Genomic DNA, 57,671 nt, shown 5'->3' with positions numbered 1-57,671 from the left:
GCCCGCCTTGAATTCCAGGCATTACGTTAGAATCAACAATCTCCGACATCATTCTTAACCGCCCACTTTTTGGTGCTTTTATACCTTCACGATTCTCAAAATCTTTTCCAATCATGATCATTCCTCCACGAGGTCCACGAAGGGTTTTATGTGTAGTGGTAGTCACAAAATGACAAGATTCCATCGGATCAGATAATAATTTTGATGCAATCAATCCGGCTGTATGTGCAATATCTGCAATAAGATATGCACCAATTGAATCTGCAATTTGTCTGAAAGATTTATAGTCCCAATCCCGTGAGTAGGCACTTGCACCGATCACAATCGCTTTCGGACGATTCATTTTTGCCAATGCCGAGACTTCATCCAAATCTACTAAGTGACTATCTTTTCTAACACTATAGGCAATCACCTCAAACATTTTACCTGAAAAATTTACTGGTGAGCCATGAGTCAAATGTCCGCCATGTGCAAGGTTTAATCCCATCATTTTATCCCCTGGCGAAAGGATAGAAAAATAGACCGCCATATTCGCTTGCGATCCAGAATGAGGTTGAACATTAACATAATCACAATTAAAAAGTGTCTTCACTCTTTCACGAGCAAGATTTTCTGCCATGTCAACGTACTCACAGCCGCCATAATATCTTTTTGCAGGATATCCTTCAGCGTATTTATTTGTAAGCACAGAACCAAGTGCCCGCAGAACATTTTCACTGACATAATTTTCAGAAGCTATTAGTTCCAGTCCTTCTGCTTGTCTGAGTATTTCAAGTTTCAGAATCTCTTTTGCTTGCGGATCACGAGATAAATCTAACATCTATATTTCTCTTCTATTACTTTGATTTTATTAATTCGACCTGAATGCCTCTCTCCTTCAAAATCTGTGATCAAAAATGTATTAACAATTTTATTCGCAGTGTTTTCATCAATGATACGAGCGCCGAGTGCAAGAATGTTTGCATCATTATGCTTACGTGCGAGTTCTGCCATTTGTATTGAAGTGCATAGTGCAGCTCGAATTCCTGGAATTTTATTGGCAGTTATCGAAATTCCTATTCCCGTTCCACAGATAATAATTCCAAATTTAGCCTGCTCTTCTTTAATTGCAAGTGCGACGCTTTCTCCATAATCCGGATAATCACATGAATCTTCTGAAAAGCTTCCACAATCGATTACCTCATGCGATAAACTAAAAAGGAAAGATTTTACTCTTTCCTTTAGTTTAAAACCAGCGTGGTCTGAGCCGATTGCAATCTTCAAATTCATACTCTATGGGACAGTGACACTTCTGCCAATCCAATTATAACAATTGCCCTCGATTTTAATTGTTTGACCTGAGCGATATTTCCTGAAAAAATATTCTTCTTTTGTAGGCACCGATGAATTAAGATTTGAAATTGCTTCATTTGCCATTGCAGTTACGTTTGGATCGACTGACCTAGCTTTCATATAAATTTCTTGAGCAAGTTTTAAGACAATCTTATCCATGAATTCAAAACTACCGCATTTCTGTACAGCGGTTTGATATAAAGTCGCTTCATAGATGTAGGGCAAGCCCCAGCCATTGCCAACTTCCGCAGCTTTGTAGAAGAAAGTCCTAGCTGTTGAAAGTTGTCCAAGTTCTTTGTAACAAATACCTATGTTCAATGGATACTCTTTTGTTTTTGAATTGAGCTCAAAAGCTTTTTTATACGTCTCAATTGCCAAATTATATTTTTCTAGCTTTTGGTAAGCAGTGCCAAGTCTGTTCCAATAAGTTTCGGAATCGGGAGTTTTCTTCGAAAGAAATTCAAGAGGCTCGATCGCTTTTTCATATTCTCCTGATTGGAATGTGATTGAAGCATACTGCCAAGCTTTTGCAAGATTTTCTTTATCAAGCTGCCAGGCTTGATAAGTAATCTCTATCAATTGCGTTACATCTTCGGCAAGGTTTTTTAATCTCTCAATCGGGATGGGATTATTCGGATCTTTAACTGACGCATTCTGATATAATTCAAGCGCCTTCAGCTTGAAATCATTTCCATCAGATGCATATTTCATGTACAATAAACCAATTCTATCAACATAATAAAAATCCAGATTTGGATCAGATTGTAGTGCCTTTTCATATTCTGCTAATGCAGAAAGTTCCTGATCTGAGTACCAAGTTTCAAGATAATATCCTTTATTTTTATAAAAATAGGGTACGTTCTCTGGTTGAATCCTAATCGCAAGATCATATAAATACATCAGTGTGTCAGCATATTCTTTCTTCTGGACATCAGACGTGGCGGATGAATCATGCATCTTTATGATGCAATCTTCCATTCGTAAAAATATTGTTTTAAACCTATTCGGATCCATCTGAATGATTTCCCAACCGTAAGGCATAGCCGTGAGATAGTCGAGATTTTTATGATACTCTGCAAACAAACTCCATTTGCGGTAAATTTTCAAAGTATCGTCTTGAGCGGCTGCTTCATTCAGAAATAAACCACTAAGAATGATTAAAACTAATATTAATAATTTATTTTTCAATTTACTTTCCTCAATATTTTAAATCTAATCTTCATCTCTTATAAACCACAGTTCCGCAAAATTAATGCCAATCCAAAATTTAAACATGTTATCTTTTTGAAGATAATTAACGGATTTACCTCGAATTGAATATTCAAAAGCAAAATCTAATAGATTTATCTGATCAAATGGGAATGAAAACCCAAAAATTACTCCAAATTCCGATATTTTTTCATTTTTAACAATAAATTCAGAGTTTCTTAAGAATAGTCCGAATCGCCAAACAAATGTTCCAAAAAACGACTCAGGCTTTTGAATTGGTAAATATTCGAATCCCAGAGCAATTTTAGAAAGCGCTTTAAGATTCAATTCGAGTTGGTTATTTGTCTTAAATTGTGACCAGTCTTGATAAAAATAATCTACATACCCGCGCAACCGGTTTGATAGAGAAGCTTCTAATCCAATTCCAAGTCTGCTCGGAATTTCGGTTTTATAATCGTTGACTAAAACTGTATCTTCGGTAGTACCGAATTTTAATTCTCTAGACTCGGTATTTAATTTTGCTTTGGTTGAATAAGTAATCCCGAACCTAAGATCTTCAAATAAACCAAGATTGATAATTTGATCAAGGTTAGGAGTAATTGCACCAAAACTGAAAGCAAAACCACCAAATTTTTTTTCATTTACAAATCCGGTGTTTACGAAATCATATTTTTTAAAATCAACTGAAGCACGGTGATTTGTTGTCCCAACTATATAGTCTGCACTGAATCCAATAGCCAGACCGAATGGAAATCTGAACGATGATCCAAAATATATTTTGTTTAATCCGCCATCGCCGGAATAATGATCTTGGTAAGCGATTGTATCAATAGATGAATTACTGATGACATCATAATTTACTTTTGAATATGGCGTTGTTCCAAGAACTGCATTAATTCCATTCTCAACTGAAATTGGGATAGATAAATTTATCGATTCAAATGAAGAAGATGCCAAGAAATTTGAATTCGTTCCATCTGAGTACTTGTTTGACGTATATCTCATCGAAGCTAAAAACTTAATAGTACGAATCCCATTCCACGCTGCAGGATTTAGTGAGTTAATATCGAATTGATCTGTACTCGCGATCCCAAGACCACCGATTGCATTTCTTCTGACAGAAGGATTGATTAATATATCACCCACTCCGTTTCTCGAAAAACCTGATCCGATTTGAGCTTGAGCATCTATCAAAAAAATCGCAGTTATAATAATCAATGAGGAAAAAATATTTTTTAATAACTTCTTAATCATCACTTAGTTTTTCTTATTGTATAATAAACTCTGAGTTTTGGCTTTTTGTTCGGGTCTAACGAATTACTACTTTCAAATACAAATCTTTCAACTCCCCCATCTGGATCGCGTGGACTTAATAACAGACCGTAATTCATTCCAGTATTCAGCCAATCCTGCACGATTCTGGATATATTTCCCTCGTAGATGTTGGAATCTATTTGAACTAAAACTGGTGCAAAATTTGAATCAATTGCAATTTTCGACGTGTCTGTCAGTCGTAATACATATAAGCTGTCCTGAAAGCTTGTTCCAAATTCTGACTTACTAAAATTCCTTGTTAATTCTAAAACTGCAGAATTGATGATAGCGTTTTTGGGAATTGCACTTACATCAAATTTCAATTTTGCTTTTGACAGGATCCCCGATTGAAGTGTAAGAACCAGTGGATCATTATAATTCTCAGTTGTAGTTACGACATGTACATCAGCCACCGTTACTGCATAAATCGTATCTGTTGTGGTGCCATCTTTTGAGAATGCAACCTCCAAAGTGCTAGTATTTGTACTAGAACCAATTGCTCTTAATCCTCTAATGAAGTTTGAGCTTGCTGTCGGTTTTAGGTAAATTCCAGACGGATTCTTTATTCCAGTATCAGAGATAGCTTTCATCCACTCTAGAACTTTAGAGTTCGGAAGTTCGCAACTTATAACTGAATCGCCATCGATTAAGTTTGATTCGATTGATGAATTATCATAATCAAAATGCGAGGGATTGAGACTATCTGCAGTGAACTGATCCGAATCCCACCAAGATTTGATCTCGTGTACATTAAAGCTGAAATTCGTTCTTGGTGAATCTCCAAATTTATAAATTGGAAAAACTTTCAATTTTGCCGAAGAGACATTCACTTTATTTTCTTTTAGCAATGTCTTCAACTCTTCAGTAAATACAAATTCAAATCGTATAAGAGCCGAAGCAGTGAGATCGTTATACTTTCCGACCAAAATTCTACGTGATGCACCAAGATTTTCCACCTGGATCAATTGTTTAAATTCCTGACTAATTGAATCTCGGACAGAATCAAAAGTCTTTATCTCAATTAAGTCTTCCGGATTTAGTAATCCATAACCCGTCGAATTCGGTTCGTCGGAACAAGAAGTAAAAATTAATACTGGTACAACCAGTAAAACGAAGCTGAATTTTTTCAACCAAAAATAAAAATTATTGCTCATTTAGTTTTGTGTTAGATTGGTAAGCAGTCTGTTAACTAATTATCCTTTAGCATTTTTTTATAAAGCTCGATGTATTTTTTTGCCGAAGCATGCCAGGAATAATCTTTAGACATTCCATTCTTCATAATTTTTGTCCAAACATCTTTTTTCTTGTATAATTTCACGGCACGCTGAATTTCTTTTAACATCTCTTTCGAATCATACTTTCTGAAAACAAATCCAGTTCCCTTTCTATTTGTACTGCTGATTTTTTCGACTGTATCAGCCAATCCACCTGTTAATCTGACAATAGGTACGGTACCATATTTTAGACTGTATAACTGCGTAAGGCCGCAAGGTTCGAACCGAGATGGCATTAAGTACAAATCCGCGCCAGCTTCGATTAAATGTGCCAATGCATCATCGAAATCAAAAGAAACAGCAAATCGATCTGGATATTTATTTTGAACTTTTTCAAAAAATTCTTGATACTTTTTATCACCTTGGCCAAGTAAGACGTATCGAACATTTAATTTCAAAATTTCATCGATTGCTTCTTCAATTAAATCAATCCCCTTTTGTTCCGTCAATCTTGAAATAGTCCCAATAACGGGGATGTCAATTTTTTCATCGAAGCCAAATCTTTTCAGTAATACTTTTTTGTTTTCAACTTTGTTTGATAAATCTTTAGTACTATATTTTTCTTCAATTAAGTCGTCCGTTTCAGGATCCCAAATTGAATAATCAATACCATTTACGATTCCAACAAGTTCATTTTTTCTTTTTTGCAAAATCGGTTTCATTGAACCGGCTAACTCTTCTATTGATCTAATCTCCTCAGCGTATTTCTCGCTGACTGTTGTCAGAATGTCTGAGTAAACTAATCCAGCTTTGAGAAATGAAATCTTTCCAGTTGAGTTGACCGAAATTTCATTCAGTGCATATTCTGGAAGCCCGGTTTTTTCAAACGATTCTTTTCCAAAAGCTCCATGGAACTCTAAATTATGAATAGTAAAAACAGTTTTTGTATCCTTAATTAATTCAAGATCAGCATAAAGGGTTTTCTGATAAGCTGGTATCAAACCGCTCTGCCAATCATTACAATGGATTATATCAGGAGTCCAACCAAGTTTTTTTATCATCTCCATAATACCGTGACAGAAAAGTATATACCTTTCATCATTGTCAGCATAGTCTTTTTTCGACTTAATATCTTGATACAGACCTTTTCGAGATCCAAAGTATTTATGATTATCAAAAAAGTAAATTTGAACTTTTGTTTTTAATCCAGACAGAAATGAAGACCTTATACTGAATAATTCAATCTCATCACCAAGATGAATTGGTATATCTTTCAATCGGACAATTTCGTGAATTTTAAATCTTCGTTCATCAACAGAACCATATTTCGGTACAACTAAGCGTACTTCATGTCCAAGTTCAGCCAATGTTTGAGGAAGTGCACCGCAAACATCGCCAAGTCCACCAGTTTTTACAAATGGTGTAACCTCGGAGGTGACGAATAGTATTTTAAGGTTTTTTAGTTTGGCCATAGATTTTAAAAACTTTTTCAAAAATAGGAAAATTTGCTTCTATTTTCAATTTCTATTTTGTAAGTTAATAATATAATTTTGAGGGATTAATGCTGCCGCATTATCTTCATTCGCTCTCAGCATCTCTCAAACTACTTTAAGAAATGTTATGTAAGCATTTATTTTACTTGACATTATCAAAATAAAGAATTAATATTTCGTAAGAAATAGAGGTGAAAATGAAATATTCGTTGTACATAGTTCTCTTTGCAGCGTTTTTAATCTATGGTTGCTCAGCTTCAGAAGTAACTGAAGAGTATGGAGAAACTCAAGTTGAGTATAAAACTACTGAAGTGCCGCAACCAACCGTAACGATAGTGCAAACAGAAACCAAACCAATCGTTACTCCACAAGAGACTTTTAAAACACAAACCCAACCTGAATATATTCCTCAGGGACCGCCAAATCCTCCGCCACCTCCAATCAAAACTACTTTTACTGAAACTAAAATTGAAGAGGTCCAACCCCCACCTCCAGCGATTCAGGAGTATCAATATAAGGTTCAGGTTTTTGCATTTAAAAGTCGTTTGAATGCTGAAACAGAAGCACAAAGAATCCGCAATCGTCTTCCAGAACAAAAAGTGTACGTAGAATGGCATGAGAATTTATTCAAAGTCCGTTTGGGAGTATACTCAGCATGGGAACATGCGCGCTCGATGAAAGACGCATTGTATAATTTAGGTTATACCGATAGCTTCATTATTACTGAAAACAAACAATAGAAAAAAAGTTTTTTTTGCACTTGTTATTATTGCAGCTTGTGCAATATTTAGCTGCAGTTCAAGTGACAAAATAAAAAATGAGGATTCTTCGAATTATCAGGTGGACTTAGAAGGTTATAGTCCACTTGATAATTTCATCACCCAATCTGAAAAAGACACAATAGAATCAAACCAAAATTCTTGGCAGTATTTTTCTTTAGAATTAGAGCAAAAAAAAATATCTCAACAAAAAAAATCTCCAGCAAACTCGTTTTATACGATTCAAGTTTTAATCAGCGATAATCTTTTGATGATTGATTCATTAAAATCTACGTTAAAAACATTAATTCCTGAACTAAAACAGAATATTCTCTACGATCCTCCATTCTACAAGTTCCGAGTTGGCGAATTCCAAACAAAAAACCAAGCCAATAAATTTTTGAATATTTTAGAAAAGAATGGTTATATTACATCCAGAATAGTTTCTGATAAACGCAGATAATTCTTCACAAGCAAATTCGATACAATGTCTCTTCTTCTTTTTAATGCCAATCAAATACTGACTTGTAAACCAGACAATGGGCACTTTAACCGATTAGAAAGCTTACAAGAAATATCCTTACTTAATAAATATTCAGTGATTGTTGAAGATGGCATAATCACCGAAATCACTAAAAAAATTTCGGAAAAAGATTTCGGAAAATTTGACCAAGTATTAGACATCAGCAGCTCAGCTCTATTACCAGGATTAATTGATGCACATACGCATCTCGTTTTTGCCGGTTCAAGAGAAGAAGAATTTGAGAAACGAACTAAAGGTTTAAGCTACGAAGATATAGCTCGTGCCGGGGGCGGCATAAATACAACAGTGAACGCGACAAGAGCTATAGGATTCGATCAATTGTTTAGTTCATCCACAAAAAGACTTCGTGAATCAATTTCGTATGGAATTACAACTATAGAAATCAAGAGCGGGTATGGATTAGATACCGAATCAGAAATAAAAATGCTCGAGTGTATAAAAAAATTGAATTCGTTAAACTTATGTGATTGCAGATCAACTTTTTTGGGAGCTCATACTATTCCCAACGAATTTAAAAATAATCGGACTCAATTTATTACACTTATCATTGATGAAATGCTTCCCAAAATTTCAAATTTAGGATTAGCTGAATTCTGCGATATCTTCACAGAAAAAACAGCATTTTCAATTGAGGAGACAGAATTAATTCTCACAGCAGCAAAATCTTTGGGTTATAAGCTAAAGCTTCATTGCGATCAATTTAATTCAATTGGGGGAATTGATTTGGGGATTAAGATGGGTGTTAAAAGTATCGACCATTTAGAAATGACAACCGAAGAAGATATACAACGAATATCCAAAACTGATATTACCGCGGTTCTTCTCCCAGGTGTATCATACTTTTTAAATATTCCCTATGCTCCAGCTAGAAAATTTATTGATTCAGGGGCGATACTAGTTTTAGCAACTGATTTTAATCCTGGCTCATGCATGACACAAAATCTCCCCTTGATAATGAACTTAGCCGCAATACAAATGAAAATGTCAATAAACGAAACGATAAACGCTGTGACGATCAATGCAGCATTTTCGCTCGGTCTGGAGAGACAAGTCGGTAGTATTGAAGTTGGAAAGCAGGCAGATTTTTTAATTCTAAATTCTCCAAATTATCAAAACCTTGTCTATCATTTTGGAACTAATCAGACGAAATACACAATAAAAAAAGGGAAAGTAGTTTATGAAAGAAATAATTGAATGCGTCCCGAATTTCAGTGAAGGAAAAAACGAAGAAACCATTAAGTTAATTGCAGATGCAATCTCCTCGACTGATGAATGTAAACTCTTAAATTGTGAACCTGATAAGAACTATAATAGAGTTGTAGTTACTTTTGTAGGAACTAAAAAAGGAGTATTAAACGGTGCAATAAACGCATCATTAATTGCTTCTCAGAAAATCGATATGACAACTCATAAAGGTGAACACCCTCGGCTTGGAGCGATTGATGTGGTACCATTTATTCCCATAAAAAATGTAGCAGTTGATGATTGTGTCGAAATATCAAAAGAGTATGGAAAAATTATTTCACAAAAACTGAACATTCCGATTTATCTCTACGAATCGGCAGCTGCAAAACCCGCTAGAGTAAATCTTTCAAATATTCGCAAAGGAGAATATGAGGGACTAAAAGAAAAACTTAAAGATCCGGAATGGCTGCCAGATTTTGGAAAACCGGAATTTAATCCAAAACTTGGCGGCACAGTTACGGGCTCGAGATTCTTTCTCATCGCATATAATGTAAATTTAAGAACTGAAGACGTTAAAATTGCAGATGAAATTGCACAAACAATTCGCGAATCGGGAAAAATACTTCGCGATGAAAATGGTAATGCAGTTAAAAAGGATGGGAAAACAGTTCGAATTCCAGGTAAACTTCAAGCTGTAAAAGCGATGGGTGTCTCTTTAGAGAATTTTAAGATGACACAAGTTTCAATCAACTTAGTTAATTATTTAACAACAAATGTGCACCAAGCTTTCGAAGCTGTTAAAGAAGAAGCAAAAAAATATAATGTTGAAATTTGGGGAAGTGAAATTGTCGGTCTGGTTCCGCTTGATGCTCTTATTGAATCGGGAAAATATTATTCGCCAAATGAAGTCAGCGAAACTAAACTTGTCAATTCAGCGGTCCAGAATCTTGGTTTGAATAACCTTGCTAATTTTAATCCATCAGAGAAAGTAATTGAATATCTAATTAGGGAGTAAAAATGATTTTAGAAAAAACTGTAAATGATTTAATTGGTGAAATTTCATCTTCATCTCCAACGCCTGGCGGTGGAAGTGTATCGGCTTTAGCCGGTTCGTTGGGAACAGCTTTAGCTATAATGGTCACAAATCTTACACTGGGCAAGAAAAAGTATGAAGCAGTTCAAGAAGAAATTAGTAAACTAAAGAATGAACTTGAAAACGATATCAAGCTATTTTATGAACTGTATGACATGGATTCATCAGCGTTCGATGGAGTAATGGCTGCATTCAAATTAGCTAAATTAACTGAGGACGAAATAGCCAAACGCAGTGAAGCGATTGAACAAGCAACTGTAAAGGCAACCGAAGTTCCGATGCGAGTTATTGAACATGCACTAACCGTTTCAAAAAAATCTGCCAGAGTCGGTGAAATCGGAAATCAAAACTCAGTCAGTGATGTTGGTGTAGCAATGAGTTTATTAAAAACTGCTTCAGATGGTGCATTCTTGAATGTGATGATAAATACAAAGTCAATGAACAATCAAGAAGTTGCACGAAGTTTAACATTAAAATCTGCAAAGCTGATTGAAGAGATCGATTCAATTGTCCAGAAGTCTCTCAACGAAATTAAGAAAAACTTGGAGTTATAATGAAGATTAAATTCATTCTACCTTTAACATTTCTTTTCGCTCTATGTTCTACAAGTCTTATATCTCAAGTCAAGGTAAAAACAGGTATTGAAGTTTTAGTTAGAGATGGGTTAGATAAAATTAAAGGCAAAAGAGTTGGCTTGATCACAAATCAAACCGGAGTAAACTCGCAGCTCGAATCAACCATTGATTTGTTGTACAGCATGAGAGATGTTAAACTAGCTGCGCTTTATGGACCTGAACACGGTGTGAGAGGAGCAATTCCAGCAGGAGAAAAAATTGATACCTATATGGACGAGAAAACAAACATTCCGGTCTACTCACTTTATGGAAAGACAAGGAAACCAACTCCCGAAATGCTTAAAGGCATTGATATGTTGATTTACGATATACAAGATATTGGTGCAAGGTCGTACACTTACATCAGCACAATGGGATTGGCAATGGAGGCGGCAGCAGAAAATAATATCAGTTTCGTTGTTTTGGATCGCCCTAATCCACTCGGAGGTGAAAAGTTTGAAGGATCAATCGTTCGCGAGGGATTCTTTTCTTTCATCGGGCAATATCCGATTCCATATCTCTATGGTCTGACTTGCGGAGAAATCGCACAACTGATTAACAATGAAGGTCTTCTGAAAAATGGAGTCAAATGCAATCTAATTGTTGTTAAGATGGAAGGCTGGAGAAGGAATATGTTATTTGAAGATACAGGATTGCCATGGGTTTTAACTTCGCCTCATATACCGCATTATTATTCAGCACAGTTTTATGCAAGCACGGGAATTTTAGGTGAACTCGGAGTAATTTCAGAGGGCGTTGGTTCAACACTTCCATTTCAACTAATAGGTGCTGAAGGGATTGACCCAGATCTAATTTCTTCGAGACTAAATGCACTTAAATTACCAGGTGTGATTTTTCGACCAAATACTTGGAAACCTTTTTATGGGAATTATCAGGGAAAAACACTTGGGGGGGTACAAGTCCACATTACTGACTACCAAAAAATAAATTTAACATCAATTCAATTTTATTTTCTTCAAGAATTAAAGAAACTCTACCCGGAAAAAGATGTATTTGCTTTAGCAAAACCTGATAGAATACGAATGTTCGATCAAGCAACAGGTTGGAATAAAATTAGAGAGATATTTTCAAAGTCCTACAGATATGATGACATCAAACAAATTTGGGAAAATGAAGCCATTGATTTCCGTAAAAAAGCTGCAAAATACTTTTTGTATTAGTTTTTTATTATTTGGCTTATTTGCAAACGAGTCTAACTCTCAAGTTGCCTTCACTAAGTTCGAAAATACTTCTTCCTATGAAGGCATTTGGGAATTGGAATATGATTTCCCAAATTTTATCTCAGGTTATTTAAGAGAAAGATTTGAAATACAAGTTCTGTCTCCGAAATTAATGGAGGATGAACTATCAAATTCCCACATTCAAAACTTTTCTTTGCACGAGATGTTAAGAAATCTTGGCTATAAATATCTGATAAGTGGTAAAGTTACAAAGTTCAGCATTTCACGATTTACAGCAGGCGAACCAAAATTAGCCGGTTATGAAACTTACTCGAATGATATTGCCTTCACAATTAGTATACTGGATCTCAATTCTCAGCAAACAATTTACGCTGATGCATTTTCTAATGAGCTTTCTGATTTGGGAGTTGGAATAACTATTTTCGGAAGAGAATCGGAAAGTAAAAAAGAATTTTATTCATTAGATAAAATGAAATTCGGTTCAGCAGAATTTGCTCACACTTTAATCGGAAAGAATATGCTTGCACTCTGCGAGAAATTTGCAGAGCATTCAAAAGCTCATTTTTCTGAACTCAAAATAAATGATGTAAACTTAATCAAGGACGATCCAAATCCGAGTCCATCTCCGTTTATTAAAAAAATCGTAAGAGGAGAAATTCTGCTTATTGATTATGAAACGAAAGAAGTATTTATAAATTTAGGTTCGAGCGATAATCTATCATCCGGTGCAATACTTTCTATCTACTCTGTTGGGGATTCCCTTTTCGATCCTTCTACAGAACAATTTCTCGGAGTTTCTGACAAAAAAGTCGGTGAAGTAGAAATTGTTGAAGTCAGAGGCGAGAGATTTTCTCTTGGAGTTATCCGAGGCGAAGAGAAAGATATTAAAAAAGGTTTGGAAGTAAGAAAAATTGCAATACTACCTCGTTAACTTTTTGTAATCAAAATTTACATCGGTTACAGGCCAGCGAGGTTTAATTTTAATGGTATCTGGATAGTAAACAAACTTACTAGAAAATTCACTTTTAACAGTTGAGCCTCTTGACTGATTTCCCTTTCCGCTTTCATCTTGAATCATTTTAAGCAAATAGGAACCTTGAAGCACTCTCTTTATCTCATATTTACCTGAACTATCAACTTTAGCAGTATACTTTTGCCGCGGCCCATCTATTCCATTTGCCGAAATGAAGACTTTACCATTTTTTTGTCTTTCAAAATTGCTTACGGTTCCGCTTATTTCACTGAAAAAAGATTCATCATTTGTCCTAAAATTTATTGAATAAACAGAGTCAACTTTATTCTCCGCTAGATCTTTAAAATATTTTAAGTCCAAACTTAGTTTATAATCCATCTTTGGTTTCAATGATGAGACTGGATTTATGTTGAACGATGATTTATCTATGAAATGTATTTTATAATCAACCGTTTTACCAGAAGAATCAATAAATGTAATCGCTGATTCTAAATTATTGTTTGCTATAAAATCGTCGAACACAAAATGTATGATAGATGCTAAATAATCTATCGTCCCGCTTTTTTCAAACGGCCGCGAATCGAGTAGCTTCGGTGCAGTAGTGTCCTTCTCTGAAACCGATGCAAAACTAACACGATTCGTATCTGATTTATTTCCAAAATAATCCTTTACATTCCAAATCGTTAAATCGTAATCACGTTCTGGATTTAGTTCGTTTGAAACAATCATCAAGCTTGTACTATTCAATCTAGCTCGATAATATCCAACTATATTTGTCCCAGAATTTTGTTTTTTATCAAATACAATTACATTTTCAATCGATAAAGAAGTTGAGTCAATCGGCTCACTGAAAGTAATTAGAATATGATTATTGTCAATGGACTTGGCTGAAAGTAAAACCGGTTTTGAGGTGTCTTCCCTTGTTAATTCGATTGCAATATTTTCAATTGTCTGAGCTGAATCGTTCAAGAAAATATCTCCTGAAGTAAGCCCTATTTGATCCTGCTCGACTTGATATAAAAAATCTTTAAACTGATCGCGTACGGCAATTAGTCTATACCATCCATTCTGCAAACCAGATAAATTAAACCTCCCTTCTCGAGAAGTCTGACTGACAAAATCAGGTCTACGTTCAGAATATTTAACAATTGAATTTGAAGTATCAATTTTGTACAAATACAATAGAACATTGAAAGGATTATCATCATACACTCGACCAGACAATAATCCTTTATCAATTTTATCTCCAGTTGAAAATTGGAGTGTAAATGATTCTGAAAGTTTATTTCTTCGAAGATCGGAAATGTCTGTTCCAAGCGTTACGACATAGGTTTGATTTTTTTTCAACTTCTCCGGAAAAATTATCTCAACTTCTTTGCCGCTCCAACTAAACTCTGGACTCTCCTCAAAATATGGCGAAATAAAAATTGACTCCTGAACCGTTCTCTTATCGACATATTCACTAAACTCAATCACAACTTTATTATCTGAAAAATTTATTGCCTCCTGTAGAGGGGAATAAGCTATGATTTCAGGTGGAATTTTATCTTCCTCACCTCCACTAGGAGGCAACTGATTTGCACAAGAATTGAATAACAATGAATTTACAAAACAGAAGGCAGTCAATAGAAAATATTTATTGAGCTGATTCATTAAATTATCTCTGTGTCCTGCGATACTCTCGGACTGCTCGTTGGTGTTCTGAATAAGTTCTTGAGAATTTATGTCCATCATTCCGTCCAGTAGAAACAAAATACAAATAATTGTGTATTTCTGGATTAACTGCTGCTAATAAACTTGCTCGTCCTGGTGAGTTAATCGGGCCTGGTGGCAGCCCAAGATTCAAATATGTATTATAAGGCGATTTAATCTTTAAGTCTTTATAAAGTAATCTTCTCGGAGGCCAAGGAAGAGTATAGGCGACAGTCGGATCTGCTTCCAATCGCATTTTCTTTTTTAAGCGGTTATGATAAACACCCGAAATTGTAGCTCGCTCAGTATCGACATTTGTTTCAGCTTCGATTATAGATGCAAGTGTTACAATTTCATGCTTGTTCATTTTAAGTTTCAATTCATACGGTTTTATTCTATCATCATAAAACTTATTAAATTGAAACTGCATTTTTTCAATAATTTCCTCAGGCTTTGAGTCGGTAAAAAATTCATAAGTGTCAGGCATTAAATATCCTTCTAAGGAGGAAATCTGTCTGTTATATTTCGCCATCGCTTCCTTACTAGATGCAATTCTTAAAAACTCTGTTTGACTGAAGTTAAGCGAATCGGATGAAAGTTTAGCAATTTGCTTTAGAGGTATTCCTTCCGGAAATGTGATCTTAACTGTTGACTTACCGCTTCCTTCATAAAACATTTTGAGCAATGCGTAATTCGATAATCCATAAGGTACATTGTATGAACCGGCTTTAATTTTCTTTTCGACACCAAGAACAAAACCGCAGAATAAAAACGCATTCTTCCGGCTGATTATTTTTTTCTTCTCAAGATTATCAGCAAGATTCTTAAACGTGGAATTCTCATGTACTTTTACTAAGGATGATACCTCATTTGATCTAGGATTCTCGGAAAAAAATAAATTTAAGCCAAACATTAAAAACAAAATGAATGAAGAGAGTATTAATAGCCAGTAATCTGGAGGTATCAGGTTTTTTGCTTTATGCGGATCTAACTTGGATGACATCAATTTGGAAATGGTTTTGTAATTGAATTAGTTTTGAAATAGCCGCTTTCAAACGATTTCAAACCTGCAAATGCGATCATTGCTCCATTATCCATGCATAGATTTAATTCCGGATGATAAACCATACAATTTTTGGGATGAAGTCTTTCCCTCATCTTAATTCTAAGATAAGTATTCGCTGCGACACCTCCCACAACAACAGCATCTGACAATTTAAATTCATCACAAGCAATTTCTACTTTTTGAATTAAAGCTTTAGTTAATGCTCGCTGAAAAGATGCTGCAATGTTTCTTTTTGTTTCATCATTTAAGCCATCTGGATAATTTTTTTGAATGAACCTCAATACTGAAGTTTTCAATCCGCTAAAACTGAAATTGTATTTTTCATTTAACTTTGCCACAGGAAAATCATAAAAATTTTCATCCCCCAAAGAGGCTAATTTTTCTATTTCAGAACCAGCCGGGTAGTTTAATCCAAGCAGCTTACCAACTTTATCAAATGCCTCACCGGCTGCATCGTCAACTGTCGAACCAAGCAGCTCCATTTGAAAAAAATCTTTAATCAGATAAAGTGCTGTATTCCCGCCTGAAACAAGTAATGCTAGAAATGGAAATTCCGGCTTTTTATCAGATAAGAAAGTGGAGTATAGATGAGCGTGTACATGATTTACTGGAATAAAATTCTTTTTTAATGAATAACTCAAACTTTTTCCAAAACAATAGCCAACAATCAGCGCACCGATCAAACCTGGTCCGGCAGTGGCTGAAATTAAATCGAGATCTTTTAATTTTATTCCGGTTTCTTTTAATGATTGCCTGACAAGAGGCAGCAAGTTTTGAAGATGTGCGCGGCTTGCGAGTTCCGGAACCACTCCACCAAATTTCCTGTGCTGTTCCTGAGTATAAATTAAATTGATCAGAATCTTATCGTTCTCGATTATCCCAACAGAGGTCTCATCACAAGATGTCTCTATCCCCAATATTATCATGATCGCTTGGAAAATATATTCATTGCAATATTCTTTGCTAACTGAGGATTTTCTTTCATTCTTCGAATTGAATACTTGTACCACTCCGTACCAAATGGAACATAAATACGGACTTTGTATCCCTCAGAGACAAGTTGATCACGTAAATCTATTTTGACTCCGAGAAGCATTTGAAATTCAAATTGATCGAATGACTTATTATATTTTAGAATTAAATGTTTCGCGGCATCGACTAAATATGGATCATGAGTAGCGATCCCAACATAAATATTATTCGCAAATAAAAAATCCAATAGTTGAACAAAATTATTTCTGATCTCCTGCTTAACTTTAAATGCGATTTCTTCACTTTCGTTATAAATACCTTTGCAAAGCCGAACGCTGCTATTCTGTAACTCGTTCAACGATCCATTAAAAATATTTTGTGCATCCCGAAGATAAGCTTGCATAACCAGACCACAGTTAGCGAATTCTTTGCGTAGCTCTTTGTAAATTTTGACAGTATCATAGGTACAGGTCGAATCCTCCATATCTATCTCGATATAGTTGTTCAACTTTTTAGCTTCAGTAAGAATCATTTTCATGTTTTGAAGACAAATGTCATAATTTAGTTTCAGCCCAAGTTGAGTCAGTTTAACAGAAAGCGTAGAATCCAATTTCTCCAAGGAGATTGTTTCAAGAACTTTAAGCGCCTCTTTAGTAGAGCTTTCAGCTTCGTTTAATTTCGTAGTATCTTCTCCGAGTACATCCATTGTAGCGCGAATTTTTTTTGAGTTCAATTCTTTGACAACTCGAACTCCTTCAGGTAAATATTCACCTGCAATATACCGGGATGCGAAAATTTTTATAAATGATTTTGGTAATACTTGCGCAACCTTGACGATCAATAAATTTAGAAGATTCAAGTGCAGCTCCGTAATTTTTATTTTTTAGTAATTTTTTTCTTTTTGGTAAGTAAAGTTAAAATATTCCATATAAAACTGAATTTAATGTCCAATTCTTCAAGGGTAGAATCATTTTGGATCACAAAATCTGCTAATTCTTCTGCTTCGTCCGGATCGATTTGAAATTCCGCCCTTCGAAAAAAATCTTCTGGTGAAATTGAATCTCTCGATATAATTCTTCTTAGTCGATTCGAAATCTCAGATTTTACTAATACAATATAATCAAACCTATCTCGAATATTCGCTTCGAAAATTAATGCCGACTCAACAAAGACCATCTCATGTTTTTTGAATTCTCTCTTGGCGATTTTTTGAACTTCTATCATCGTTGGAGGATGAACAATTGAATTTATTTTTTTGTATTTGATAGGACTTGAATAAATTTCCTCAGCGATGAAATCTTTATTGAGTTCATTATTCGGCAGATATGCTTTGGCTCCAAAAGTTTGTGTGATGTGGGTTCTCACATTCTTGTTATTAACCATTAGCTCCTTAGCCAGTGCATCCGAATCGATCACAAACTCCCCATTATCCTTTAAATATTTTGAGAATAAAGATTTTCCACTCCCGATACCGCCTGTGATACCTATCAATAAATTCGAGTTTATTGTTGAAATTTTAGAAGAAGATTTATTTGGCAAAGGCAACTTTCCGAACTTCTCGAATAACCACTACTTTTATCTGTCCTGGATATTCCATCTCTTCCTGGATTTTGCCCGCAATTTCCTGGGATAATCTATCCGCTATCAAATCATCAACTTTTTCGTGTTCGACTACAACACGGACTTCACGACCTGCTTGGATCGCATAAGTTTTTGCGACACCTTCAAATGATTTGGCAATTGTTTCAAGTTTTTCTAACCGTTTTACATATCCTTCAAGCGGTTCTCTTCTTGCACCTGGTCTGGCTCCACTGATTGAATCGGCTGCTTGAACAATTGCGGCAATCGGGTGTTCCATTTCTATATCATCATGATGAGATCCAACTGCATTTACAACTACTGGATGCTCGCTATACTTTTTTGTCAACTCCCAGCCAAGTAATGCGTGCGGACCTTCTACTCCCTTTTCGATAGTTTTTCCAACATCATGTAGCAGTGCACCTCTTTTTGCATGGCTTGAATCTAATCCCAATTCCGCAGCAATAATTCCTGCCAGCAATGCAACTTCAATGCTATGCTGCAGTAGATTTTGCCCATAGCTTGAACGATATTTCATTTTGCCAACTGACTTTATAAGTTCTTTATGCATCCCATGTAAGCCCAATTCCACAAGAGCATTCTCGCCATCTTCAACAATTTTATCTTCAAGTTCTTCTTTAACTTTTTCAACGACTTCCTCGATTCGAGCTGGATGAATACGCCCATCCGCCATGAGTTTTTCAATCGAAACTTTTGCGACCTCTCTCCTGAATGGATCGAATGCACTCAAAATAATGGCTTCTGGAGTATCATCAACTATTACGTCGACACCTGTTGCAGCTTCAAATGCGCGGATGTTTCTTCCCTCTTTTCCAATAATTCTTCCCTTCATCTCTTCGTTTTGAATTTGGACGACACTTAGTGTTGTTTCAACTGAATGATCAGCAGCTGAACGCTGGATGGCTTGCACGATAATCTTTTGAGCTTCTTTTTTACATTCCGCTTTTGCTTGATCTCTAATGTTTTTAATAGTCTGTGCAGCTTCTGTTTTAGCCTCACTCTCTAAATTCTCAATGAGCATTTTCTTTGCTTCATGGCGAGTTAGTCCTGCAGTCCGTTCGAGCCGAATATTTTGCTCAGTAATAATTGTATCTAGATGAAGATTCTTTTTCTCCGATTCGTTTAATCGGCGAGTCAGCTCCTTTTCGCTTTCCAATAAAGATTTTTCTTTTTTATTGTAGACTTCTAATTTCTTTTCTAGAGATTCCTCACGCGACTTAATTTGTTTTTCATATCCTTGAAGCTGATTTTTTTTGTGTGAAGATTCTTGATCGAATTGTTGTTTTTTCTTGTACCATTCATCTTTAACTTCAAGAAGTTTTTCTCGCTTGAGGTTTGCAGATTCTTTTTCAGCACCTTCAATTATTTTTTTTGCTCTTTCCTCAGCAGAACTGATACTACGCTTTCCTACCTGGGAATTTAGCATCCACCCAAGAAAAAACAATGCAACACACAGGAAGACTATTAATGGGATTAAAATATAAAGGTCCATAACTATTTTGCTTTCTATATTATCAGCCGCCCCAAGATCTCCTCCAGATAGGATTTGAGAACCTATCTAAAATACAGTGGGTGTCAGCCCAAAAACCTTTTACGTCCACTGAGCCATAAGTTCACAAGGAAACTTACAACTACTTTCACAAAGTGAGAGTCGAGGCCTGTAATTGGCTATCGGAGTCTAACTCCCTTGGTAAAAGTGTTAGTTCTCAAATATTTACCAAGAAGAATTCAGAGCGGCTAGAAGTGTTAAAATATTAAGAGATGTCTTCCAGAAGCAAATTTAGTTTATTGATTCTTTCGTTCGCCTTATCTATGGATTTATTATATGAGTCTTTTTCTGCAAATAGGTCGTTTGCAATATTAAGCGATGCTAATACAGCCACTGTTTGAGTCGGTTGATCACTCATATCTTCCCTCAAGTCATTCATCAGTGTATTAACATAATCGCCTAGGTCCTTAGCACGTTCTTCGTTTTCAACTAATAGAGAATATTCTTTATCGAATATTTTAATTTTGAGCTTCTTCTGATTTGACATCTTTGTAAATAAACATTTTAAGAAATGTGAACTTCTATCCTCTTCAATACGTCAGAAATTCTATTCTTTAATGCTTGTCTCTCCTTCTCAGAAATTATTATTGTATTCTTTATTTTATCGAATTGAACTTTAATGTCATTCAATTCAGTTTCACGAGCTAACTTCTCTTTTGTAAGCTCGGCGTTCAAATTACGAAAGTTTGAAATTTCTTCTTTAAGTTCGTTATTTTCTTTTTTGAGATCATTGTGTTTGACGGCTAAATCCTGAACATTCTTTTCAAGATTTAAAAGTGATTCTTCAAAAATTACTTTTTTTTCTTCAAGACTCATTAATTGATGACCTCAATTGTATATTAAATTCTTTTTCAAGTCCTTTTACGATTTTATCTAATTTTTTTTCAATCTCTTCGGTTGTAAGAGTCTTTTCGTATGATTGGAACTCAAGTCTAATTGCAATGCTCTTCTTTCCTGCAAGTTTTTCATCCCTATAAAGATCAAATGGGAATGTATTGATTAAAAGTTTGTCAGAAAGAGAATAAATTTTTGCTTCTATTTCTCTAAAAGATATATTGTCGGCAACGTAAAAGCTTATGTCACGATTGACTTTTGGGAAATTTGATACAGATTTAAATGTTTCTGTACGTTTTGGCAAGGACTTTATTAAATCAAGATTAAATTCTGCAGCAATAACTGGGTTCTCAATATCGAATTTTTGAAGATATGCCTCATCCAGCTGGTATAAAGAACCTATGTAAGTCGCATCTATAAACACTTTAATCTCAATAGAATAGAATATATTTTCTAAATTATTATAAGAAGTGAATGATACTTTGTCAAGAGATATTTTTTCAAAAAGAGCTTCAGTTAAACCTTTTAAATGTAATAGATTTACCTTTTCGCTTTTTTCTTTCCAGTTCTCGGATTTGGCAAGTCCGGTAAGACAAATTGCCAAGTTTCTCGATTCTACAAAATCATTGAATGATTCGAGAGATGCTCCTAATAAAGAAACACAATTCCCGATTTCGTAAAATGACAAATCAAATTCAGAAAATTTGTTGTTAGAGGAAACATTTTTAACTAAACATGGAATTAAACTTGTCCTCAAATGAGAGAGTTCTTGACTTATTGGATTTAGAATTTTCATCGGAACTTTACTGTTGAAAATAGCATCCGATTCATTCAATAGAGTATTATTGATTACTTCGGATAAACCAAAACCCGTTAAAATCTCTCTTAGTGAGTATTCCTGTTCAGTAAAAATTCTTTCTGTAGATATATTGAAGCTAATCCTCGAATCGAGAGGAATATTATCGTATCCATAAATCCGTGCAATTTCTTCAATCAAATCAGCTTCGCCTTCAACATCAGGCCGAAATGATGGTACGGTGCATATCAACTCACCACCATTTTGTTTCCTAACTTCAAATCCAAGACTCTCCAAAATTTCACAAATTTTATCACGTGAAATTTCAAAGCCAAGATAATTCGTAACTCGTTTGATCCTTAATTCAATTTCTTTGCTTTCCAATTTATTAGGATACTCGTCAATGTCGCCTGAAACAATTTCTCCGTCAGCCAATTCGGAAATTAACTGAGCAGCACGAAGAGCAGCGTTTAACGTGTTGTTAAAATCTACTCCTCTTTCAAATCTGTAAGAGGACTCTGTAGAAAGTCCTAATCGTTTGGATGTCTTGCGTATACTTTTTGGATTGAAGTATGCACTCTCAATAATGACATCTTTTGTCGACTCGCTTATCTCTGAATTTTCCCCTCCCATTACACCAGCAATCGCAATCTTTCGATTTTCATCGCAAATCATCAAAGTATCGTTTGTAAGAATTCTTTCTTTCTCATCCAAAGTAATGAATCTTTCGCCCTCGGATGCATTCTTAATAATTATTTTTCTTCCTTCAATTAGTTTTGCATCGAAAGTGTGAAGTGGTTGACCATATTCCATCATAACAAAATTGGAGATATCCACTACATTATTAATTGGTCGGATACCAATATTGTTCAAATAATTCTTCAGCCACTGAGGCGATTCTTTAATCTTAACATTTTTTACATATTTCGCACAGTAGCGAGGAGAGTCGATTTCATTTTCTATTTCAACTTTCAATAAATCTTCTATTTTTTCATCGACTTCGTCAAAATCAATTTTTGGAAGACAATACTTTTTCTTTAAAATTGCACTTAATTCTCGTGCTACTCCAATATGACTTAATGCATCAGGACGATTTGGGGTAATTCCAAGTTCTAAAACTGTATCGGATAGATTCAGATGCTCAACTAATGATTTCCCAACACTTGCATCTGAACTTAGAACCACAATGCCTGTATGATCGTCACCAAGTTGAAGTTCCTTCTCGCTGCAAATCATTCCGTGAGATTCAACACCTCTAATTTTTACCTTTTTTAATTTTTCCCCAGTTTCCGGCATGATGGTGCCCACTCGTGCGAAAACAATTTTCTGCCCTTCGGCGACGTTTGGAGCTCCGCATACTACTTGAAAGACTTCAGTTCCATTAGAAACTTCACACAGTGAAAGTTTGTCGGCATTTGGGTGAGCCTCTCTTGAAGTAACTTCACCAACAATAAATCCCTGTAGAGACTCGCCAATTCTTTCAATACTCTCCACCTCCAAACCAGACATCGTTAAAGATTTTTCAATTTCTTCAACTGTCAAGTTTGAAATATCAATATAGTTTTTCAGCCAGTTAAGTGAAATTTTCATATTCGTGTAAATTGTTTTAAAAACCGAATATCATTATCAAATAAAATTCTAATATCGTCTATACCGTATTTTAACATTGCTATGCGTTCAATGCCGATTCCAAAAGCGTAGCCAGTGAATTCTTCAGGATCATAATCCACAGATTTGAAAACATTAGGATCAACCATTCCGCAACCAAGAATTTCGAGCCAGCCGCTGTATTTGCAAACTCGACAGCCTTTGCCTCTGCATAATACACAACTTACATCCATCTCAGCACTAGGCTCTGTAAATGGGAAAAAGCTGGGTCTAAATCTAATTGAAACATCACTCCCATAAAACAATTTCGCGAAATTAAATAATGTCCCTTTAAGTTCAGCGAAAGTTACTTTTCTGTCGACATACAATCCTTCAACTTGATGAAAGATGCAATGACTCCGAGCACTTACAGCTTCATTTCTAAACACTCGACCGGGTGCAATGATACGAATCGGAGGAGGATGTTTTTCCATGTATCGAATTTGAACTGGAGAAGTGTGAGTCCGAAGCAGCAAATCTTTAGACACAAAAAACGTATCCTGCATATCTCTTGCAGGATGATCTTCGGGAAAGTTTAGAGCTGAAAAATTATAATAATCAGATTCAACTTCAGGTCCCTCGGCTGTAATGAAGCCGAAGTTCTTGAAGATCTCTTTGATTTCATTCAAGGTTTGAGTGACAATGTGCTTTGAACCGATATTTGGTTTTAATCCAGGGAGGGTTAAGTCTTCTCCAAGAACGGTTGATTTTGATTTGGGAAATTTCTCAATTATATCTTCGTACCTTGCTTCAAGTTCTTTTTTCAATGAATTTAATTCACGCCCAAACTGAGATTTGATTTCTTTTGGGACAGCACTAATCTTTTCAAAAAGGTCTGATATCTTACCTTTTCTGCCGAGATATTTTATTCTAAAATCCTCAGCAGATTGAGGAGTACAAATTTCACCTAAATCATTTCTTGCGTTTTCGGCTGTTTTCTGAATCAGTTCGAGATAATTCATATTTAAAATGAGAATCCCTTCGGCCTAAAGTCAGAGGGAGATTAAATTTAGTTTAATGCGAATTTAACTACTTCAGCGAAAGCTTCAGGATTATCGTATGCGATATTCGAGAGAAGTTTTCTATCGATTGAAACTTGCTTCTTGTTCAAGGCATCAATTAGCTTGGAATAAGTAGTTCCATGCATTCTTGCTGCAGCATTTATTCTAGTGATCCAAAGCTGACGATAAACTCTCTTCTTAAGTTTTCTGCCTGAATATGCATGTACAAGTGCTTTTTCAACTGAATTCTTTGCAATCGTATATACTTTGCTTCTTCTACCCCAATAACCTTTAGCCTGTTCAAGTACTTTTTTCCGTCGTTTATGCGAAGCAACTTTATTTTTTGATCGTGGCATTTTTTATCCTCTTCTAACTATTGTAACATTTGCTTTACTCTTTTTTGATCTGCTTCAGAAACTAAAGTGCTTTTTCTGAGTTTTCTTTTTCTCTTCGTAGTTTTTGAAGTTAAAATATGACTCTTGTATGCCTTAGCTCTTTTAAATTTTCCAGATGCAGTTTTCTTAAATGTTTTTGCTGCACCTCTATTACTCTTCATTTTTGGCATGACATTTACCTATTGATTAATAACTTTTTTGATTTTTGATTTATCTGCAACTAAAATTGCGATCATATTTCTGCCCTCCAATTTAGGAGGATTTTCGACTTTAGAAACATCACTTAATTTTTCTATCAGTTTATTTAGTAGAACTTCACCCTGTTCAGTGTAGGCCATTTCTCTGCCTTTAAAAATCACCGTAGCTTTTACTTTATCACCATCTAATAAGAATTGACGGCAGTGCCGTGCCTTAAATTCGAAATCATGGTCGTCGGTATTCGGATGAAATCTGATTTCCTTTAAAGTAGTAACTTGTTGATTCTTCCTTTGGATTTTTTCTTTCTTTTGCTGTTCGTATCTGTACTTTCCATAATCAATTATTTTACAAACTGGAGGTTTTGCATTTGGTACAATCTCAACTAAATCTAATCCTTTTCGTTCGGCAATTCTTATCGCCTCTCTTGGTGACATAATTCCAATTTGCGAACCATCGTTATCAATTACTCTGATCTGAGGGATTCTAATCTGCTCGTTAACTCGTGCTTCACTGGTTTTTTCTTTTGAACTTATAAATTACCTCTTAATTTGTTGTGATTGTTTTTTGGGTGATTTCTTCAAGTATTTTGTTTATAAAATCTTCTATTTGAAATTGACCTAAGTCTCCCATTTTATGTTTTCGAACAGAAATGCTTCGACTCGAAACTTCTTTCTCTCCGATAATGATCATGTAAGGAACTTTCTGTAATTCCCATTCACGAATTTTATAACCGATTTTTTCATTCCGTGAATCGAGCTCCACACGAACACCATTGGAAAATAATCTGTCGTAAATCATTGTAGCATATTCGGAGAAATTCTCTGAAATCGGCATAACTACTACTTGAACCGGAGAAATCCACAAAGGAAAATACCCTGCAAAATGTTCAGTAATAATTCCAATGAATCTCTCGAAGCTTCCAAAAATCGCCCGGTGAATCATGATCGGTCGTTTCCTGTCATCATTCTCATCGATATATTCCAGGTCAAATCTTTCAGGCATTTGGAAATCCAATTGTATTGTTGCAGTCTGCCATGAACGGTTGATTGCATCTTTTACTTGAATGTCAATCTTCGGTCCGTAGAATGCACCATCTCCTACATTAATTTTGAACGAAATTTCATTTAATTGAAGTGCCTGCTTTAGAGATTCTTCTGCCTGATCCCATAGGCCCAACGAACCCATTGCCTTTTCAGGACGGGTTGACAAAAAATATGAAGGTTCGAATCCAAATAGTTTGTAAAACTCATCCACTAATTTTAAAAGTTTCTCTATCTCGTATAAAATTTGATCAGGTCGAACGAAAAGATGCGCATCGTCCATTGTAATTTGGCGAACTCTCAGCATCCCACCTAAAGCTCCAGAAACTTCGTTGCGATGTAACCTTCCAATTTCGGACAATCGAAGCGGAAGATCGCGGTAACTTCTTAGTTTAGATTTATAAACAATTGTGCTTTCGGGACAATTCATCGGTTTTAAACTGTAAGTCTCTTCATCTACTTCAACGATGAACATATTCTCTTTGAAGTGATCCCAATGACCTGATCGTTCCCATAAAGCTTTCTTCACTAAAATTGGAGTCGAAATTTCTTGATAGCCAGCTTCGTCTAAAACTTCACGTAAATATTTTTCTAGTTCTCGAAAAATGATCATTCCCTTCGGCAGCCAGAATGGAGCACCAGGAGATATTTCATTAAATAAAAATAATTCAAGTTCTCTGCCGAGCTTTCGATGATCTCTCTTCTTTGCTTCCTCAAGTAGTTTTAAATAATCATCTAAATCTTTTTTCTTGGGAAATGAAATTCCATAAACTCGTTGAAGAGGAGTATTTTTCGAATCGCCTTTCCAGTATGAGCCCGAGACATTTAAAAGTTTGAAATACTTAATTTTGCTTGTATCAGTTAAGTGAGGACCTCTGCAAAGATCAAGGAAACTTCCCTCGGAATAGAGACTAACTTGCTCATCCCGACTATTAATGTCTTTTAATAATTCAAGTTTATATTGATCGCCTTTCTTCCCGAATAAATCCATCGCTTCATCAAGTGAGCATTCTTTCCTTACAAAAGGTTTTGAGTCTTTTATAAGTTCAGACATTTTTTTCTCAATCCGTTCGATGTCTTCGGGACTCAGTTTTTGATCAACATCAATGTCGTAATAAAATCCGTTTTCGATCGCTGGTCCAACGCCAAACTTCGCACCAGGGAATAACTCTTCAATTGCATGAGCCATTAAGTGTGAAGACGAATGCCAATAAACCTCTTTTCCTTCTTCATCATTAAAAGTGAGTAATTGTAGTTTTCCACTTTCATTAATCTGAAAACCAATTTCATGGACTGATCCATTTATCTTGACCGCAAGTGCTTCATCTGCCAATCTTTTACTGATTGAAGCCGCAATATCAAGACCAGTTATTCCTTTGGGAAACTCTTTCACAGAGCCGTCCGGAAAAGTGATATTTATTTTTTGATCATTCATTATGACTAAACAATAAAAAAATCGGTAAAACCGATTACTTCATAAATAAGCTTCGAAAAACTTCTAAAACTTTGTTAAAATAGAAAAATAAAGGTAGGATTTCAATATTTACCTTAAGTGATCACATCAAACGATGTAAAACAAGCACAAATCGAAGCATATTTTAACGATTTTATCATCTTTGTTCGTGGGCTCTACAAGATTCGAACTTGTGACCTCTTCCATGTCAAGGAAGCGCGCTAACCAACTGCGCCAAGAGCCCAAAATCCAATTTTCAATTTTAACTCAACTTTGCATTTTGAAATTTGCAATTTGAATTTCATTTAGTACCGAGGGCCGGACTCGAACCGGCACGGGTGAAAACACCCACAGGATTTTAAGTCCTGTGCGTCTACCAATTCCGCCACCCCGGCAATGTCAAAAAAAGCACTGCAAATATAAAAATTTACCTCTCGCTTTGCAAAAAAATGTTCATATACATTTTCAATAAGACTTAGGAAACTTAATTGCTCATTCCATAAAATTCAGTACAATTTTTGGTAACTAAACTTGAAATTTTTCTTTTATAAGACTCTCGATCTCACTCGCGCCAATTTGATGCAATACATAGCCAGAAATCTCAACTTCGTATGCTTGATCATCTTCTGATTTGAAAATTATTTTTGGTTCACGGTTTACTGCTGTCCAGACAGAGTTTAGAATAACTTTCTTAATCATAGAAATCAGTTGATTTTTTGCAGATTCTTTTTTCGTTCTTACGCTGAATCTGTACCTATAGAATTCTTGATCGAGTTTAAGACTTGAGATGAAATTCTTTGCAAGTGAACTATATGGTATTTGAATTGATTCTGCCCCGTCTTTTTCCAGCTCAATCGATCTATAACCGCGCTTTTTAATAATGCCCACAACCTCGCCTATCTTAATCATCGAACCAATCTCAAAATCATTATCAATCCGTAAAAACATTCCGGAAACAAAATCACGGATAAACTGCCAGCCTGATAACACAGCGAATAGTATAACACCGAACATAATAAATGAAATTATTGTCGGCGATTGGGGAAAGATCAGAATTAGAACATTTATAGTAATAAATATTAATACACCTAATTGAAGAAGTGGGATTGATCTGATAAAAAATCTGTATTGATTGAAAATCAACTTATAATATCTAACCATAAATCTTATGATCACTAACACTACTGGCACCGCAAGCGCAGCAAATAAAGTATTCAAACTAAAGAGCGCCAAGTACAATTTTAGATTCATAACAATCCTTTTCGCTTAAATTCTCTTACAATGAAAGGGAGAAGAAACGGACTTATCTCAAGAATTTCACCATGCTTATCTATTAAAGAATAGTTTACTAAGGGGATTAACTCTTCATCAATAAGCTCAGAGTCCAACCTTGTTATTGTTGGAATCGAATTAATCGATAATTTATTATGAAGTATAAACTGAAGCAGAATTATTTTTTGAATACTTGATAAGTTATCGAGAATTCTTTGATGTGGGATTTCTAGATAACTAATATGAATCGCTCCTTCCCCATATTTCAAAATATTCGAAATCCAACTGTAAAGTGCTGGACCAATGACACCATCAGAGTATTCAAATATTTTATTGAACATTTTTACTTCACGCCATTTATTAAAACTTTGTTCTCCTTTTGAATTTATTTTAACAATTAGTCTCGTAGATTCATGACGAGGCATAATAATGCTTTTCAGTTCTTCTGCACTGAATGGTTCACACTTTATAACCCCGACAAAATTGTTTTCGATTGGTTGTATCATATTTATGAAATTATAAGCGTGAACGTTGCAATTAACAATGAAAAGTATTTTTCTTGAAAAGCTTTCCATCAAATTAAAAATCACATTGAGAACATCAATTCCATTATCAGTACGCTCCCACCAAAGCTCCAAATCGTTAATAATCACAACTGAATAGACAGGAAGATTTTCAAGAATAATGTTTGGTTCGCCATTTAACTTTGTTGCGTCTCAAATTGTATTTTTAATTGATTTACTGAAGTTGAGCCCTGCGGAATTGCTTCGAGGTTAAATATTTTTGATTGAGAGAAATTTTTCTGAGCACCATAGAGTGACAATGCAGTTTTTCCGGAATTAGGTTCACCCAGTATAAGTAAATTTCCGGAACTGCCATTTTTGAATCGATCGGCGATTTCTCGAATCTTGTGTAACTCCAGTTCGCGTCCTACCCAGAGATTCTCTGAGATAGCAGGTTTACCTATAAACATCTGTTTATAATACAAAGGAAGTGATCTAAAAACAGGTTGGTCCGGAGTAAACTGCTTAACAAAATAAATCTTACTTTTGCCTTTGCCCAATCCTCTGATGAGGAAATAAATCTAATAAGATGTATCATAAGAGTAATGTTATTTCCGGTTCCTCTCCACCAGACATCAATCCTTGTTTTCTTCCCATAATTTTTTTCGGAGTTATGCGACAGAATTAAAATATTAAAATCCGAATTGTTGTACCCGTTTAACAAGTGAACAAATTTTTCAGGGCTCCTTGTCTTTTTACCCTAGCCAAGAAGAATCGTGTTTGGCTCAATTCCAGTGAAGCCATAAAGTTTTGGGATAATTTCCATGCACTCATACATATCATTGCATTCAATTTCCCTAAAGAAATAATCTTTCGAATCATCGGAATCGGAAATTTCATTAATGGATTTCGCGCTGATTGATTTAATATCTTTATTTTCAACTAGATTAAAATTAGATATAATACCTCTTTTCGCTGCAATCCAATTAGCAAGTTCGATCAAATGCGGGCGAACATGCTGCCTGCCGCTGAAAAGAATTAGATTCGGAAGCCAATTCCTCTGATTTTCACTATCTTTCTTAAGTCGATTCAATCCAGTTTTAACCAACATGTTCCATACGCCATTCCAAGCGTCACCAGTATCAAGTTTCAATTCTCTTCTCTTTATTAAGAAAAAAACCAATCCAAAAATTATTGTCGCTCCAATGAATGCGACAAAATCAAGCTGTATCATTATAAAGAATGCAGTAACCGAACCAATTATACTTGCCGCTTTTGGAACTTTAAAATCCGGTCTGAAGTCGGGACTCGCCCAACTCTCGAAGAAGCAGCTTAAATTTAAAAATCCATAAGTTGTTATAAAGAACATTGAGACAATTCTTGCAATAATATCAAGTTCACCAATCAGAATTCCTGCTTCGGCAATCACAAATGATAAGAGTAAAGCATTTCTTGGTTCATTTTCTTTTCCATGCCCTTTAGAAAAAAATTTCGGTGTAATTTTATCAGCCGAAGCTGCTTGGAGAATTCTTGGCGCTCCCAAAATACTTCCAAACGCCGAAGATAAAGTCGCTCCCCAAATACCTGCAATGACTAATGGCGGAAATAAAGAAATTTCAAAAAGGACTTTTGGATTATTTGCTAATTAATCTGCATCTACCGTATAAGAGAAAAAGAATGGAAGAAAAAGATAAACTGCTAAACCAACAAAAATTGCAGTTAATGTTCCTCGCGGAATTGATTTTTTTGGATCCTGCAGATCTCCCGACATTGATACGCCAGCTTCGAATCCTGTTACCGCCGGGAAAAAAATTCCGAAAAGGACCAAAAACGGAACTTCACTATCGAGTGGAGTAAAATGTGGTGATTGAGGCGTAAGCTGATGACTACCAAAAAAAATCGAAATCAAATGATAAACCGATAGCAGCCATAATAAAATACTGCGTTCTGATAGCAAGTGAAGTGCTGATGAATGTAATAATTGTTACTGCAACAAGTGCAATGCTGCCCGCAAGCCGAATTGAGTCTTTATTTATTTCATATCCCCAAAATGCAAGAAAGCTTTCTGCAAAACCGATCAAATACAAACTGACACTAAAAGATAATCCGACAAACAACGCTAGACCTAAGGTTCCGCCAATTGAAAGTCTCAAACTGCGACTTATAATGTAATACGTTCCACCGGCTTTAATTTTTTTATCAGTTGCTAGAAGAGACGCTCAAACCAGTGGTTACAGAAATAATATGGGCAATCACTATAATTACGAGGGTTAGGAATAAGCCTGCCTGCCCAACTATCCACGGCAATCGCAGATACATTATTACGCCCAGAATAGTCAATATAGAAGGTGTGAAAACTCCGCCGAAGGTCCCAAACTTTTTTATTCTGCTCATGTCAATCTATCTTCGCTAATAATTATGTGGCTTTCAACAAAATAAACGCTGAATTTTGGCACTAAATAATTGGCCAAATATTTTGTCTATTTAATATATGAATAATTTGAAAAATAGGAGAGATGTTCAGTAGATAATAATTGAGACCGGCTGCTCGTATCCGGTCTCATGAAGGAGAGAACGTAATGAGTTATGTTACATCTGTTACTGATAAATATGCACAAGCTCTTCTAACGCAGCGTTCATCATCGAAATGAATTGCCTGTTTGATCGCAAATAAACCCCTGTCATCCTGAATTTTGTGGAGAGCGATGGCAGCTAAGATTCTCAATTCCTTGTTTTTGTCTGATTTAAGGATTTTCATAAGTTGAATGACAACTTCATCCATTTTCAAATCACCAGCAAGATTAATTGCATCGGACTTTATCATTGAGTTTTCAGTTTGCAAAGAATTCTTAAGATTAGTCTCAACGAGTTTTGATAGATCCGCAGCAGAAACAGAATTCACCGAAAAAATTCCTAAAACAGCAATAAGGGAAATAATTGTTTTCATTTTCCTGACTCCTTTTTATTTGTTGCACACTTATTCGGAATCAAATTGAAAATGTTACAAATAAATTGGATTAAGTTTTTTAGGATTAATCTATTTTATCAATAAAAATTTTAATTTTTTCCCAGCTGAAGCCTTTTTGAAAAAGATAGTTTATTACTTTCTGCTTATCTGAAGGAGTGAGTTTTGTTGAAAATCGTTTTAAATATTTTTCTGCTGTAGTTTCTAAATTTTTCATTTCAGTTTCATCAGAAATGTCTGTCAAAAGAGATTTTACTTGAGAATCACTTATTCCCCGTTTTCGAAGTTCGGTTTTGATCCTGCTAGGCCCAAAATATTTTCTTTTAGTCAATTCATCTGCAAACTCTTTGGCAAATTTTTCATCATCAATTAATTGAGAGTGTATTAGACTCTCCAATGTTTTATTGACAGTCTCGGGAGCGAATTTCTTTTGGCTAAGTTTTCTCCTGAGTTCAAAGATCGAATGATTACGAATCGCTAAAAATCTAAGTGCGGATTGCTTAGCCTGATTTAACTCTTCATATGCAATTATGTCTTCAAGATAATTTTCAGAAAGTTTTTGATTGAGCGATAATTGAAATTTATTGTAGGTATCAATTGAAAGAAGTATAGGATCAGATTGGGAAAAGAAAATCTTTATACGATTTCCTTTTCGCTCAATCTTAATAACTTCAATCATTTATTCTTTTCAGACTTGGACTTTTTACTTGGTTCTTCTTCTTTAACTTCTTCCTTTTTCAAGAGACCAAGGTCCTCACGAACTTTTCTATCTAATAAATCCAGAAGTTTTGGATCCTCCAACAATTTTGATTTAAATTGTTCGCGACCTTGAAATCTATCTCCTTCGAATGTAAACCAAGAACCACTTTTTTGCACAATTTCATGCTCTGTTGCAAGATCAATCAATTCTCCTGCTTTTGAGATTCCCTCATTGAAAAGTATATCGAACTCAACTTCCTTGAATGGGGGAGCAACTTTACTCTTCACAACTTTAACTTTAACTCTATTGCCGATTACATCAGTTCCTTCTTTAATCACACCTATTCTTCTAATATCCATTCTAACTGAAGCATAGAACTTTAAAGCGTTTCCTCCGGTAGTTGTTTCTGGATTACCGAAAACAATTCCAATTTTGCTTCTCAATTGATTCGTAAAAATCACGCATGTATTTGATTTTGAAATTGCTCCAGTAATTTTTCGTAATGCTTGCGACATCAATCTTGCTTGCATCGCCATGTGAGCATCTCCCATATCCCCTTCAATTTCAGAACGCGGCACAAGTGCTGCAACAGAATCGATTACAATTACATCCATTGCATTGCTTCGAATAAGTGAATCTACTATCTCCAAAGCCTGTTCACCGAAATCCGGCTGCGATAAAATTAAATTATTTGTATCTACACCTAATTTTTTGGCATAGTTAATATCGAAGGCATGCTCAGCATCAATAATCGCAGCTAAACCATTATTTTTTTGCGCTTCTGCAATTACATGTAAACAGGTAGTAGTTTTGCCTGAAGATTCCGGTCCGTATATTTCTACTATTCTTCCGCGTGGGACACCACCAACTCCCAATGCAAAGTCAAGTGAAATTGAGCCAGTTGAAATAACATCAATAGCTGGTAATGCGAAATCACCTAGCCGCATTATTGCACCTTTGCCATAATTTTTTTCGATTAATGCAATTGTATCTTTAAGCGATCTTAATTTTTCATCTCTCTCGTCTGCCATTTAATTCTCCCTAAGATTAAATTTTTTATGAATATAATATTTTGAGCCGAATCTATCCAATTCACTTTTCATTAATTCTACAGAATTAATCCTTTCGATGAAAGATTCGAAACTATAATCTCTTAATTTATCAATAAATGCTGGTGATATCCTACCTTTTACCCGTCCGATTGTAACATGGGGATGAAAATTTCGCTCCTCAACTTCGATGCCAATTTGACTGGCGCAGCTTGCCAACTCTAGACCAATTCTCTCGATTGCTAGATTTTCTTTAATGCCGATCCAAATTACTTTCGGATTTTTAAAATTCGGGAAAGCACCCAAACTTTGAAAATAAATTTCTGTATTACCAATAACTTCAAGTTTCATTTTTACACTTTGAACTAAAATTGGAATTACAGACGTATCAATATCCCCAAGAAATAATGTTGTGATGTGAAGTTTCTCAAACGATTCCCACTTTATTGGTTCAGAATAGTTTTTAAATTCATTCATGAGAGAGAAGATTCGAGACCTGCATCTTTCAGATAAATTTACAGCAAAAAACATTCTATGCTTCATCTTCAATTCCAAGTAGCATTCTTCTTACAAGTTCGAGAGCCGCTTGAGAGGTTCTTTCTTTATTTCTGATTCTGTTCTCAGCAAATCTGTGTCTGACAACCTTTACCTTTTCGTCATCAACATATCCAATATAAACCAAACCTACCGGTTTTGTCTTCGTTCCACCTGAAGGTCCCATGATTCCGGTTACAGAGAGTCCAATATTTGTCGAAGAGATATTTTTCACACCACGAGCCATCTCAATTGAGACTTGTTCACTAACAGATCCGTATTTAATAATGCTGTCAACACTAACGCCTAAAGTTTGGATCTTTGCGTCATTAGAATACGAAATCACTCCTTGCATAAAATACTTACTGCTTCCTGAAATGTTTGTGAGACGGTCAGCAATAATTCCTCCAGTGCAGGATTCAGCAACTGCAATTGTTAAATTTCTCTCTGCAAGAATTTTTCCAATTACTTCCTCTATCAAGAGGTCATCACAAGAATAAATGAATCCACCAGCCAAATCAGTAATTTTCTTTTCCGCTTTTTTGATTTCTGATTCAATTTCAGATGCTGATGTTCCTGAACAAGAGATTCTCATCTTAACACCGTATTGACTTGGGAGAAACGCAAGTTTACAATTTCCTAACCAACTTTTTATATCTCCGAGCAATTCAAATAAACTAGATTCTGGAATGCCTGTAGTGTGAATCAATTTTTGCCGATAAAATAACTTTTTCTCGTTGGCAAGCTTTCGCATTATTGGAAGGATATAATTTTCCATCATACTTTTCATTTCGGAAGGGACACCAGGCATTACAAAATAGACTTTACCTTCGTGGGAAATATCAAAGCCAGGAGCAGTTCCTACAAGATTTTCAATCACATTAGCAATCCTCGGAACATAGGCTTGCTGCCGGTTCACTGTTGGCATTTCTCTCTCACGTTTTTGAAAACGCTCTTCAATTCTTCTTAGCACAGATTCATTAAATATTAATTCAGTATTAAAATACTCTGTTATTGAATCACGAGTAATATCATCGTGAGTAGGACCTAAGCCACCAGTGATGAAAATAAAATCTGAATCGGCATGAACAGTATCGAGTGTGTTGAATATTGCTGATTTTTTATCTCCAACAACTGAGCTTGTTACAACTTCAAATCCAAGAGATGTCAATTTCTCACCAATGTAAGCAGCATTAGTATTCAGAGTTTGACCAATTAAAATTTCATCACCAATAGAAATGATTCCAATACGATTCATAAAATTATTATATCAGGAAAAAAATATATTATCAGTTGAATTGTTAAAATGGTATAAATCCCGGCAATGATATCATCCATCATGATACCATAACCACCTTTCAAACTTTGGCTAACGTTTGCAGGATACGGTTTAACTATATCAAACATTCTAAATAGGAAAAAACTCAAAGCAGAGAGTATTATAGTTTTGGGAATGAACAGCAGTGAAATCCACATTCCAACTACTTCATCGATAACCACTTGTGGGGGATCGTATCCGAATTTTTTCTCGCCTATCGTGCCGGACCATATACCAAGAATAGAGAATATGACTATTAAAACGGTTAATATTCCAATTTTTTCAAAACCCGGAATAATCCAGTAAATAATTAATGCAAAGAATGAAGCAACTGTGCCAGACGCAAATGGAAAATATCCAACCGAGAAAAAGGTTGATAATGAGAGGGCGATTTTTTCGGATAAGTATTTGGGTGATTTCATAATCTAATTTCTTAAAATTTTTTCAATGTTATATCGATTACTGTACAAGTAACTAATACCAGTATAAAATGTTAAAAGTGTAACTGCCAGCATCGTATAATAAATAAGCTGCTGATTAAGAAGAATTTCAAAAACCCATCTTGGAATGAATTTAAGAAAGTTTACACTTTTTCCTATATAAAGTACTAAAATGTAATATAGAAAAACCATTTGAGTAAAAGTTTTTACTTTAGCCAAAAACGAAGTGCTGAACGATTGATTTTTATATTGAGCAAATATTCTTAAAATTGTAATCATTAAATCTCGTACAACGATTACAACCACCATCCACAACTCTAAAACACCGACAAAAATGAACACAATGAATCCTACAGAAGTTAATATTTTATCAGCAAGAGGATCTAAAAATTTTCCAAGATTCGACATGTAATTGAATTTTCTTGCGAGCCAGCCATCGTACCAGTCCGTCAGCGCTGCAATAATAAAGACTAATAGCGAGATCTGATGGAACAATAAATTCGACGAAAGAAAAAACCATGCAAAAATCGGTGCCAAAATTATTCGCAAAATTGTAAGCTGATTTGGAATTGTCATAGGTTGAAATCAATCTAAATCAAATTATTATTTTATGCAATAACTTGAAACTAAAATGAGAAAGTAATTTATGGAATTTACAAAATTATGCAGTTAGAAGATTTAAAATCTCTATATACTTTTGACTTGTAGTCTGGATTATCTCTTTGGGCAGCGCTGGTGCCGGTGGCTGTTTATTGAAATTTATACTTAATAAATAATCCCTTAGGAATTGTTTATCCAGACTGTCCTGACTTTTACCAGCGATATATTTATCCTTTAGCCAAAATCGTGAAGAATCTGGAGTCAGCACTTCGTCCGCTAAAATTATTTTCCCATCGAGAATACCGAATTCAAGTTTAGTATCAGCAATAATGATTCCCTTTTGTGAAGCAATGGCAGCGGCATGGTTGTAAATTTTGATTGTCTTTTCTCGCAACTCTTCAGCAACATTAACTCCAAGAATTTCTACTACTTTTAAGAACGGAATATTTAAATCGTGTTTACCGATCTCCGCTTTAGTTGAAGGGGTAAAAATCGGATTCGGAAGTTCTTGCGATTCAATTAAGCCATGTGGTAATTCAATTTCGCAAATTGATTGATTCTCGCAATACTCGTTCCAACCCGAACCAGACAAATAACCTCGTACAATACATTCGATAGGGACAATATTTACCTTCTTAACGAGAAGTGATCTCCCTTCTAATTCACTTTCATATTGGTGACAGATTTTTGGATACTCAGCAACATTTGATGTAATAAGGTGATTTTTACAAATGTCAGAAAGTACATCAAACCAGAAAAGTGACAATTGCGTGAGAACATATCCTTTATAAGGAATTCCCTCATTAAAGACGACATCGAATGCAGAAATACGGTCAGTTGCTACAAACAATAAAGTTTCTCCAAGATCATATATATCTCTCACCTTCCCACGATGGACTACTTTAAGATTTTCAAAATTTGTCTCGGTGATAACTTTCATCTTCATCGTGCACAAGTTAAATTTCTACCACCATCAATTGAAACTGTGTTCCCAGTGATCCAGGAAGCTTCCGATGAAGATAAGTAAAAAATCAAATCTGCAATCTCATCTGAAATACCAACACGTCCGATTGGATGAGTTGCTTTGCTTCTTTCTAAAAATGCTTGATAAGCACTTTCGTCCATCCCAGATGCTTTGTGAATATTTGTGACAACTACGCCCGGATTAACAGCGTTGACGCGAATTCCTTTAGGAGCAAGCTCGAGAGCCGCACACCTTGTTAATTGATCCAAAGCTGCTTTGCTCACACAATATGCCAAAACATTTGGAAAACTTCTTAAACCAGTTACACTCGATACGTTAACAATATTTCCCTTTCGCTTTTCAAGAAATGGAATGGATAAATTCATAATATGAAAAACTGAGTTTAAGTTGATTTCCATCATTTCATTCCATGAATCTAGAGAAGTATCCTCAATTGAACCACTTCTTAAGATGCCCGCAGCGTTTACAACTACGTCCAGCTCAATTTTTTTTCTATTAAGCTCAACGAATAACTTTTTCCGCGCTGAAGAATCGGCTAGATCAAAATTTAAAATCTCCACACGATCATTGAATTGATTTTTAATTTCATTAAGCTTCTCTTGATTTCGTCCAACTGCGAGCACAAAAGAATTATTAGAGTCAAACTTTTTCAGCGCTGCAAAACCAATTCCGCTTGTTGCGCCTGTGATAAGAATATTTTTCATAGCCGTCTGATTTTATTACAAAAAAGCCCGATAAAATCGGGCGACTGGTGGGCAGAGACGGAATCGAACCGCCGACACATGGATTTTCAGTCCATTGCTCTACCATCTGAGCTATCTGCCCAGTACTTTCAAAATTTGCGGTACAAACTTAATATTTTTTTTCGAAATAGAAAAACCGCTCGCACAAAAAAAACTCCTCTTTTTAGTGAGGAGGAGGAAAATTGAAGTGGGTTAGGGCTATTATGGGGCAAATAAAGGTGGGTACTTCCTCCCCCTCTCTTATTAATTGGGGTAACGGTAGCAATATAAACTCTCGATATATAAATGGCAACAATTATTTTAAAAATTATTTTAAATATTCTAGAAAAAATTTTCTATTCCATCTTTCACATCTTATATTTAAACACTTTATTGAATAAAGTCTATAAATGAAAAATAGTCAGTTGAAAAAAAGATTGAACTCTATCGTTGATAATTATTTTCAGTACGAGTCCAATTGGTCAATTTTTATCTCACCTGATTACCTTGAGCACTTTTCTAAATCTGAAAACGTATTAAATCTTCTAAATAAAAAACTAACAGGCACTTATCCATTTTTTCATCCATTCTATGCTGGTCAAATGTTAAAGCCGCCTATCGAAGTTGCATCACTTGCTTATTTCTCAGCAATGATGTTGAATCCAAATAATCACGCACTCGATGGAGGACCATCGACCAGTCAATTGGAAAAAGAAACTGTCGACGCCATAGCAAAGATGGTAGGTTATAAAAAATATCTTGGTCATTTAACTTCGAGCGGGACGATTGCCAATTTGGAGGGATTATGGATTTCGAAAATGCTGAATCCCAAATCTTATTTCGCTATCTGCGAAAATGCTCATTACACTCATACGCGATTGTCTCAAGTATTAAATTTTAAATACAAAATCATCAAAATGAATGATCGTGGACAAATGGACATCGATCATCTTATAAAAATAATTAAAAGAGGTCATATTGGAACTGTAATCGTAACACTTGGAACAACAGGATTTGGGGCTTTGGATCCGCTTCATGAAATATTAAGTCTACAGAAACATTATAACTTCAGAATACATGTTGACGCAGCATATGGAGGCTTCTTCAAAATCCTTCAAAACGAAGGGTCAAAACTTATTGATTCAAAACCATTTAAATTTCTAAATCGAGCTGATAGTATTGTAATTGATCCGCATAAACATGGATTGCAGCCCTATGGCTGTGGATGCATTTTATTCAGAGATCCAAGCGTCGGTAAATTTTATAAACACGATTCACCGTATACTTACTTCACTTCGAAAAAATTACATTTAGGAGAAGTGAGCATCGAATGTTCACGAGCTGGTGCTTCGGCAGCGGCATTGTGGGCAACATTAAAAATATTCCCATTGAAAACAAAAGCTGGTCTTTATAAATTTCTTACAAGCTCACGCAAGGCAGCAATCAAATTCCAACTGCTTGTAAATAATAGTTCTAAACTGCGATTAATAGTTCAACCCGAATTGGATATTGTTAACTTTTTTCCTATGCAAAAATCCACAGCTAATATAAGCAGAATATGTAACAAGATTTTCAAAAAACTGATGGAGAGAAAAGTAAAGCCAATTTACCTTAGCAAGTACCGAATCGATTCTGACTTTTTTGTAAAACTTAACCCATCTATCAAAAAGAATTCAAAAGAGGTTGTTATTTTAAGATCAGCATTGATGAAACCTGAACATGAGCATTACGTAAACGAAATTTTTAGCGAAATTGAAAAATTGTCCTGAAAACTGTATTGAGGACATTCAAAACATTTGAATAGCATTTTTAAAAATAATTCTCTTCAATTAAATAAAGTAAGACTAACTGCATATGATTAAAATGGAGAGAGCTTATTTCATCCGCAAAGCAAAATTATTAATCAACTCACCAATAATATATTTATCATCTAAAGGAATAGCCATGAAATTAAAAATATTTTCTTTGATTGTATTTCTCCTTCTTCCACTGTGCCTTTTAGCACAAAAGAAAGTAGAAAAAAAAGATTCCATTGACGCTTCAACATTCGCAGGATTAAAGTGGAGAAACATCGGACCAGCTATTACCTCCGGTCGTATTGCTGACTTCGCTGTGAATCCAAATAATTTCAGTGAATATTATGTTGCAGTCGCAAGCGGGCATATCTGGAAAACACAAAATGCTGGAACAACTTATGAACCTGTTTTTGATAACTATGGAGCTTATGCAATCGGATGTTTGGCTATCGATCCTAATAATGCACATGTTGTCTGGGCTGGAACAGGAGAGAATAACCATCAACGCGCATTAGGTTATGGAGATGGAGTCTACAAAAGCATTGACGGTGGAAAATCATGGAAGAATATGGGGCTTAAAGATTCCAGACAAATTGGAAAAATTGTTATCGATCCAAGAAATTCTAACATTGTTTTTGTTGCTGCAGAAGGTTCGGTTTGGGGACCAGGAGGTGATCGTGGATTGTATAAAACTATCGATGGAGGAAAAACTTGGAAGAAAGTCTTGAATGTCAGCGAAAACACCGGTGTAAATAATTTGATCTACGATCCAAGGAATCCGGATGTCATGTACGCAACCTCGGAACAAAGAAGACGTCACGTTTTCACTAAAATAGGAGGCGGACCTGAATCAGCTGTATATAAATCAGTTGACGAAGGTGAAACTTGGGAAAAAATAATGAACGGACTTCCGAAGGTCGATATAGGTGGAATGGGAATAGATATTTCACCAGTTAATCCTGATGTTATTTACTTAATTCTTGAAGCTGCTGATAATCAAAGCGGATTCTATCGTTCCACAAATCGAGGAGCATCTTGGGAAAAAAGAAGTGATCATCACGAGTCTGGTCAATACTACAATGAAATTTTCTGCGATCCGAAAAATGTTGACAAGGTTTATTCAGTTGAAACTATCTCGCATGTTACAGTTGATGGAGGAAAGTCCTGGAAAGCTCTCAGTAATAGAGGTCGTCACGTAGACGATCATGCAATGTGGATTAATCCAAATAATACGGATCACTATCTTATTGGGGGCGATGGAGGTGTATATGAGACTTTTGATTGCGGCGAAACTTATAATTTTAAAGCTAATCTCCCAGTAACACAATTTTACAGGGTAAATGTTGATAATAGTTTTCCTTTTTACTTTGTTTATGGTGGAACTCAGGATAACAACAGCATGGGAGGACCATCTCAAACTTTGAATTCAACTGGAATAGTAAATAATGATTGGTTCGCAACAAATGGAGGGGATGGTTTTTGGACAGCAATCGATCCAGATGATCCGAATATTGTCTACGCCGAGTCCCAGTACGCTGGAATGGTTCGTTATGATAAACAAAGCGGGGAAACAATTCGCATTCGTCCCGAACCACGCAAGGGTGAAAACACATACCGCTGGAATTGGGATACGCCTTTTTTCATTAGTCCGCATAATAAAACAAGATTGTATTGTGCCGCTAACAAAGTTTTCCGCAGTGAAGATCGCGGCAATAGCTGGGAATCCATCAGCGAGGATCTAACCGCTCAAATTGATCGAAACTCATTTCCAGTCATGGGAAAATATTGGAGTGTTGATGCGGTAGCAAAAGATAAATCAACTTCACTATATGGAACGATTGTATCGATGAGTGAGTCGCCAGTTAAAGAGAATCTTCTCTATGTTGGAACCGATGATGGTTTGATCCAAGTTTCTGAAGATGGAAAAACATGGAGAAAGATTTCGGAGTTTCCTGGAATTCCCGAAAACACTTATGTAAGTGATATTTATCCTTCAAGATTTGATGAAAACATAGTCTATGCAAGCTTTAATAATATCAAGCGAGACGATTTCAAGCCATACGTGCTTGTAAGTAGAGATAAAGGAAAAACTTGGAAGTCCATCTCAAACAATCTGCCTGAAAATGGAACCGTTCATACAATTGAACAAGATTTCATTAATCCAAATCTGATTTTTGTCGGAACTGAGTTCAGCATATTTTTCAGTACTGACGGAGGCGAAAAATGGAATAAACTAAATTCTGGTTTGCCAACTATCTCAGTTAGAGATATGGTGATCCAAAAAAGAGAAAGTGATCTTGTAATAGCAACTTTTGGGAGAGGTTTTTATATCCTTGATGACTATTCCCCTCTTCGCCAAGTTAAAAAAGAAATGATTGATAGCGAAGCACATATCTTCCCGATAAAAGATGCATTGATGTACGTTCCCTCTTTTACATTAGGTGCCTTGGGCTCATCTTATTATGCAGCTTCAAATCCAGAATTTGGTGCAACATTCACTTATTATATTAAAGAAGTTCCAAAGACTCTAAAACAAATTAGAAAAGAGAAGGAAAAAGAATTATTTAAAGATGGAAAACCAATCCCACAGCCATCCAATGAGGAATTGCAAAAAGAAGATCTAGAACTTTCTCCTTATTTGATATTTACGATCTTTGATGAAGCAGGGCAAGTTGTTCGTAAACTTACCAAATCGGCTTCTAAAGGCATCCAAAGACTAACGTGGGATATGCGGTATCAATCGACCTCACCGGTATCCGTTTCTGAAAAATTTGAACCGACATCGAAAACTCAAAGCGGAACACTCGCATTGCCAGGAAAATATAAAGTTTCTTTTTCTCTTGTTACTCGTGATGGAATGAAAGAATTAGTCTCTCCAGTTGAATTTAATTGTGTGACGCTGCGTAACACAACTCTCCCAGCAGATTCCAGAGAAGAGCTAGTGCTATTTCAGAAAAAGGCAACATCACTCGCTCGGACGGTTCAAGGTACGCATAGATTTATAAACGAGTTGACGAAAAGAGTCGATAATTTGAAACAGGTTATTTTGAACACTCCAGATGCACTATTTGAAATGATGACAAGAGCAAATAACATTTCTGATAAGCTTAATGAACTACTTTTAAATTTTGAAAGAAAATCTAAATTCCCAAGCACAGAGGAAAATCCACCTTCTCCAGTTACTATAAATGAAAGATTAAGAACACTTGCTTATACACATTGGCGTTCAACCTCAAATCTTACGAAGAATGAACAAGTAGCATATGACGTTTTGGCCGAAGATTTTCCACCAATATTAGCCAGAGTTAAAAATATTTATGAGGTTGATATTAAAAAGCTGGAAGCGGATTTAGAAAAAATTGCCGCACCTTGGACACCAGGAAGAGTTCCCGAGTTGGAAGTGAAGTAAAGAATGTGAGAAAAGTTTCCATCCCGACAAGTCGGGATGGAATCCTTCTCATTTTCTACATAACCAATGCCATAATCGCTTTTTGAACATGAAGACGATTTTCCGCCTCATCAAAGATCACTGAATTTGGACTATCTGCCACTTCATCGACAACTTCATCCCCACGATGTGCTGGAAGACAATGCATAAATAGATAATCTTCTTTCGCATTCTTCACTAAGTCAGGATTGACTTGGAATTTCTCGAATTTCTTTTTTCTATCCTGAGCTTCTGATTCTTGTCCCATACTTGCCCAAACATCAGTATAGACAATATCAGCATTTTTAACTGCAGCGATTGGATCGCTCAATATTTCAACTTTAGAGCCAAAATATTTTGCGTTGGCTTTTGATTCTTCAACAACTTCTTCAAGCGGCAAATAGCCGGATGGAGAAGCAATTGTTACATCCATTCCAACTTTTGAGCAACCCTGTAAAAGACTGTGAGCCATATTATTTCCATCGCCGATGTAGGCAAGTTTTAATCCTCGCAAAACTCTTTTCTTTTCGAGAATTGTAAATAGATCAGCAAGTACTTGACATGGATGGTGCAAGTCGGTCAATCCATTTATAACCGGGATAGAACCAAATCGAGCTAAGTCAATTACATCCTGATGCGAAAAAGTTCTTATCATAATTCCATCTAAGTATCTTGAAAGAACTTTCGCAGTGTCTGAAATTGTTTCTCCGCGATTTAGCTGTAGATCATTCGGTCCGAAGTACATACCAATTCCGCCAAGCTGATAAATTCCTACTTCGAAAGAAACTCTTGTTCTAGTAGATGGTTTGGCGAATATCATACCTAGTGTCTTTCCAGCTAACAGATGATGTTGTTCACCAGAAATCTGTTTCATTTTCAATGAAGCACTTAACTCAAATATCTGATAAATCTCTTCATGAGTAAGATGCTGAATCTCTATTAAACTTTTATTTTTCATTTTTACAGACATAAAAACCTCTATTTAATTTAGAATTGAGAATTGATAATTGATAATAATTAGGGGTGAATAGTTGAAATATATTGTGAGTCACTAATTCTCAACTCTCCATCCGTTAGCTAACGGAACAATTATCAATTCTATTTAACTATTCTCGTACCGCTTTTTGGATTTGATAATTCTCTAGATTCAGTAATTATCATTTCTTTCCCTGTGGCTTCGACAAATTCCACAGCAGCCTGGATCTTAGGACCCATGCTTCCAGACGGAAATTGACCTTCGGCAAGATATTTTTTTGCGTCTGAAACACTTAACTCATCCAATAGTTTTTGATCTGGCTTGCAGAAGTTAAGAGCGACTTTGGAAATATCGGTTAAAATGTAAAATGCATCAGCTCCAATTTCTATTGCTAAGAGTGATGAGGCTAAATCTTTATCAATAACTGCTTCAATCGCTTCGAGATGTCCATTATCATGCCGATAGACCGGAATTCCTCCGCCGCCGCACGCAATCACAATACTCCCCGTCTCAACTAAACTTTTTATTAAATCTCTCTTAATTACAGTTCTTGGCTGTGGTGAAGGAACCACTCGTCGAAATCCTCTTTTCCTTGCATCTTCTTTCATTATCCAGCCAGATTCCTTTTGAAATCTTTCAGCATCTCCTTTTGAGTAGAATTTTCCGATAGGTTTTGTTGGGTCTTTGAACGCCTCATCATTCTTATCTACTTCCACTTGTGTGATTAAAGTTGCAATTTGTTTTTTAATTCCCTTCTCATTGAGAGCATTCATCATTTGCATTTCTATCATGTAACCGATCCCGCCTTCAGAATCAGCCACGCAAATATCCAGTGGCATAATTGGGATTCCAAATAATTGATTGGCAGCCTCATTTCTCTGTAGAATGTTTCCAACGACAGGTCCGTTTCCATGAGTAATTACCAACTCATACCCTCGTTCGAGCAAAGGAATAATGTTCATACAAGTATCGTATGTATTTTTTTCCTGTTCCTCGATCGTACCTTTCTGATCTCCGCGTAAAATTGCATTGCCGCCGAAAGCCACTACTGCAATTTTTTTCATATAATTCCTTTCTCCTTCAGCACATCCTCGATATTTGGTTTTGTTAATTCTTTCAGATTGTACTTCACACGAGTTGCAGGTTTATCAATCTTAACAATTCTTCTCAAGTCAATAGGAGTACCAATGATGACTGAATCGCAATCAGCCCGATTGATTGTTTCTTCCAGATCTGCAATCTGCTCATTGCCATAACCCATAGCTGGGAGTAGAACACCAATTCCTGGATATTTTTTATACGTAGCTTGAATTGATTTTACTGCGAATGGTCTTGGATCGACAAGTTCTCTTGCTCCGAACTCTTTTGCAGCAACAACTCCCGCACCGAATTTCATTTCTCCATGAGTCAATGTTGGACCATCTTCCACAACAAGCACACGTTTTCCCTTTATCAGTTCCGGATTTTCAACTTCGATTGGCGAATCAGCATCGAGAATTACTGCCGATGAATTGACTATTCGAGTATTCTTCCTAACAGTCTCGACATCTTCTTTCTTTGCATTTGAAATTTTGTTAATGACAGCAATATCAGCAAGCCGCAAACAAGTATTTCCTGGATAATAAATCATTTCATGACCGGGTCTCAATGGATCGACTACTGTAATTGTACAATCTGCTTTATAAAACGAAGTATCGTTATTTCCACCATCCCAAAGAATTACGTCAGCTTCTTGCTCTGCCTGTTTTAAAATTTCACCATAATCAACTCCAGCGTAGATAACGTTTCCATTTACAATATGAGGTTCATACTCTTCCATCTCTTCAATCGTACACTTATGTTTTTGAAGGTCTTCGAGAGTTGCAAATCTCTGGACTTTCTGAGCTACAAGGTCACCATAAGGCATTGGATGACGAATTGCTGCAACCTTTTTACCTGCTTTTTTTAAAATCTCCGTAACCCTGCGCGAAGTCTGACTTTTTCCACATCCTGTTCTGACAGCAACAACTGCAATCACAGGTTTTGTACTTTTTATCATTGTTTCATCAGCACCGAGCAGTTTGAAACTTGCACCTGCAGCATTGACTTCCGATCCTTTTGATAAAACGTATTCGAACGGCACGTCAGAATAAGAGAATACTACTTCTTCGATTTCAAATTTTTTTATTAAGCTGGTTAATTCTGATTCATCATAAATTTTTATTCCATTCGGATAAAGTTTTCCAGCCAGTTCTGCTGGATATATCCTCCCATCAATGTTTGGAATTTGAGTAGCCGTGAATGCTGCTACTTCATATTCTTCATTGTTTCGATAAACTACATTGAAGTTATGAAAATCTCGTCCAGCCGCGCCCATAATTAAGATTTTCTTCCGTTTCATTTGACCTCCGATAATTATTCTACAGTTACACTTTTTGCCAAATTTCTTGGCTGATCAACATTTAAACCTTTTTTCACGGCGATATGATATGCGAGTAATTGAAGCGGGATGATTGTCAAAATAGGAGAAAGCATTTCAAGAGTGTTTGGAACTTTTATAACATCCTCAACGATTGAATCGATTGAATCATCATCTTCACTCGCAATTGCAATAACTCTACCCTTTCTTGCTTTGACTTCTTCTATATTTGATAAAATTTTGTCGTACGTGGAATCTTTTGTTGCAATGAATACAATCGGCATATTCTCATCCACAAGTGCTATGGGTCCGTGTTTCATCTCCGCTGCAGGATATCCTTCTGCATGGATGTAGGAAATTTCTTTTAACTTTAAAGCACCTTCAAGTGCTACCGGAAAATTATAACCTCTGCCAAGATATAAAAAATTCGGTGCTTTATAAAATTTCTCGGCGAGTTCTTCAATCTCACTTTGCTTCTGAAGAATTTGAGTTATTTTCTTCGGAAGATTTAATAATTCCTGACAAATTTTTTCGCCGTATGCGAAACTCAAATTCTTTCTTCTACCGATAAGAATCGTGAGCAGAGATAAAACTGCGAGCTGCGACGTAAATGCCTTTGTTGAAGCGACACCAATCTCGGGTCCGGCATGAATATATACACCTGCTTGACTTTCTCTTGCAATTGATGAACCGACCACGTTGCAAATGCCGAGTACAGTCGAGTTTCGTTTTTTTGATTCACGAATTGCTGCAAGCGTGTCTGCCGTTTCACCACTTTGACTTATCGCAACCACAATATCATTTCGGGTAAGGACAGGATTCCTGTACCGAAATTCAGACGCATATTCAACTTCTACTGGGATCTCTGCATATTGCTCCAGCATGTATTCACCGACCAATGCTGCGTGCCAGGAAGTTCCGCATGCTGTTAATATCAATCTGCGTGCATTAACTAAATCATCTACAATTTGCTCAAGTCCACCAAGTTTGACATTTCCTGCCGAAAGTACAATTCTACCACGAATTGCATTTTGTATGGAATCAGGCTGTTCAAAAATTTCTTTGAGCATAAAATGAGGGAATCCACCTTTTTCAATTGTGGAAATATCTAAATCGAGAACTTCGACTTCCCTGTCTATTTTTTGGTTACCAAGTGATTTTAAGTTAAAGTGATCTTTATATATCTCTGCAACATCGCCATCTTCAAGAAATACAACATTGTTTGTGTATTCTAATATTGCAGGAGCGTCAGATGCGATAAAGTGCTCATTCTCTCCGATTCCAACTATTAGTGGACTCCCCTTTCGAGCAGCGATTATTTTGTCGCCCTCAAGAGAGGAGACAACACATATTCCATAGGTGCCTTCAACTTCGTGCAAAGCCAATCTTACTGCCTCGATAAGTGATTTTTCTTTGTCAAAGAAATATGAAATAAGATGTACAATTACTTCGCTATCGGTTTCACTTGTGAATTGATAGCCAAGATCTTTCAGTTTAGTTTTGAGTATACGATAGTTTTCGATTATCCCATTATGGACCAGAGCAATTTTACATCCGCCATCAAAATGCGGATGTGCATTCTCGTTTGTAGGGGCTCCGTGTGTTGACCAGCGAGTATGTCCTATGCCGATAAATGCATCCTCATCATAATCTTGTATCAGTTTCTCTAAATTGCTGATCTTACCAGATGCTTTGTTTACAATTACTTTCTTCTTTTGAATGTAACTAATTCCTGATGAATCGTAGCCGCGATATTCGAGACGCTTTAAGCCATTAATTAAAATTGGAATGACTTTATTTTCACCGATATAACCAATTATACCACACATAAGATTTAATATACTCGTGAATGTTTTATTTATTTTTACAGATCTGGAAGGTAGAAAAACAGACTATTGCTGAGCTTATTCCTAAACTTCATACGTAAATTTACAAAAGGGTTGACGTAATCTCAAATATTACTTAATCTGCTCAATTCAGATTTTTACATTTTTGAGCCATTCTTTCAATTCTTCAAATGCTGTTGACAAGGATGCATAATCTTGATCTTTTGATGAATTCTCGATTTGGGCACCTAATTTTGAGACCTCGGGGAAGCCATACGCCACACCGTTGCCTTTAATATTATGACCAAAGAACTTGAATTTTTCAAACTCTTTCGGAGACATAATTCTATCCAGTTCAGAAATTTCAGTTCTCAACTGTTCTATATATTCAGTCTGAAATTGGATCACTTCTTCTTTATCAAATCCTTGGAAGTAAGGACTAATTTCTTCGTATTCAGGTTCAGTTGTTTTAATCACGGTCATTATTTCTCCGACTAATTTTTGTTGATCAACAGGTTTAGTTATATAACCATTGCATCCAGCAGCTAAACATCTCTCTCTATCCCCCTTCATTGCATGGGCTGTAAGCGCAATAATTGGTAAATATTTGTATTTATTATCTTGTCTGATAGCTTTCGTTGCTTCTATGCCATCCATAACTGGCATCTGAATGTCCATCAATATTAAATCATACTTGCCGCCATTCAATTTATCAAGACAGTCCCTTCCATCCACTGCTATATCATAAGTTGAACCGAGTCTCTTGAGAATGTGCGACATGAACTTTTGGTTCATTAAGTTGTCTTCTACGAGCAGAACATTAAGTGAAGGAATTTGGGTCTCGGATTTCGCAGGTGTAACTTCAATCGGTTTTACTTCAGCTAACGGAGTTTTAGTCCCGGTTAAGAGTTTATCAAGACTTTTTAAAAAATCCTTTTCTCTTATCTCAGATTTTTTGACTATTGTACTGCTCTTCTCGCGTAAATATGCTGTTTCGTTATCGTTCAATTCACGTGCAGTGATAACTAGAACCGGCGTTTTGTTGTATTCAGAACTTCTTCTTAATTCTTTGATGAATTCAAAACCGTCCATTCTTTCCATCATTAAATCAAGAATGATTAACGACGGGGGAGAACTTTTTAAAACATTGTCGAGGGCCATATCTGCAACAGAAAAACATTCGACGAAGTATTCATTTTTGTCGAGCAATTTATCTAATCTCTTCAGGACATTGACATCGTCATCCACAACAACAATTCTTTTCTTGTCCGGTGGCGTTTTATGAATGTTGGTGAGGATTTCCAAAAGTCTATTTTGTGCAATTGGCTTTTCAATATAATCAGCAGCTCCAAGATTAAGAGCTTTGTTTTGCTCCTGTAAAATTGAACAGACAATGACCGGGATCGATTTTGTTATTACATCCGATTTTAGCTCGCGTAAAACTTCCCAGCCATTTTTTTCCGGTAGAAAAATATCAAGCAGAATCGCATCAGGCCGGTGTTTCTTTGCAACAGACAGTACATCCTTGCCGCTTTGCAGAATCAAGAGATTGTATTTTTTTGACTTTAGAGAATTTTCATATACTCTTATAGTACTAATATCATCATCAACAACTAGAATAAGCGGTTCACCAGGTTTTCTTATCTGAATACTTTCTGCGACTTCTTCTTTTACAACTTCGACTTTTTCTCCTTTAACATCAGTAACTTCCACAGGCAGTTTAAACCAGAATCTTGAACCAACATCTAATTCACTCGATACGCTTATGCTTCCACCCATCATTTCAATTAGTCGTTTCGAAATCGTAAGTCCAAGTCCCGTCCCGCCAAATTTTTGTGCAGTATCCTTCTCTGCTTGGGTAAATGCTTCAAAAATTTTATTTAATTTCTCAGGCGCAATTCCAATTCCAGTATCAGTTACAGAATATTCAATATCGGCGAAATTCTCAACGAGCAGATTACTCGGAACATTTCGGACTACTAAATTTATTTCACCTTGCTTAGTGAATTTTAAACTATTGCCAATCAGATTTACCAAGATTTGACGGATACGCAGCGGATCGGTCACTACATTTTGAGGAACATTTTCTTCAACTTTAGTTTTAAATTTGATTCCTTTTTCAAGTACCCTTGGTTCAAATAACTTTGTGATTTCATTAATTTGCTTCCGAATATTGAAGCTGACTGGGAATAGATCAAATTTTCCAGATTCAATTTTATTTAAATCAAGAATATCATTTATTAAATCTAGAAGAGAATAAGAGCTCTGTTTAATATTAGAAAGAGTCTCGTGCTGTTCATTCGATAGATTATCCTGCAGAAGTAATTCAGTAAAGCCAATTATGCTGTTTAGTGGAGTTCGCAGCTCGTGACTCATATTTGCGAGGAACTCAGATTTTGCTTTTGATGCCAGTTCCGATTCAACTTTTGCACTGAACATTTCAGTAATGTCATGAGCAACGATAAGTAACTTCTTCAAATTATCATTTCTATCACGATATGGAATACGATGATAAGCGAAATGGTATTTCTTCTTTTTGATTGAAATTTCGTGATGATTTGTAGTGGGTTGATCTAACTCAAAAGCCTCAAGATCTTTTCTTTGTAGATTAGCAGCAATATCCTTTGGAAAAAGTTCTATGTCCGTCTTACCTATAACATCAAATTTTCGAAGCCCAAAAATCCTGATGAGGTGATCATTAACGCTGTCATATCGAAGGTTGGAGGATTTTTGAGCTATCATCGCAGGAATCAAATTCAATTGGTTTGATAATTCAGAAACTTCATTTCTCAATTCTACGTTACCGCTTCGTAAGACGGTTAGTGCTTCGAATGTGTCCAGCTGATAATGAAGAAAATTAACAAATTGCTTCAACATCAAAATCTCATCATCATAGAAGAACCGTTTCTCAACATCAGCGAAACCAAAAACTGAAACAACTTTTTTTGATGATAGGATTGGAATGAGCAGAACATGATTGGCGGCAAATTGTGATTTCCACTTGCTTAGTTCTATACTGATATCAACGTCATCATCACTTACATGATTACCAGTGCCTAAATAGCTATAAAGAGCAAGATAATTTTCCCAATTCCCATTCAAGTAAAGTTTAGAATACTTTTTATCTGAAAACCACTCAAACTTCAAATCCCAGAAATTAATATTGCGGCATCTAATGAGGTAAACATGATTGACTTTAAAGAACAGCCCAATTTCCTCAATTAAGTTCCGAAAGACATTCAAACTGAATTCAGAATTGTTTAAAACCCAGAGAAGTCTATCAAAGAATTTGACTTGTTCAAGAATACGTTCTTCTTTTGAAGCTATGTTATCAATCATTTGATTATTGTTGGTGGCTACCTGAATACACTGTTAATAATCGGTTTTTATATCTAGTTTTTGAATTTTTCAAAAATTATTTTGGAAAAACACTCTGCTTAAAAAATTTCTTGATAGAAATGAAACTACCAAAAAATCCAAAAATCCCCCCTAGAATTATTAAGGACAAACATAACAAAAGTAAATTACGAAAATCTACATAACTTTCAACAATAAGAATTTTATTGAATGCATAATTAAAAACAAAAACCGCTGCCGCTGCAAATATACCACTTAAAACTCCGACAATTATTCCTTCGATTAGAAATGGAAGCTTTATAAAATTATGTGTCGCTCCTACTAACCTCATAGTATTGATGACATCAATTTTATTATATAATGCTAATCTAATTGTATTAGATATTAATATTATCGTTGCAAGCATAACAATTGAAAAAACCACAATTAAAATAGTTTGAAAGGTTGATGCACGCGATTCTATTAAATCTAGAAACTGCTGATTAAAAACCACATCAGTTATCGCTCCAGATTCAAGAAGTTTAATTCTAAGGTTTTCAATGAATTCACGATTTAAATACTTTTCGTTGACCTCAATAGTAATAGAAGCCGGTAAAGGATTAAATGTTAAAATATCTTTGAAATCAATTCCAGTTTCGGATAAGAATCTATTTTTCGCTTCTCCCTTTGTAATAAGGTGAACGTCGGAAATTCCTTCCCAACTTTTAATTTGCTCCTGAATATCTTTAGCAGCAGTTTCAGTTATTGTGTCTTTGTAGAATGCTTCAACTTCAACCCGATTTTTTACATCGTCGACTAGAAATTTAGCGTTCAAGAAAAGATAAGCAAATAGACCTAAAAGACTTAAAGCAACAAACAATGAAAATATCGAGAGTATAAAAGATATCTTAAACCTTCTATACCCCGAAAAGCTTTCCTTTAGTAGAAAAAAGATATGCATTATAGTAAGGACTCTGCCGCGTCTAAAAGTTTTTTAGCTTTCTCTTTAGACTTCGACTCAGCATAGACTCGAACAATAGGTTCAGTCCCGCTCATTCTTATCAATAACCAATCATTATCGGTATTTATCATCTTAACACCATCTCGCAAATCGGTCCGAACAACTTTCTTCCCAAGAAGTTTTTTTGGAGGTTTGTTCTTCAAGACTTTTTCTAATTTCGATTTTAACTTATCGTCTATTTCAATTTTCTCCCGCAGATTAACTCTCATACCATAATCACGGTAAATATTATCCAATAATTCTGAGAGGCTGCATCCAGTTTTTGCGACAACCTCGATCGCTAGTAAACAGGCGGCAATACCATCTTTCTCGGGAATATGTTCGAAGAAAGTCAGTCCGCCGCTCTCTTCACCAGCCAGAATAACTTCCTCACGAGTCATAATTTCACTTATGTATTTAAATCCTACAGGAGTCTCATGAACACGGATTTTGTTTTTGAAAGCCACCATATCGAACAGATGAGAAGTGGCTAAAGATCTAACGGCGCTTCCAGCCCAGTTCGGTCTTGTTTCTAAAACATATCGAAGCAAAATTGGAAGAAAGTAGTTTGGATCGAAATAAGTACCATCCATATCAATCAAGCCAAATCTATCCGCATCACCATCCGTAGCGACACCTAAGAAATTTTTTTCATTAGCGACTATTTTAGAGAGTTCCCAAAGATTTTCTTCAGTAGGTTCAGGAGTAACACCTCCAAAATTAGGATCAGCATAATGATGCAGAGTCCGTACATCACAGCCGCATTCGATCAAAAATGTATCGAGATAATCCCTGCCTGTACCGTACATTGCATCATAAGCAATTTTTAATTTTGATTTAGCGATGGCTTTTAAATCAATTATATCGCCTAAGTAGTTAAGATAGTTTCTTCTCGGATTAATTATCTCGATCTTCTTTCTATCAACTAAAGTTTCAAAGCTATGAGTTTTTGAAATTTTCAGCTTCTTTGACTTGAGACGTGTTTCGAGCCATTGAGTGTTCTTGGTAAATGCCGAACCACCATGTGAACCGAAGAACTTTATCCCTTGATATTTTGCTGGATTATGGCTTGCCGTGAAACTAATTCCACCTCCCAATTTCCGTCGAACAATTTCGTATGCTACAACTGGTGTGGGTGTATCGCGCTCGGTGAAATACACCTTGATTCCATTTGATGCAACCACTTCAGCGGCAATTCTTTTAAATTCTTCCCCCAAAAATCTTGTATCATTTGAAATGATAATTCCTTGATTCGATTCCTTGTTTTTCTTAAGAAGATCGCAGATAGCTTGCGTGATCAACAAAACGTTGTCAAATGTGAATTGATCAGCTATTACTGCTCTCCAGCCGGATGTTCCAAATTTAATATGCATATTGAACCTCGTTAAAAGTTTGATTCATCTCTCCACCTTGTTATGCTCCACTTCTCGGTGGCAGAGTTTCTTTCTAATGTTAAATTTACCCGTCCATCAATTCTAATTATATCGGTCGGGTTAAAAGTGAATGTTAAATTAAAACCTCTTATTACATTTGCATTTGCAGAATCTATTGTACTTGCTACAATATTATTCCAAATTAAATCTACTTTCTGTGTAGATGAAAAAAGTAATCCAGTGATTCTTACATCTTCGTCCCTTCCCCACGAGACATCAAATCCTTTATCATAATCGCGGTAAATAAAAATGAAGTTACCACCGAATAGTTGTCCGTAAATTGTTGTGTCCTTAAAAGTATAAGCATACTGGAAATTCTTAAACACACCTTCGATATTTTTTTGATCGCTCAATAATCCGCCATTATCAGAAATTTGATCGTCAAATGCTGGCGAAAATGGATTGAAACAGCTATACAAAAACAATGATGATAATATCAAAATAAAAATCCTAATAGCTGAATCTCCCCTTTAACTCACTCCAGGTCGGAAATTCATCACGTTTTGAATCTCGCCAAAAACTGATAGCCCACTCTCCTCGTGTATTTCTAAATAGGGTCATCTGCATATGACCATGAAATTCTTTTGGAATGTCAGAAACTCCATGTTCAGCGAACAGAAGATAATCAGCCGAATAAGTCATACTGTCTCCGGCAATTGTTCCCTCGTTTTCACTAAAACAAGATAAGCTGAAAGAAGAATTCTCTCTAAGTTTGGATTTGATATTTTCAAAATAGGATCGTTCATTCGTAACATTCCAATTACTGAATAGAGTCGGAAATAATATTACTCCCTCACTTGTAGGTATGAAAGAGAAGGTTTTTCCAGTTAGTATCGAGTCAACAAAACAATTCAAGTAATTCTCTGTTGATTTATCGCTAAAAGAGTTTTTAAAATTTGAAATAAGAATTCCGGCACTCGTCGCAGGAATCCAATTCGTTCGGGGTGAAGTTGGATCCTCAGGCTTTCGAGTTTCGAACAATTCGCAACCGACAAAAACAAACGATATCACTATGAAAATTACGACTTTCATTTTTGTGCAAAAATTATGGTCCTAGGACTTTTACTATTAAAGTTACTTCCACTGTAATCACCGAAGAGTTTATGGATCCTCATGTTTCGCAACTCAAGCATCTTAACTAAATCACCTTTTGAATACATGTGCACCGACTCAAAGAATGTATCCGAATTGCCGTTTTTTCGAATGATTATTTCTTTATTGATCCGATTTCCTTCTATCCAACGTTTTTGAATTATTTTCAATCCAAGTCTTTCGCTTTCTTCACTTTCGACTAGAGAGTTTTTGATATGTTCCGAGTTAAAAAAGTCTAAGACTAACCAGCCGTTTTCCCTTAGAGAGTTAACCATATTAGAAAGAACTTTGTCATTCTCTTCCGCTGTGAAATAACCGAAGCTTGTAAAGAAATTAATTGTTAAATCGTATTTATTTAATTGATCGAAATCACGCATATCACAGACGTCGAGATTAAGTTTGAAATTCTTTTTTTGCGATTTTTCCTTTATGATAGACAACATATTTTTGCTCAAATCAAAAGCATCGACAGTATATCCACGTTCGGCAAGTTCAATACTCAATCGGCCAGCTCCACAGCAAAAATCAAGTATTTTCCAATCTGCGGATGGTCTAATTTCCTTTTCAATTAAATTTAGAAAAACTACCGCTTCATTTTCATTACGAAGCGAATAAACATCTCGATAATATGAAGAATCGAACCATATTTTATACCAATCAAGTTTATTACTCACTTTAAAACGATCCTTCCTTCTAAAGCGCGGGTTACGGTTGCTTCATCGGCAAATTCTAAATCACTGCCAATTGGTAATCCTCGTGCGATTCTCGAAATCCTAAAATCTTGGTTTTGCAATAAGTTTGCGATATACAATGCCGTTGCTTCTCCCTCAGTATTTGGATTCATGGCAAGAATAATTTCTTTAGGTTTCAACTTCTGAATTCGTTCCAGAAGTTCCTTGATTTTTAGATCAGCCGGTCCTATTCCATCCAAAGGTGAAAGCACTCCACCAATTACATGGTATAAACCTTTGTATTCATTGGTTTTTTCAATTGCAATGACATCGTTTATTTCTTCAACGATACATATAATATCACGGTCACGATTGGATGAGTCACAAATGGGACACAATTCTTCAGTTGAAAGATTAAAACAATTCTTACAAAATTTAATATTCGTTTTTAAATTTGTAATGGAATTTGTAAGATTTTCGATGTCTAAATGAGACTGTCTTAAAATAAACAGTGAGAGTCGTAAAGCTGTTTTTCTTCCGATCCCCGGAAGCTTGCTCAACTGTTGTATCGCTATTTCTAATGGTTCGGCGATTAACATTAAAATCCAGGAATGTTCATCCCTGGCGGTAACATTCCCTTTGTTACTTTTCCTAATTCTTCTTCTGACATTTTCGTAGCTGAAGCAATTGCTTTATTGAAAGCAGCAATTAAAAGATCTTCCAATATCGATGGATCGGAAGGATCAATAATTTCCTTTTCAAGAGTGATATTAACAACTTCTTTCTTCCCGTTCATAGTGATTTTAACTAATCCACCACCCGATTCTTCAGTTATTACTTTTTCACTCAATTCTTGTTGGACTCTTTCCATTTCTTCTTGCATTTTTTGCACTTGCTTTAACATTCCTTGCAGATTCGGCTTCATTTTTTCCCTTTAATTAAAATAAATAACTGAAATACTTAAACTAATTTATTAAGTAGCCAAAAATGGCTGCCAAATATAATGAAAAAAGTTGCTGAAATCAATTATAACTGAATTTTTACCCGTTTTTTTCGTAATAATGACAAAAATTGTCAATTTTGATAATTTCAGATTATAACCTTATAAGATTTCGATTGACAAATGAAATCGAATTTAATATTATCACCTTCAAATTTAGGGGTTTACGTGAGAACACGAAAAAAAAGAACTGTCATATATGAAGAAATTGGAAAGAAGGTCTACGAGAACCTAATCCCAGATACTTTTCTGATTCATTTTGAGAATGAAGCAGAGCTAAACTTTAAACCAAAAAAAATTAACGGGATAGATGAGATCAACCAGAAATGTGCTGTTCACTTTTTCCAATTGTTGAACAGTTACAACATTCCATCTTCATTTCTCATTGATAAACCAAAGAATGAAATAATTGTTCAGAAATACGAAAAGCTGCCAATTCAGCTTAAAGTGTTGAA

At 35.6% G+C, this 57,671-nt stretch carries 57 protein-coding genes and 3 tRNA genes (2 of these 60 cut by a window edge); 10 read left to right on the top strand and 50 right to left on the bottom strand.

Going from position 1 to position 57,671, the window contains the following annotated elements; translation table 11 throughout:
- The 6 genes in view from FJ213_01235 to glgA are tightly spaced (at most 35 nt apart) and all read right to left on the bottom strand, a layout consistent with a single transcriptional unit that may run on beyond the window.
- Positions 1 to 820: the 5' portion of a serine hydroxymethyltransferase gene (locus FJ213_01235; GenBank protein ID MBM4174787.1), read on the bottom strand. Its footprint begins 488 nt before the window's first position; 820 of the gene's 1,308 nt are visible here — the first part of the coding sequence; the start codon lies at positions 818 to 820; the stop codon falls past the left edge of the window.
- Positions 814 to 1,263, bottom strand: coding sequence for a ribose 5-phosphate isomerase B (gene rpiB / locus FJ213_01230; GenBank protein ID MBM4174786.1), 450 nt, complete (start codon positions 1,261 to 1,263; stop codon positions 814 to 816). The genes FJ213_01235 and rpiB overlap by 7 nt, the downstream gene beginning before the upstream one ends.
- 9 nt (positions 1,264 to 1,272) lie before the next feature.
- Positions 1,273 to 2,520: a tetratricopeptide repeat protein gene (locus tag FJ213_01225; GenBank protein ID MBM4174785.1), complete on the bottom strand. Its 1,248-nt coding sequence runs from the start codon at positions 2,518 to 2,520 to the stop codon at positions 1,273 to 1,275.
- A 24-nt stretch (positions 2,521 to 2,544) separates the two neighbouring features.
- Complete coding sequence (locus FJ213_01220; GenBank protein MBM4174784.1) at positions 2,545 to 3,795, bottom strand: hypothetical protein; 1,251 nt, start codon at positions 3,793 to 3,795, stop codon at positions 2,545 to 2,547.
- Positions 3,795 to 5,009, bottom strand: coding sequence for a DNRLRE domain-containing protein (locus FJ213_01215; GenBank protein MBM4174783.1), 1,215 nt, complete (start codon positions 5,007 to 5,009; stop codon positions 3,795 to 3,797). Before FJ213_01215 ends, FJ213_01220 begins: the two co-directional genes overlap by 1 nt.
- 35 nt (positions 5,010 to 5,044) lie before the next feature.
- Positions 5,045 to 6,541: a glycogen synthase GlgA gene (glgA, locus tag FJ213_01210; GenBank protein MBM4174782.1), complete on the bottom strand. Its 1,497-nt coding sequence runs from the start codon at positions 6,539 to 6,541 to the stop codon at positions 5,045 to 5,047.
- A 218-nt stretch (positions 6,542 to 6,759) separates the two neighbouring features.
- Between glgA and FJ213_01205 the strand changes: the two genes are divergently transcribed.
- From FJ213_01205 to FJ213_01175, 7 genes are all read left to right on the top strand, one after another.
- A complete protein-coding gene (locus tag FJ213_01205) occupies positions 6,760 to 7,302 on the top strand; it encodes a hypothetical protein (protein MBM4174781.1) in 543 nt (180 codons plus the stop codon).
- 100 nt (positions 7,303 to 7,402) lie between these two features.
- Positions 7,403 to 7,783 carry an SPOR domain-containing protein gene (locus FJ213_01200; protein ID MBM4174780.1) on the top strand — a complete coding sequence of 127 codons (381 nt, stop codon included), beginning with the start codon at positions 7,403 to 7,405 and terminating at the stop codon, positions 7,781 to 7,783.
- Between the two features lie 24 nt (positions 7,784 to 7,807).
- Positions 7,808 to 9,058: an imidazolonepropionase gene (locus FJ213_01195; GenBank protein MBM4174779.1), complete on the top strand. Its 1,251-nt coding sequence runs from the start codon at positions 7,808 to 7,810 to the stop codon at positions 9,056 to 9,058.
- Positions 9,042 to 10,064: a glutamate formimidoyltransferase gene (gene ftcD, locus FJ213_01190; protein MBM4174778.1), complete on the top strand. Its 1,023-nt coding sequence runs from the start codon at positions 9,042 to 9,044 to the stop codon at positions 10,062 to 10,064. The genes FJ213_01195 and ftcD overlap by 17 nt, the downstream gene beginning before the upstream one ends.
- A gap of 2 nt (positions 10,065 to 10,066) precedes the next feature.
- A complete protein-coding gene (locus tag FJ213_01185) occupies positions 10,067 to 10,696 on the top strand; it encodes a cyclodeaminase/cyclohydrolase family protein (GenBank protein MBM4174777.1) in 630 nt (209 codons plus the stop codon).
- The gene (locus FJ213_01180; GenBank protein ID MBM4174776.1) at positions 10,693 to 11,937 is read left to right on the top strand and encodes a DUF1343 domain-containing protein; all 1,245 of its coding nucleotides are present in this window, start codon (positions 10,693 to 10,695) and stop codon (positions 11,935 to 11,937) included. The genes FJ213_01185 and FJ213_01180 overlap by 4 nt, the downstream gene beginning before the upstream one ends.
- Positions 11,888 to 12,889: a hypothetical protein gene (locus tag FJ213_01175; protein ID MBM4174775.1), complete on the top strand. Its 1,002-nt coding sequence runs from the start codon at positions 11,888 to 11,890 to the stop codon at positions 12,887 to 12,889. The genes FJ213_01180 and FJ213_01175 overlap by 50 nt, the downstream gene beginning before the upstream one ends.
- Here FJ213_01175 and FJ213_01170 read toward each other — a convergent pair.
- The 32 genes from FJ213_01170 to FJ213_01015 form a co-directional block, all read right to left on the bottom strand.
- Complete coding sequence (locus tag FJ213_01170) at positions 12,878 to 14,683, bottom strand: hypothetical protein (GenBank protein MBM4174774.1); 1,806 nt, start codon at positions 14,681 to 14,683, stop codon at positions 12,878 to 12,880. The two genes, FJ213_01175 and FJ213_01170, sit on opposite strands and share 12 nt — an antisense overlap.
- Positions 14,589 to 15,626, bottom strand: coding sequence for an endolytic transglycosylase MltG (mltG, locus tag FJ213_01165; GenBank protein ID MBM4174773.1), 1,038 nt, complete (start codon positions 15,624 to 15,626; stop codon positions 14,589 to 14,591). The genes FJ213_01170 and mltG overlap by 95 nt, the downstream gene beginning before the upstream one ends.
- Complete coding sequence (gene tsaD / locus FJ213_01160) at positions 15,626 to 16,615, bottom strand: tRNA (adenosine(37)-N6)-threonylcarbamoyltransferase complex transferase subunit TsaD (GenBank protein MBM4174772.1); 990 nt, start codon at positions 16,613 to 16,615, stop codon at positions 15,626 to 15,628. The genes mltG and tsaD overlap by 1 nt, the downstream gene beginning before the upstream one ends.
- Positions 16,612 to 17,520, bottom strand: coding sequence for a proline dehydrogenase (locus FJ213_01155; protein MBM4174771.1), 909 nt, complete (start codon positions 17,518 to 17,520; stop codon positions 16,612 to 16,614). Before FJ213_01155 ends, tsaD begins: the two co-directional genes overlap by 4 nt.
- A 17-nt stretch (positions 17,521 to 17,537) precedes the next feature.
- Positions 17,538 to 18,206 carry a dephospho-CoA kinase gene (locus FJ213_01150; protein ID MBM4174770.1) on the bottom strand — a complete coding sequence of 223 codons (669 nt, stop codon included), beginning with the start codon at positions 18,204 to 18,206 and terminating at the stop codon, positions 17,538 to 17,540.
- On the bottom strand, positions 18,190 to 19,752 hold the full coding sequence (gene rny, locus FJ213_01145; GenBank protein MBM4174769.1) for a ribonuclease Y: 1,563 nt from the start codon (positions 19,750 to 19,752) through the stop codon (positions 18,190 to 18,192). The genes FJ213_01150 and rny overlap by 17 nt, the downstream gene beginning before the upstream one ends.
- Before the next feature lie 262 nt (positions 19,753 to 20,014).
- A complete protein-coding gene (locus FJ213_01140; GenBank protein ID MBM4174768.1) occupies positions 20,015 to 20,296 on the bottom strand; it encodes a cell division protein ZapA in 282 nt (93 codons plus the stop codon).
- A gap of 17 nt (positions 20,297 to 20,313) precedes the next feature.
- Positions 20,314 to 20,625: a hypothetical protein gene (locus tag FJ213_01135; protein MBM4174767.1), complete on the bottom strand. Its 312-nt coding sequence runs from the start codon at positions 20,623 to 20,625 to the stop codon at positions 20,314 to 20,316.
- On the bottom strand, positions 20,615 to 23,029 hold the full coding sequence (locus FJ213_01130; protein ID MBM4174766.1) for a phenylalanine--tRNA ligase subunit beta: 2,415 nt from the start codon (positions 23,027 to 23,029) through the stop codon (positions 20,615 to 20,617). The genes FJ213_01135 and FJ213_01130 overlap by 11 nt, the downstream gene beginning before the upstream one ends.
- The gene (pheS, locus tag FJ213_01125) at positions 23,026 to 24,048 is read right to left on the bottom strand and encodes a phenylalanine--tRNA ligase subunit alpha (GenBank protein MBM4174765.1); all 1,023 of its coding nucleotides are present in this window, start codon (positions 24,046 to 24,048) and stop codon (positions 23,026 to 23,028) included. Before pheS ends, FJ213_01130 begins: the two co-directional genes overlap by 4 nt.
- A gap of 47 nt (positions 24,049 to 24,095) precedes the next feature.
- Positions 24,096 to 24,443: a 50S ribosomal protein L20 gene (rplT, locus tag FJ213_01120; protein MBM4174764.1), complete on the bottom strand. Its 348-nt coding sequence runs from the start codon at positions 24,441 to 24,443 to the stop codon at positions 24,096 to 24,098.
- Positions 24,444 to 24,460: 17 nt separating this feature from the next.
- Positions 24,461 to 24,652 carry a 50S ribosomal protein L35 gene (rpmI, locus tag FJ213_01115; GenBank protein ID MBM4174763.1) on the bottom strand — a complete coding sequence of 64 codons (192 nt, stop codon included), beginning with the start codon at positions 24,650 to 24,652 and terminating at the stop codon, positions 24,461 to 24,463.
- A gap of 9 nt (positions 24,653 to 24,661) precedes the next feature.
- Positions 24,662 to 25,213: a translation initiation factor IF-3 gene (locus tag FJ213_01110; protein MBM4174762.1), complete on the bottom strand. Its 552-nt coding sequence runs from the start codon at positions 25,211 to 25,213 to the stop codon at positions 24,662 to 24,664.
- Positions 25,214 to 25,223: 10 nt separating this feature from the next.
- Entirely contained in the window at positions 25,224 to 27,155 is a 1,932-nt protein-coding gene (gene thrS / locus FJ213_01105; GenBank protein ID MBM4174761.1) for a threonine--tRNA ligase, read from the bottom strand.
- 185 nt (positions 27,156 to 27,340) lie between these two features.
- Positions 27,341 to 27,417: transfer RNA gene (locus FJ213_01100), tRNA-Val, on the bottom strand.
- 62 nt (positions 27,418 to 27,479) lie between these two features.
- Positions 27,480 to 27,568: transfer RNA gene (locus tag FJ213_01095), tRNA-Leu, on the bottom strand.
- Positions 27,569 to 27,698: 130 nt separating this feature from the next.
- The gene (locus FJ213_01090; GenBank protein MBM4174760.1) at positions 27,699 to 28,424 is read right to left on the bottom strand and encodes a mechanosensitive ion channel; all 726 of its coding nucleotides are present in this window, start codon (positions 28,422 to 28,424) and stop codon (positions 27,699 to 27,701) included.
- Positions 28,421 to 29,098 (bottom strand): hypothetical protein, encoded by a 678-nt coding sequence (locus FJ213_01085; protein ID MBM4174759.1) that lies wholly within the window; start codon positions 29,096 to 29,098, stop codon positions 28,421 to 28,423. Before FJ213_01085 ends, FJ213_01090 begins: the two co-directional genes overlap by 4 nt.
- A gap of 47 nt (positions 29,099 to 29,145) precedes the next feature.
- Positions 29,146 to 29,508 (bottom strand): ATP-binding protein, encoded by a 363-nt coding sequence (locus FJ213_01080; protein MBM4174758.1) that lies wholly within the window; start codon positions 29,506 to 29,508, stop codon positions 29,146 to 29,148.
- Positions 29,509 to 29,708: 200 nt separating this feature from the next.
- Positions 29,709 to 30,563 (bottom strand): amino acid permease, encoded by an 855-nt coding sequence (locus FJ213_01075; GenBank protein MBM4174757.1) that lies wholly within the window; start codon positions 30,561 to 30,563, stop codon positions 29,709 to 29,711.
- Between the two features lie 30 nt (positions 30,564 to 30,593).
- The gene (locus FJ213_01070) at positions 30,594 to 30,905 is read right to left on the bottom strand and encodes a hypothetical protein (GenBank protein ID MBM4174756.1); all 312 of its coding nucleotides are present in this window, start codon (positions 30,903 to 30,905) and stop codon (positions 30,594 to 30,596) included.
- Positions 30,835 to 31,140 carry a hypothetical protein gene (locus tag FJ213_01065; GenBank protein MBM4174755.1) on the bottom strand — a complete coding sequence of 102 codons (306 nt, stop codon included), beginning with the start codon at positions 31,138 to 31,140 and terminating at the stop codon, positions 30,835 to 30,837. Before FJ213_01065 ends, FJ213_01070 begins: the two co-directional genes overlap by 71 nt.
- 392 nt (positions 31,141 to 31,532) lie before the next feature.
- The gene (locus tag FJ213_01060) at positions 31,533 to 31,895 is read right to left on the bottom strand and encodes a hypothetical protein (GenBank protein ID MBM4174754.1); all 363 of its coding nucleotides are present in this window, start codon (positions 31,893 to 31,895) and stop codon (positions 31,533 to 31,535) included.
- An 85-nt stretch (positions 31,896 to 31,980) separates the two neighbouring features.
- Positions 31,981 to 32,592 (bottom strand): regulatory protein RecX, encoded by a 612-nt coding sequence (locus FJ213_01055; GenBank protein MBM4174753.1) that lies wholly within the window; start codon positions 32,590 to 32,592, stop codon positions 31,981 to 31,983.
- Complete coding sequence (recA, locus tag FJ213_01050) at positions 32,589 to 33,644, bottom strand: recombinase RecA (protein MBM4174752.1); 1,056 nt, start codon at positions 33,642 to 33,644, stop codon at positions 32,589 to 32,591. The genes FJ213_01055 and recA overlap by 4 nt, the downstream gene beginning before the upstream one ends.
- A complete protein-coding gene (thpR, locus tag FJ213_01045; GenBank protein ID MBM4174751.1) occupies positions 33,645 to 34,205 on the bottom strand; it encodes an RNA 2',3'-cyclic phosphodiesterase in 561 nt (186 codons plus the stop codon).
- On the bottom strand, positions 34,195 to 35,454 hold the full coding sequence (locus FJ213_01040) for a competence/damage-inducible protein A (GenBank protein ID MBM4174750.1): 1,260 nt from the start codon (positions 35,452 to 35,454) through the stop codon (positions 34,195 to 34,197). The genes thpR and FJ213_01040 overlap by 11 nt, the downstream gene beginning before the upstream one ends.
- Positions 35,451 to 35,936, bottom strand: a complete 486-nt coding sequence (locus FJ213_01035; GenBank protein MBM4174749.1) for a phosphatidylglycerophosphatase A — start codon at positions 35,934 to 35,936, stop codon at positions 35,451 to 35,453. Before FJ213_01035 ends, FJ213_01040 begins: the two co-directional genes overlap by 4 nt.
- Before the next feature lie 3 nt (positions 35,937 to 35,939).
- On the bottom strand, positions 35,940 to 36,530 hold the full coding sequence (gene pgsA / locus FJ213_01030) for a CDP-diacylglycerol--glycerol-3-phosphate 3-phosphatidyltransferase (GenBank protein MBM4174748.1): 591 nt from the start codon (positions 36,528 to 36,530) through the stop codon (positions 35,940 to 35,942).
- Between the two features lie 85 nt (positions 36,531 to 36,615).
- Positions 36,616 to 37,500 (bottom strand): phosphoribosylaminoimidazolesuccinocarboxamide synthase, encoded by an 885-nt coding sequence (locus FJ213_01025; protein MBM4174747.1) that lies wholly within the window; start codon positions 37,498 to 37,500, stop codon positions 36,616 to 36,618.
- On the bottom strand, positions 37,497 to 38,243 hold the full coding sequence (locus FJ213_01020) for an SDR family oxidoreductase (protein MBM4174746.1): 747 nt from the start codon (positions 38,241 to 38,243) through the stop codon (positions 37,497 to 37,499). Before FJ213_01020 ends, FJ213_01025 begins: the two co-directional genes overlap by 4 nt.
- 45 nt (positions 38,244 to 38,288) lie before the next feature.
- Positions 38,289 to 38,364 (bottom strand) — tRNA-Phe (locus tag FJ213_01015).
- A 307-nt stretch (positions 38,365 to 38,671) separates the two neighbouring features.
- Between FJ213_01015 and FJ213_01010 the strand changes: the two genes are divergently transcribed.
- On the top strand, positions 38,672 to 40,030 hold the full coding sequence (locus tag FJ213_01010; GenBank protein ID MBM4174745.1) for an aminotransferase class V-fold PLP-dependent enzyme: 1,359 nt from the start codon (positions 38,672 to 38,674) through the stop codon (positions 40,028 to 40,030).
- A gap of 175 nt (positions 40,031 to 40,205) precedes the next feature.
- The gene (locus FJ213_01005) at positions 40,206 to 43,466 is read left to right on the top strand and encodes a glycosyl hydrolase (GenBank protein MBM4174744.1); all 3,261 of its coding nucleotides are present in this window, start codon (positions 40,206 to 40,208) and stop codon (positions 43,464 to 43,466) included.
- A gap of 55 nt (positions 43,467 to 43,521) precedes the next feature.
- On the opposite strand, the gene argF is transcribed toward FJ213_01005, so the two are convergent.
- From argF to FJ213_00945, 12 genes are all read right to left on the bottom strand, one after another.
- A complete protein-coding gene (argF, locus tag FJ213_01000; GenBank protein MBM4174743.1) occupies positions 43,522 to 44,454 on the bottom strand; it encodes an ornithine carbamoyltransferase in 933 nt (310 codons plus the stop codon).
- A gap of 128 nt (positions 44,455 to 44,582) precedes the next feature.
- Complete coding sequence (gene arcC, locus FJ213_00995) at positions 44,583 to 45,524, bottom strand: carbamate kinase (GenBank protein MBM4174742.1); 942 nt, start codon at positions 45,522 to 45,524, stop codon at positions 44,583 to 44,585.
- A complete protein-coding gene (locus FJ213_00990) occupies positions 45,521 to 46,840 on the bottom strand; it encodes a GTPase (protein MBM4174741.1) in 1,320 nt (439 codons plus the stop codon). The genes arcC and FJ213_00990 overlap by 4 nt, the downstream gene beginning before the upstream one ends.
- 14 nt (positions 46,841 to 46,854) lie before the next feature.
- The gene (glmS, locus tag FJ213_00985) at positions 46,855 to 48,687 is read right to left on the bottom strand and encodes a glutamine--fructose-6-phosphate transaminase (isomerizing) (protein MBM4174740.1); all 1,833 of its coding nucleotides are present in this window, start codon (positions 48,685 to 48,687) and stop codon (positions 46,855 to 46,857) included.
- Positions 48,688 to 48,834: 147 nt separating this feature from the next.
- On the bottom strand, positions 48,835 to 52,023 hold the full coding sequence (locus FJ213_00980; protein ID MBM4174739.1) for a response regulator: 3,189 nt from the start codon (positions 52,021 to 52,023) through the stop codon (positions 48,835 to 48,837).
- A gap of 76 nt (positions 52,024 to 52,099) precedes the next feature.
- Positions 52,100 to 52,981, bottom strand: coding sequence for an FtsX-like permease family protein (locus FJ213_00975; GenBank protein MBM4174738.1), 882 nt, complete (start codon positions 52,979 to 52,981; stop codon positions 52,100 to 52,102).
- Positions 52,981 to 54,393, bottom strand: coding sequence for a phosphoglucomutase/phosphomannomutase family protein (locus FJ213_00970; GenBank protein MBM4174737.1), 1,413 nt, complete (start codon positions 54,391 to 54,393; stop codon positions 52,981 to 52,983). The genes FJ213_00975 and FJ213_00970 overlap by 1 nt, the downstream gene beginning before the upstream one ends.
- Positions 54,394 to 54,404: 11 nt before the next feature.
- Positions 54,405 to 54,872, bottom strand: a complete 468-nt coding sequence (locus tag FJ213_00965) for a hypothetical protein (protein MBM4174736.1) — start codon at positions 54,870 to 54,872, stop codon at positions 54,405 to 54,407.
- A gap of 31 nt (positions 54,873 to 54,903) precedes the next feature.
- The gene (locus FJ213_00960; protein MBM4174735.1) at positions 54,904 to 55,485 is read right to left on the bottom strand and encodes a hypothetical protein; all 582 of its coding nucleotides are present in this window, start codon (positions 55,483 to 55,485) and stop codon (positions 54,904 to 54,906) included.
- A complete protein-coding gene (locus FJ213_00955) occupies positions 55,482 to 56,219 on the bottom strand; it encodes a class I SAM-dependent methyltransferase (protein ID MBM4174734.1) in 738 nt (245 codons plus the stop codon). The genes FJ213_00960 and FJ213_00955 overlap by 4 nt, the downstream gene beginning before the upstream one ends.
- On the bottom strand, positions 56,216 to 56,815 hold the full coding sequence (recR, locus tag FJ213_00950; protein MBM4174733.1) for a recombination protein RecR: 600 nt from the start codon (positions 56,813 to 56,815) through the stop codon (positions 56,216 to 56,218). Before recR ends, FJ213_00955 begins: the two co-directional genes overlap by 4 nt.
- Complete coding sequence (locus FJ213_00945; GenBank protein MBM4174732.1) at positions 56,815 to 57,141, bottom strand: YbaB/EbfC family nucleoid-associated protein; 327 nt, start codon at positions 57,139 to 57,141, stop codon at positions 56,815 to 56,817. Before FJ213_00945 ends, recR begins: the two co-directional genes overlap by 1 nt.
- A gap of 198 nt (positions 57,142 to 57,339) precedes the next feature.
- Here FJ213_00945 and FJ213_00940 point away from each other — a divergent pair, with 198 nt between their 5' ends.
- Positions 57,340 to 57,671, top strand: the start of a protein-coding gene (locus FJ213_00940; protein MBM4174731.1) for a hypothetical protein. 406 nt of this gene lie beyond the right edge of the window; only the first 332 of its 738 coding nucleotides appear in the window; it begins with the start codon at positions 57,340 to 57,342; its stop codon lies off the right edge, out of view.

The sequence above is a fragment of the Ignavibacteria bacterium genome, assembly GCA_016873845.1.
Lineage (GTDB): Bacteria > Bacteroidota > Ignavibacteria > Ch128b > Ch128b > JAHJVF01.
Note: the sequence above shows the minus strand (reverse complement) of the source record. Positions and strands in the feature narration are given on the sequence as shown.

Coding starts and splice junctions, on each gene's coding strand:
- FJ213_01220 (MBM4174784.1), bottom strand. CDS start 3,795: ATGATTAAGAAGTTATTAAAAAATATTTTTTCCTCATTGATTATTATA.
- FJ213_01215 (MBM4174783.1), bottom strand. CDS start 5,009: ATGAGCAATAATTTTTATTTTTGGTTGAAAAAATTCAGCTTCGTTTTA.
- glgA (MBM4174782.1), bottom strand. CDS start 6,541: ATGGCCAAACTAAAAAACCTTAAAATACTATTCGTCACCTCCGAGGTT.
- FJ213_01205 (MBM4174781.1), top strand. CDS start 6,760: ATGAAATATTCGTTGTACATAGTTCTCTTTGCAGCGTTTTTAATCTAT.
- FJ213_01195 (MBM4174779.1), top strand. CDS start 7,808: ATGTCTCTTCTTCTTTTTAATGCCAATCAAATACTGACTTGTAAACCA.
- ftcD (MBM4174778.1), top strand. CDS start 9,042: ATGAAAGAAATAATTGAATGCGTCCCGAATTTCAGTGAAGGAAAAAAC.
- FJ213_01185 (MBM4174777.1), top strand. CDS start 10,067: ATGATTTTAGAAAAAACTGTAAATGATTTAATTGGTGAAATTTCATCT.
- FJ213_01175 (MBM4174775.1), top strand. CDS start 11,888: ATGAAGCCATTGATTTCCGTAAAAAAGCTGCAAAATACTTTTTGTATT.
- mltG (MBM4174773.1), bottom strand. CDS start 15,626: ATGTCATCCAAGTTAGATCCGCATAAAGCAAAAAACCTGATACCTCCA.
- tsaD (MBM4174772.1), bottom strand. CDS start 16,615: ATGATAATATTGGGGATAGAGACATCTTGTGATGAGACCTCTGTTGGG.
- rny (MBM4174769.1), bottom strand. CDS start 19,752: ATGGACCTTTATATTTTAATCCCATTAATAGTCTTCCTGTGTGTTGCA.
- FJ213_01140 (MBM4174768.1), bottom strand. CDS start 20,296: ATGTCAAATCAGAAGAAGCTCAAAATTAAAATATTCGATAAAGAATAT.
- FJ213_01135 (MBM4174767.1), bottom strand. CDS start 20,625: ATGAGTCTTGAAGAAAAAAAAGTAATTTTTGAAGAATCACTTTTAAAT.
- FJ213_01130 (MBM4174766.1), bottom strand. CDS start 23,029: ATGAAAATTTCACTTAACTGGCTGAAAAACTATATTGATATTTCAAAC.
- pheS (MBM4174765.1), bottom strand. CDS start 24,048: ATGAATTATCTCGAACTGATTCAGAAAACAGCCGAAAACGCAAGAAAT.
- rplT (MBM4174764.1), bottom strand. CDS start 24,443: ATGCCACGATCAAAAAATAAAGTTGCTTCGCATAAACGACGGAAAAAA.
- rpmI (MBM4174763.1), bottom strand. CDS start 24,652: ATGCCAAAAATGAAGAGTAATAGAGGTGCAGCAAAAACATTTAAGAAA.
- thrS (MBM4174761.1), bottom strand. CDS start 27,155: ATGAATGATCAAAAAATAAATATCACTTTTCCGGACGGCTCTGTGAAA.
- FJ213_01090 (MBM4174760.1), bottom strand. CDS start 28,424: ATGAATCTAAAATTGTACTTGGCGCTCTTTAGTTTGAATACTTTATTT.
- FJ213_01060 (MBM4174754.1), bottom strand. CDS start 31,895: ATGAAAACAATTATTTCCCTTATTGCTGTTTTAGGAATTTTTTCGGTG.
- FJ213_01055 (MBM4174753.1), bottom strand. CDS start 32,592: ATGATTGAAGTTATTAAGATTGAGCGAAAAGGAAATCGTATAAAGATT.
- recA (MBM4174752.1), bottom strand. CDS start 33,644: ATGGCAGACGAGAGAGATGAAAAATTAAGATCGCTTAAAGATACAATT.
- thpR (MBM4174751.1), bottom strand. CDS start 34,205: ATGAAGCATAGAATGTTTTTTGCTGTAAATTTATCTGAAAGATGCAGG.
- FJ213_01040 (MBM4174750.1), bottom strand. CDS start 35,454: ATGAATCGTATTGGAATCATTTCTATTGGTGATGAAATTTTAATTGGT.
- FJ213_01035 (MBM4174749.1), bottom strand. CDS start 35,936: ATGAAATCACCCAAATACTTATCCGAAAAAATCGCCCTCTCATTATCA.
- pgsA (MBM4174748.1), bottom strand. CDS start 36,530: ATGACAATTCCAAATCAGCTTACAATTTTGCGAATAATTTTGGCACCG.
- FJ213_01025 (MBM4174747.1), bottom strand. CDS start 37,500: ATGAAGATGAAAGTTATCACCGAGACAAATTTTGAAAATCTTAAAGTA.
- FJ213_01020 (MBM4174746.1), bottom strand. CDS start 38,243: ATGAAAAATATTCTTATCACAGGCGCAACAAGCGGAATTGGTTTTGCA.
- FJ213_01010 (MBM4174745.1), top strand. CDS start 38,672: ATGAAAAATAGTCAGTTGAAAAAAAGATTGAACTCTATCGTTGATAAT.
- FJ213_01005 (MBM4174744.1), top strand. CDS start 40,206: ATGAAATTAAAAATATTTTCTTTGATTGTATTTCTCCTTCTTCCACTG.
- argF (MBM4174743.1), bottom strand. CDS start 44,454: ATGTCTGTAAAAATGAAAAATAAAAGTTTAATAGAGATTCAGCATCTT.
- arcC (MBM4174742.1), bottom strand. CDS start 45,524: ATGAAAAAAATTGCAGTAGTGGCTTTCGGCGGCAATGCAATTTTACGC.
- FJ213_00990 (MBM4174741.1), bottom strand. CDS start 46,840: ATGAAACGGAAGAAAATCTTAATTATGGGCGCGGCTGGACGAGATTTT.
- glmS (MBM4174740.1), bottom strand. CDS start 48,687: ATGTGTGGTATAATTGGTTATATCGGTGAAAATAAAGTCATTCCAATT.
- FJ213_00980 (MBM4174739.1), bottom strand. CDS start 52,023: ATGATTGATAACATAGCTTCAAAAGAAGAACGTATTCTTGAACAAGTC.
- FJ213_00975 (MBM4174738.1), bottom strand. CDS start 52,981: ATGCATATCTTTTTTCTACTAAAGGAAAGCTTTTCGGGGTATAGAAGG.
- FJ213_00970 (MBM4174737.1), bottom strand. CDS start 54,393: ATGCATATTAAATTTGGAACATCCGGCTGGAGAGCAGTAATAGCTGAT.
- FJ213_00960 (MBM4174735.1), bottom strand. CDS start 55,485: ATGAAAGTCGTAATTTTCATAGTGATATCGTTTGTTTTTGTCGGTTGC.
- recR (MBM4174733.1), bottom strand. CDS start 56,815: ATGTTAATCGCCGAACCATTAGAAATAGCGATACAACAGTTGAGCAAG.
- FJ213_00945 (MBM4174732.1), bottom strand. CDS start 57,141: ATGAAGCCGAATCTGCAAGGAATGTTAAAGCAAGTGCAAAAAATGCAA.